We start from the raw sequence: 57540 nt of genomic DNA, 5'->3' as shown, positions 1-57540 counted from the left end.
ACCGACGTTCAAATCAAGGAACGGCAACACGCTGGCGTCAGCAGCCACGAGAGCAGCCAACACCAAATCCGTCAGGGGAGAAGCGGCGGTACAACCGTAACCTACAAGGAAGAGACGAATTTTCGTACTTATCAGACCCGCGTCATGAGCGTGGCCAACAAGGTCAATCTCGAGTTTACCGAGGCCGCACCGCCGCTGCGTAGCGGGCTGGTTCGCGTTATCTCCGGTGTGTTCTGACTGACGCCTTATTCACTATCTGCGATGTGCACCCCTCACCCCTTGTAGACCATCGTGTCGGCAAGGGGTGTAACTCGTGGGTGCGACGTGCAAAGTATCAGCGTGGGTAGTAGGCATGGCCCTATTTCTGGGAGTTGTGATGATGGCGAACCATCTCACCCGCAACGAGCAGGTCGCTGCTATCGCGCCGAGGGGAACCGTTGCCCAGGAGCCGGGACAGCAAACGCCGCCGCCCCCAAAACGATGTCTGCCACACCGTAAGCACTGCCAGCCCGCGCGATAGTCTTATTGCCAGCAGCACACTCAACCAACGTGCGGTCTCAAAGTGCGGCAAACCGATCCGTTTGCCGCACCTTCGCGCCACAGCACCAGTCGGTATCCGCCGTACCCGCCCGCCCTACAAGTGGCACACCCCGTCGATATAGGCCTTGCGCCAGCGCGTGATATTCACGCGCTCAAACAGCTCAGCCAGGGTGTATGGATCCTGGGCAATGAACTGCTCCGCCTCGGCGCGCGTGGCGACGTCCACAATGTAGACGCCGCCGCCAGCGTTGCTGCCGTCGTCGTTGAGCTTGGCACCACAGGCAAGTAACACCTTTCGGTGCTGCTCCAAGAAAGCCAGATGCCTGTCGCGCACGGCCAGCCGGAGCTCTGCAGTACCGGGCTTATCAAATGTCTCGATGAAGAACGCCATGTTGCCTCGCCTAGTTGGCTACCAGCGCGGAAGGATGCTGGGCCAGCGGAGTTACGCGGATCGCCATAAACGGAAACAGCGGCAAGGCACTCAGTAGCGCATGCAATGCGTCGTTCGACTCCACATCGAACACACTGTAGTTGGCGTACTCCCCAGCAACGCGCCAGAGATGCCGCCACTGGCCCTCTCGCTGCAGTTGCTGCGAGAACGCTTTCTCCTGGGCTTTGAGGGCCTCTGCTCGTTCGGGGGCCACGTCAGTCGGAATATTCACCTGCATGTGGACGAGATAAAGCATCAGCGGGTCTCCATCTTCAGATCAGTTCCATACCAGCACGGCGACCGTGTACACGATGCCGATCCAGAACATCATGATGACCGTGTAGCCCATGATGTCCTTGAGCTTGAGCTTGGATAGCGCCAAGGCGGGCAGCAGCCAGAAGGGTTGCACGAGGTCATTCCAGGCATTGCCGAGCATCACTGCCATGGCGGTGTGCGGGACTGATGCTCCGATAGCCTTTGCTGCATCGACCATGAAGGGGCCCTGGATAACCCAGTGCCCGCCGGCCGAGGGCGCGAAGAAGTTGATGACAAACGAACTGACGAGCCCCCAGAAAGGCAGCGATTCGGCGCTGGCGATCTTCACGAATCCGTGCGAAAAGGTTTCCACCAGGCCTGACGAAGCCATTACGGCCATGATGCCCGCGTAGAAGGGGTACTGCAGGATGATGCCGCCAATCGTGCGAATGCCCTCGTTCAGTTTTTCCACGTAGCGGATCGGCGTACCAAGCAACAGGATCCCAAGGAACAGGATGATGAAGTTGATCAGGTTCAGATCCATCGATCCGCCGGCCCGGAAGTGCAGCACGACATAGGCAATGCCGATGATGCCGATCAGCCCGCTAAGCACGCGGCTGTGGTTGAGGCGGTTTGCGAGCGTGTTGCCCTCGTCGATGTCGAGCGCGACGGCGGCGGCGGCCTGCCCCTCGGCATCGCGCGCAATTTCCTTGACGGGCTGGCCGGGTTTCGGGTGCAGCCATGCATTGAGCAACGGCAGGGTGATCAGCACCACCAGGCTGGTCACCAACATCACCGGAGAGAAGATGGTCTGCGACAGCGGAACTACGCCCATCTGCGCTTCCAGCGGGTGGCCCTTGGTGGAGATCAGCACCGGGATACTGGCCGACAACCCGAGCCCATACAGCGTGAACCCGCTATAGGCCGACGCGATGATCAGCGGATAGTGCACGCCCCGCACGCGCAGTGCGAGCTTGCGCGCGACGATGCCGCCGATCACCAAGCCGAACCCCCAGTTCAGGTAACTGCCGATACCGCCGACGAGGGTGGCGACAATCACCGCGGCGCGCGGGTTGTCGACACGCGCCACGACGCGGTCGAGCAGGCGTTCGGTGAGCGGGGCGGTGGCCAGCACGTAACCCATGGCCAGGATCACGGCCATCTGCGTGGTGAATGCCAACAGCGACCAAAATCCCTTACCCCAGCCCAATACCAGCGCAGTGACGGCCTGGCCCTGAACCAGCACCGCCAGCACCATGGTCAGCAGCGTCAGGCCGAGTGCAAAAACGAACGGATCCGGCAAATACTTGCGCATCAGTTCAGTGAAGAATGCAGTGAGTTTCTGCATAACGTTTCCTCCAGTCGTTGTTGTTATGGGGTGCGCAATGTCAGACGCCTGCAACACCCACGGTCATGCCGCCGCAGACGTACAAGACCTGGCCTGTCACGAAGCCACTGCGCGCATCAAGCAAGTAGGCCGCAGCGTGTGCCACATCGTCTGGCATCCCGATGCGCTTGACCGGTATAGCGTCGACGATGGCCTGAGTGCGCGGAGCATCCGGCGGGTTGGCTCGGTCGAACAGTTCGGTACGAATCGGTCCCGGGCCGATAGCGTTGGCGGTAATACCCAGACGCCCCAGCTCGAGTGCCCACACCCGCGTCATGCCCAGCAGCGCGGCCTTGGTAGCCGCATAAGCGGTGCGCAGTTCCTTGCCCAGTGCCGCGCGCGATGACATGTTCACGATGCGTCCGAAACCCGCTGCGCGCATGCCGGGCAGCAGCGCCTGCATGCACTGCTGCGCACAGCGCACGTTCAGCGCCCAGGCACGCTCGAGCTCTTCCAGCGTCTGGTGCTCGGCGTCGGCTGGCATCACCACGCCAACGTTATTCACCAGCCGTGTGATAGGCCCGCCTTCCAGCGCCTGCGACAGGGCGAGCGCGGTCTGCCGCACGTCGCTCAGATCAGCGATCAGACCGTCGCCTGTCCGGTCGATCACGACCACCTCGTAGCCTTCGTCGAGACAGCGGCGCGCGCAAGCGGCCCCAATGCCGGCGGCGCCGCCGGTAATCAAAACACGTTCTTTGGGCATCACTACGGGAGCAAATGGAAAGACATCAGCGGGTATCAAACGGTGGCCACGGGCGTGACCGGAGAACCCATCGCGCCGGGCAAGCGCAGCGGTGGAGCGGTGAGCATGAAGCGCGAGCGGCCGTGTGCGCGCAGCCATTCGGCCAGTTCGCGCAAGTACCACAGCTCGCCCAACGGCAGGCCCAGCTTGAACAGGCAGTGGTGGTGCAGCGGCAGCAACGGGTGCGGGCCCGGCGTATCCGGTTTGCGCGCCGGGTAGCGCTCCACCGCGTAGTTGTCGGCCGCAAGCGCAGCGATGCCCGAATCGGTCAACCATTGCAGCAGGCGTTCGTCGCGGCCGTCGAGCGCGCTGCATTGGCTGTTGAGCACTGCTTCGTCGGGCTGGCGGTTCATCTCCAGCACCAATTCAGCAAACCCCGTGCGCAAAAGCAGGATGTCTCCGTTCTCAATCTCGACACAGTCGGCCTCAATCACGCGCATCAGATCGTCGTAACCGATAGTGCGGTACTCGCGCCCATGGTGTGCCACCAGATCGATCAGCACGCCGCGCCCCTGCACTCCCTTGACTGCCAGATTCTCGATGCCCAGTGCTTGCGCGCGGCTGTTCTCGCAGCCGCACGGATGGGGCGTGAACTGGGCGTCCTCGGCATATTCCATCGGGCCGAGAATGTCAGCATGCGCACGGTAGCCGTTGTAATAGACGCTTTCTGGTATGCCGTCTGCGTTGGCATCGAAGCGCGCGCCCACGTGTGCGAGCGCATCCCACTGCGTTGAGTATTGCAGTGACAGCAGCACCTGATCGTCACTGACCACGTCCGTTGCGCCCTGCGCGAGTCGGCCGAATGGAAAGTTCACGTAAGGCAAGCCGTCGCGCACGGTCGGGCGCAGGACTGGAGGATGGCGACGCACATTGAGCTTGTTCTCGCCGGGGTAATCGAGCGGCAGCGACAGCGCGAAGCTCAGTCCCTCACGGATCTCACGCGCGCCAGCCAACACCTGCTGCGGGCCGATCAGGTTGAGCCGGCCAAGCTGATCATCTTCGCCAAAATCACCCCAGTTGGAGCCTTCCGGCCGTTGCTTCCAACGCATCCACTTTCTCCAAGTCGAGAGGCGCAATGCCCCTGTGGCAGCCGTCTGTTCAGCCGCCCGCGAGCAGCGACGGTGGAATCTGTCCGTAGGCGTCGAGCAGTGCCTTGACGGCGCTCTCTTCATGACGGAGCAGGCGCGCCTTCGGCCCACCGATGACGAGCGCGAACGGCTCTCCGTGGATCAGGAAGCCACGCGCGAGGCCGGCTACGTCCTCCACGTTCTCACCCGTGGAGCGGTGCCAGCCGCGCTCCAGCCCCTGCTCCACCTCCTTCTCCAGCATGGCCCGCTCGATGGTGGAGCCATCGGTGGCGGGTGGCAGGGGTTCGCAACTGTCGAGCAGCTTGCGGCGGGCATCGGCCCCGAGCGTGCCCAGCAGCGCCTTGCCGGCCGCGCTGGCATGCACATACATGAAGCCGCCCGGCTCGTCGCTGTAGCGGATCTTCTGGCGCGACTCCACGACGTCCAGATAGACGACGCGATTACCGGCCAGGGATGCCAGCGCGGCGGTCTCACCGGTGGCGTCGCGCAGCGCGCCGAGCAGCGGCTGGAAAGCCAGCGTCAGCGGATCTGCGCTGCAGATGTCGCGCGCCACGTGGAGCAGCCGCTGCGTGGGGTAGTACCCCGCCTTGACGCCCGGTGCGTACAGATAACCCTTGGCGACCATCGTGCGCAGCAACGCATGGCAGCTTGAGAGGGGGATCTCGGTTCGGCGCGCGATCTCGCTGTAGATCATCGGTTGGCGGACTTCCGCAAACAGGTTGATCACGTCGAACACGCGGGTAGCAGTTTTCACATCCATGAGAACATTATCGGCATGCCGATAAATGGGTGACAAGGGGTCTAGGGTAAATCCGGAGGCTCACTGAGGCGCGAAAAGCGACACCACCTCGGGCACCATCGGCGCCCGCGCCGGCGCAGAAGCAACAAACCCCTCTGTTATAGTGGGCACTTCGCCGCCCTTCCTCTCCCGCCTTGGACTCTTGGCCGCTCTGGGCACAAATCGGCGCCGTTGCGCTGCTGCTGTGCTGCTCCGCCTTCTTCTCGATTTCTGAAACCGCGATGATGGCGCTCAACCGCCATCGCCTGCGCCATCTTGCCAAGTCCAACGTCTCGGGCGCGCGCAATACGCAGCAACTGCTCGGCCAGACCGACAAACTGCTCTCGCTTATCCTGATCGGCAACAACCTGATCAACACCGCCGTGCCGGTGCTGATCACTACCCTGGCGATCCACTACTTCGGCAACAACGGCACCACGCTGTCCATTGCCACGGCCATTGTCGCGTTTCTCATCATCGTGTTTGCCGAGATCGCCCCGAAGATCGTGGGTGCGACTTACCCTGAACGCGTGGCGTTTCCGGCCAGCTTCATCATCGGGCCGTTGTTGAAGATCTCGACGCCGCTGGTGGCGGTGGTCAACGCCTTTGCCATGGGCGTGCTGCGGCTGGTGCGCATCAACACGCGCAAGGCGCCTGAGCAACGGATGTCCACCGAGGAGCTGCGCACGCTGGTGCTGGAGTCCGGCAACTTCATCCCGCATAAACACCGCAGCATCCTGCTCAATCTGTTCGACCTCGACGCCATCACCGTGGACGATGTGATGACGCCGCGCGCGCGGGTGGAATCGCTCGATCTGTCGCGTCCGATCGAAGAGGTCATCCAGCAGTTGGAGACCTGCTATCACAACAAGCTGCCTGTATTCGAGCTGGACAGCGACCAGGTGATCGGCATTTTGCACGTGCGCAAAGCGTTGTCGCTGCTGGGGCACACCGAACTCACGCACGACGATTTCCGCAACCTGCTGGCCGAACCGTATTTCGTGCCGAGCGGCACCCCCGTCTTCCGCCAACTACAGTATTTCCAGGAGAACCGCCGCCGCATCGGCCTGATCGTCAATGAATACGGCGACATGCTGGGGCTGGTGACGCTCGAAGACATCATCGAAGAGATGATCGGCGAATTCACCACCACGCTGCCCCATGCCGGCAAGCAGGCCTGGAACAAGGAAGGCACTTATCTTGCGGATGCGGGGATGTCGCTGCGCGATCTGAACCGGCGCCTGGGCCTGAGTCTGCCAACCGACGGCCCGAAAACGCTCAACGGGCTCGTACTGGAAGTGTTGGAAGAGATTCCCGAAGCGACGGTCAGCGTGAAGATTGCAGGATGCGTGCTCGATATTGTGCAGATGGACAGCCAATCGATCCGTACGGTGCGGCTGCATCAGCCGAGACAGGCCAAGCGCAGTTGAGGCCACACTCAAGGTCGAGGGCTTCAGTTGAGGCGGTTTTCTGCCGATGTGGCACAAATGCAAGCTGCGCGTTGCTGGATTCCGATGTGCGCTTTACAAATGCAGGGACGGTCGGCAAACTGCCCCGGTTCCGGGCACCACCCCCCACGAATGGGTGGGGTACCGGCTGCAAAACATAAAACAACTCGCCTCGGGGGGCGGGCGCACGCTGGAGGCGGTGGGGCCAGGCGCGCGCTGAAATGGTCAGTCAGACGGACACATGACACTCGGACTCGCTCTAGCGCAGAGCCGGCGGATCGCGCCGACGTTACTCACCCAGCTCGAACAGAGCGCGCGTGAAAAACGCACGCAGCTGATCGACGAATTGGTGGGCAGCGGGATCATGAGTGCGCACGATCTGGCCGTGTTCGTGGCCGGCAAATACCAGATGCCGCTGCTGGACCTGGCCCAGTACAAGCTCGACACCGTGCCGGCCGTGCTGTCGGCCAACAAGCATTTCGCCCAGTTACGCCTGCTGCCACTGGGCCGCCGCGACAACCGCTTGATCCTCGCCACGTCCGACCCGAGCGACCCGAAGCCGATCGACGAGCTGCGTCAGAAAATGAACGTGGCGATCGAAACGGTCATCGTCGAGCACGACAAGCTGGTACGCCAACTGAGCCTCGCCAACGAGGCGCCGGCCGAGATCAAGTCGCTCTTCCCCAAGCAGGAGGCGGCGCAAATCGAGTACGACGCAGGCGCCGCCGCCGCCGCGCGCCGTACCACCGCCGACGGCATCGACGATGCCCCCGTGGTGCGCTTCCTGCAGAAGCTCTTTACCGAAGCCCTGCTGCGCGGCGCGTCGGACTTGCATTTCGAGCCATTTGAAACGTTTTACCGCGTGCGCTTTCGCATCGACGGCATCCTGGCGCAGGTCGCGCAACCACCGCTGGATATCCGCGACAAGATCGCCACCCGCATCAAGGTGCTCTCGCGCCTGGACATCTCGGAAAAGCGCGTGCCGCAGGACGGCCGCATGAAGCTGCTCATCACCGTCCCGAAAGACCGGAAAGACAAAGACAACAAAGAGACGATCGAGCGCGCCATCGACTTCCGGGTGTCGACGCTGCCGACGCTGTTCGGCGAGAAGATCGTGATCCGGATTCTGGAGTCGTCCACCGAGCGGCTCGACATCGATCAGCTCGGCTACGAGCCCGAGCAAAAGCAGTTGCTGCTCGACGTGATCAAACGGCCATACGGCATGGTGCTGGTGACCGGCCCGACCGGTTCGGGCAAAACGGTGTCGCTGTACACCTTCCTGAACAAGCTGAACCAGGGCGATATCAATATTTCCACGGCCGAAGACCCGGCGGAAATCCAGTTGCCCGGCATCAACCAGGTCAACGTGAACGACAAGGCAGGGCTGACTTTCGCCGCGGCGCTCAAGTCATTCCTGCGGCAGGATCCGGACATCATCATGGTGGGTGAAATCCGGGATCTGGAAACGGCGGACATTTCCATCAAGGCCGCGCAGACCGGCCACCTGGTGTTCTCCACGCTGCACACCAACGATGCGCCGACCACGTTGACACGCCTGATGAACATGGGCGTGGCGCCGTTCAACATCGCGTCGTCGGTGCTGATGATTACGGCGCAGCGTCTGGCGCGCCGGTTGTGCAAGGAATGCAAGAAGCCGGGCCCGCTGCCCAAGGAAACCCTGCTTGACGCAGGCTTCACCGAGGCCGATCTCGACGGCTCGTGGCAGCCGTATCACCCGGTCGGCTGCGAGACCTGCAACGGCAGCGGCTACAAGGGCCGGGCTGGTATTTACCAGGTCATGCCAATCACTGAGGCGATCCAGGAAATCATCCTCACGCACGGCACGGCGCTGCAGATTGCCGAGCAAGCGCGCAAAGACGGCGTGTTGTCACTGCGCGAGTCGGGCTTGCGGAAAGTGAAGCAGGGGCTGACTTCCCTTGAGGAAGTTCTGGCCACAACGAACCAATAACCTTCTCGATCAATCGTTCCCATACCGGGGGGTAGGAACCAACCATGGCCACACGAGCACCTGCCGCAAACCGCGCGGCCGCCGCGCCGGCGCGTAAGACCGCCAGCCAGAAGGCACCCACGCAGTACATCTTCGAGTGGGAAGGCAAGGACCGCAAAGGCAAGATCTTCAAGGGCGAGATGCGCGCCGAGAGCATCACCGAGGTGAATGCCATTCTGCGCAAGCAAGGCCTGTCGATCACCAAGTCCAAGCGCCGCCGTGCCGCCCGCGGCAAGAAGATCACGCAAAAGGACGTGGCGTACTTCACGCGCCAGCTCTCGACCATGTTGAAGGCCGGCGTGCCGCTGCTGCAGTCGATCGACATCATCGCGAAAGGCCACGCCAACCCGAACTTCACGCAACTGCTGACAGAAATCCGAGTCGACATCGAGTCGGGCAGCAGCATGGCGGCCGCGTTCCGTCGCCAGCCGAAATACTTCGACACGCTGTACTGCAACCTGATCGACGCCGGCGAACAGGGCGGTATTCTCGATGCGCTGCTCGAGCGCCTGTCGCTTTACATGGAGAAGTCGATCGCGCTGAAGGCGCAGATCAAGTCGGCCATGATCTACCCGATCTCGGTGCTGACGGTGGCCTTTCTAGTGACGGTGGTGCTGATGATTTTCGTGGTGCCGTCGTTCAAGAGCGTGTTCTCCAGCTTTGGCGCCACGCTCCCGGCCCCGACGCTGGTCGTGATGAGCATCTCCGATTTTTTTGTACAGTGGTGGTACATCATCGTCTTCGCCCCCATCATTGGCATCACGCTCTTCATCCGGGCGTTCAAGCGTTCGGAGAACGTGCAACGCTCTACGCACCGATGGATCCTGCGGATGCCGATCTTCGGCAGCATCATCCGCAAGGCAACCATCGCCCGCTGGACGCGCACGCTGGCCACCATGTTTGCGGCCGGCACGCCGCTGGTGGAATCGATGGAATCGGTGGCGGGTGCGGCCGGCAACTGGGTCTATCACGATGCCACTCTGGATATCCAGCAATCCGTGCGCATCGGTACCAGCCTGACCAATGCCATGCAGGCCACTCACGTGTTCGACAACATGGTCCTGCAGATGACGCAGATCGGTGAAGAATCCGGTGCCTTGGACAACATGCTGCTGAAGGTGGCCGAGTTCTATGAGCAGGAGGTCGATGACGCCGTGGCCAACATCTCGACGCTGATCGAGCCCCTCATCATCGTGATTCTTGGCGTGCTGATTGGTGGCATGGTGGTGGCGATGTATCTGCCAATCTTCAAGCTGGGTCAGGTGGTCTGATGCCCGAGTTGTTCGTCATTCCCACGCTGGCGCAGCTGCCAGCGTGGTTTGTCATTGCGATAGGCGGACTGGTTGGCCTGCTCGTCGGCAGCTTCCTCAACGTGGTGATTCACCGCCTGCCGCGCATGATCGAGCGCGAGGAAGCCAACTACATCGCCGAGCTGCGCGAAGAACCGCTGCCCCACCCCGACGCATACAACCTGGTCGTGCCGCGCTCGGCGTGCCCGTCGTGCGGCCATCAGATCAAAGCGATCGAAAATATCCCCGTGTTGAGCTGGCTTGCGCTGCGCGGCCGGTGCAGTGCCTGCAAAACGTCGATCTCGTGGCGCTACCCGGCGGTGGAACTGGTGACGGGCCTGTTGACTGCGGCTTGCCTGTGGCACTTCGGCCCGACGTGGGTAGCCGTGGCCTCGGCAGTGCTGCTGTGGTTCCTGATCGCAGGCACGATGATCGACGCCGATACGCAACTGCTGCCCGACGCCATCACCCAGCCGCTACTGTGGCTCGGGCTGGGCGTAAACTTGTTCGGCATGTTCACGCACTTGCACGACGCGGTGATCGGCGCGATGGCGGGCTACCTCTTCCTGTGGTCGATCTACTGGGCCTACAAGCTGCTGCGCGGCCGCGAAGGTATGGGCTACGGCGACTTCAAGCTGATGGCCGCGCTCGGCGCATGGTTCGGCTGGCAAGCACTGCCGTTGCTGGTGCTGCTGTCGTCGGTGGTCGGGCTGGTGTTCGGGCTCGTGCGCATTGCACGCGGCGCGAAGAGTGAATCGCCGTTTTCGTTCGGGCCGTTTATTGCCGGCGCCGGCGTCATCGCGCTGCTGGCTGGTCCACAGTTGATCATGATGACGGGGCTTGGCCCCCTGCTTGCGCCGTAAAGGCGTTGCCAGCATGCGCGTAATCGGTCTGACCGGCGGCATCGGCAGCGGCAAAAGCTACGTGGCGGACCGACTCGCCGAGCGCGGTGCCGCAATTGTCGACACCGATGCCATCGCCCACGAAATCACCGCGCCGGGCGGCGCCGCCATCCCCAGGCTGGTCGAAACCTTCGGCGCCGGCATCCTGCGTGCCGATGGCGCCATGGATCGCGATGCCATGCGCGCCCTTGCTTTCTCCGATGCCACTGCCAAAACGCGGCTGGAGCAAATCACGCATCCGCTCATTCGCGAGATCGCGCTGTCGCGCGGCGCCGCCGCGCAGGCGTCGGGCGCGCATCCGTATCTCGTCTACGTCGTCCCCCTGTTGGTGGAATCCCTCGCCGGGCATCAGAGCTGGCGCAAGCTGGTTGACCGCATCCTGGTAATCGACTGCCCGGTTCAGACGCAGATCGCCCGCGTGATGGCTCGCAACGGCCTGCCACGCGCACAAGTGGAAGCCATCATCGCGCGCCAAGCTTCACGCGAAGCCCGGCTGGCCGCCGCTGACGACGTCATCGACAACAGTGGCACGCTAGCCGACCTCCTGCCGCAGATCGACCGTCTGGACCCAACCTACCGGTCGAACTGAAACGGCCTGAAAGCGATCGCCACAGCCCTTTGCATTGTGATGAACGAGGGTCTCGCATAGAATGCGGGCAGATGTGCGACACGATGCTCGTGTCCGAATGACCCACGTTACGGGTTGGACCGTGTAAACGTCATGGGAGGTTGGTCTCCTTGTCGGCGTTTCTCGGACCCATCTCGCAGCGGATGCAACGCTGCCAATTGGCCGTATGGACCCAAGCCATACAAATGAAGACGGAGGCCGGACTTTTGTCCAGGCATCCGCATTGCAATAACCCAATCACCATTGGGTTCCGCCACGTTAGCGGCTTCATCTCCGCTAACCAAGCGGGATGAATGTTTGCAATTCCTGGCCCGCGGGCCAGGAGTCGCCATGGAAGCACGAGCGCCAGCTCTGTGCGTTATTGTTCAATCGGTTCAATCCCACACGGGACCACCGATAGTGAACCTGTCATACGACTGACAGTAGCCTAGGGAGACATGCGCCACTGGTAACGGTGGGGTCTGAAGCTCTCCTGACAATGTAGCCCCCGCAAGGGTGTCATCCCGCCGCGAGGCGGAACGACAGAGACTCTGAGCAGCAACGGGGTCAAGGAGCTAGGCTGGCTGGTATCTGGGCAATGTAAGTGAACTACTGATAAACACCGTCAGCATTAAGGTGCCAAAGCTGCTGTTAGGCATTAACCAAAATGGTGTGCGGTTGGCTATCCCGGTATCTGCTCGGGGTACGTCGTCAACGAACCGCCGGTGAAGAGGTAGGCCCTAACCCAGTCGTGTAACGCGCAGGGAACGTGGTAAGCCCGTATGGCTGCCCGAGTGCTGTTGGCTCGGGCAGGCGAACCGCAAGGAACGCTGTTGGCTGTGCGGGTATGGGAGGTTGGAGAAAGCGAATGCTGGGCTGTAATGGTCCGGATAGGGGTTGGAACATCACCCCACGCGAAAGCGGGCAGACTTCCAACTGGTCTTTCGTCGCAAGACGGCTGACAGAAACTCGTGAATTGAAATTTCTTCCCTTGAGGGGCAACTCGTCCCTCAGAGGGCATGTTGTCTCTTGCTGTCGGGGAAGGTCCTCAACATAGGAGAGCAGCATGGAAGAATTGATCTGTGAAGATCAATCTGCGCTTTCCGGCGCACCGCAAAGCTGGACGACCATTCAATGGCGTCGAGTCGAGCGAAACGTCCGGGCAATGCAGATTCGAATTGCGAAGGCAACACAGGAAGGGGATTGGCGCCGGGTGAAAGCCCTGCAACGGTCCTTGACCCGCTCGTTCAGCGCGAAAGCGCTGGCAGTAAGACGAGTGACGGAGAACCAAGGCAAGCGAACGGCAGGCGTCGATCGCGAACTGTGGGACTCGCCTGAAGTCCGGTGGAAAGCCATCGGGCGGTTGAAACGCCGAGGGTATCGGCCCCTGCCGTTGCGGCGGGTCTATATCCCCAAGGCCAATGGGAAGGAGCGCCCACTAGGCATTCCGACCATGTTGGATCGAGCCATGCAGGCCCTATACCTGCTGGCGCTGGAACCGGTGTCCGAAGGGACTAGCGATCCGAACTCGTATGGGTTCCGGATCAATCGCTCCACTGCGGATGCCATGTCACAGCTATTCGTCTCCTTGTCCAAAAAGGCTTCGTCCCAATGGGTACTGGAGGCGGATATCAAAGGCTGTTTTGACCATATCAGCCACGACTGGCTGGAGCGCAATGTCCCGATGGACAAAGCAATCTTGCGGAAGTGGCTGAAGGCTGGCGTGGTATTTCAGGGCCAGTTTCAGGCGACCGAGGCTGGAACGCCGCAGGGAGGCATCATTTCCCCGACATTGGCGAACGTGGCGTTGAATGGTCTGGAAAGCCAACTGCTCGCGCATCTACAGGCGAAGCTGGGGGTGGTCAAGGCCAAGAAGCTGAAAGTGAATGTGGTGCGATATGCGGATGATTTCGTGATCACCGGTAGTACGCCGGAAGTCCTGGAAAGCGAGATCAAACCGTGGGTGGAGCAGTTCCTCGCTGTACGAGGGCTGTCCCTTTCCATGGAGAAAACGCGGATCGTCAACATCGCGGAAGGCTTCGACTTCCTCGGGTGGAATTTCCGGAAGTACTCGGGAAAACTGCTCATCAAGCCGAGCAGGAAGAATGTGCAAACGTTCTACCGCAAGGTCAAGGAGGTCATCAGTGCCAACAAAACGGTGAAGCAGGAGGATCTAATCCGATTGCTGAACCCGATGCTACGGGGTTGGGCGCGATATCACAGCCCCGTGGTAGCCAAGGCGACGTTCAACCGTCTAGAGCACGATATTTTCTGGGCTCTGCGGCAATGGGCCAAGCGCCGCCACCCAAACAAATCCGCTGAATGGGTACGGAAGAAGTATTTCCCCCCGGCGGACGGACGAGGTTGGGTTTTCGGAACCACGGTCGCGGACAGCGACAGCAAGCGGTGGATGGAGTTGTACTCGCTCGCGAGGACACCCATCGAACGCCACAAGAAGATCAAGGGAGATTACAACCCCTTCGATCCAGCGCAGGAAATGTATGGCGAGTCCTTGCGTCAGGGGCGACTGCTGCAAAGCATGTCGCACCGGAAGCAGTGGATCAGGCTGTATGTCGACCAGCGGGGCTTGTGTGCGCTGTGTCAGTGCAAGATGACCAAGGAAACGGGATGGCATGACCACCATATCGAGTACCGTGTACACGGTGGCTCGGACGCCCTAGGAAATCGCGTGCTGCTGCACCCGAACTGCCATGCCCAAGTGCATGCCAGCGGTATCAATGTTGTGAAACCGGCCCTATAATCGGGGCTTTGTAACGGCTTGAGCCGTATGCGGGGAAACTCGCACGTACGGTTCTTAGGGGGGGATGGGTCAGTGATGACCTGTCCCTACCCTCCCGCAGCCCAAAAGGGCTTCGCGCCAGTCGAATGCCATCCAAACGGGCACCCAAGTTTTGATCCTGTACGAATATCCCTTCAACGAACGCATTCGGACGCTGCTGCGCCTCGAAGACCTGTTCGAGCGGCTGGATTTTTTTCTCGTGCAGGAGCACCCTCTGCAGCACCATGTGGCGCTGACCACGCTGTTTGAGGTGGTCGACGTAGCCGGCCGCGCCGACCTCAAATCCGACCTGCTCAAAGAACTCGATCGCCAGCGCCAAACGCTCAACGCGCTGCGCGCCAATCCGCAGATCGACCAGGACGCGCTCGACGCCGTCATCAGCGAGCTGGAAACGGCTTCGGGCAACCTCACCGCTACGCACGGCAAGGCTGGTCAGCTCATCGCCGATAACGAGTGGCTGACGAGCATCCGCAGCCGCGCCATCATCCCCGGTGGTACGTGTGAGTTTGATCTGCCGGCATATTTTGCGTGGCAGCATCACCCGGCCGAGCGCCGCCGCGCCGACATCATTAAATGGGCTCAGCCCCTGGTGCCGCTGCGCGACGCCACGATGATCGTGCTGCGTCTGTTGCGCGAATCAGGCCAGAGTGGCAAGGTGATTGCTAATGCTGGTGGCTATCAGCAAATGCTGTCGGGCCGCGTGTACCAGCTGATGCAGGTGCGCCTCGATGAATCGGCGCTGGGGTTCATTCCCGAGATCAGCGCCAACAAGTACATGCTCTGGGTGCGCTTCACCCAGCAGGATGGCGACCTGCGACCCAAGCCAGTCGACGCGGATATCCCGTTCCAGCTGAAGCTCTGTAACTTTTGAGCCGCGCCATGAATGTGAAGACCGTCAAATGCCCAAGCTGCGGCAAACCGGTGCCTTGGGTGCCCGAGAGCCGCTATCGCCCCTTCTGCTCCGAGCGCTGCAAGCAGATCGACCTCGGCGCCTGGGCCGCCGAGCAGTACACCATCCCCGTGGTCGAGGAAGACGACCTGCCCGACGCACCCGGCAGCGATACGAGCGGCAAGCTCAACTAGCCGTCGCTTCTTCGCGCATCCATTCGAAGACCGGCAGTGTCGCGGGCAGCACCGGATCGACGTTGATCGGCAGCGTCTGCCAGGCGAAATCCTGGCCCTCCAGCGCGCGCAGCGTGCCTTCCCACGCCGTAACTTTGCAAAAATGCAGCCGCACATAGGCGTGCGGATAATCGTGCTCGATGGTGCGCCAAGGCACGCACGTGCGCAGCGTCACATCCAGCTCTTCCTTCAGCTCGCGCATGAGCGCCGCCTCCACCGATTCGCCAGCTTCCAGCTTGCCGCCGGGGAATTCCCAGTAGCCCGCGTACGGCTTGCCTTCGGGGCGCTGCGCTAATAGAAACCGGCCGTCCGGCTGCACCAGGACACCCACGGCCACCTCGGTGATCTTGCGGCCGTCGGGCGTGTGCGTTGGCGGCACTTGCGTCAGGTTGTCAGTCGACATGCTGCCGCCCATGCTTGCCGCCCCAATCGCGGGCGAACTGCCATGCCACCCGTCCCGAGCGAGAGCCGCGCTCCAGCGCCCACACCAGCGCGTCGCCACGTGCGGCAGCGATGTCCTCGTCGCTGCAACCGAAATGCCTCAGCCAGTGGCCGACGATGGTCAGGTATTCATCCTGCTTGGGCGGGTAGAACGACAGCCACAGCCCGAAGCGCTCCGACAACGAGATCTTCTCTTCCACCACCTCGCCCGGATGGATTTCGCCATCAGGCATGTGCTGGTAGGTCTCGTTGTCCTTCATGTACTCCGGCAGCAGATGGCGCCGGTTGGACGTGGCGTAGATCAGCACGTTGTCCGACTGCGTCGCCACCGAGCCGTCCAGCGCAGATTTCAGCGCCTTGTAGCCCGATTCGCCCTCTTCGAATGAGAGGTCATCGCAGAAAATCGCGAAGCGCTCCGGGCGTGCGGAAAGCCGTTCAACGATGTCACCCAGATCAGCCAGATCGTCTTTATCGACTTCGACCAAGCGCAGGCCGTCCTTCACGAATTCGTTCAGGCACGCCTTGATGAGCGATGACTTGCCCGTGCCACGCGCGCCCGTCAGCAGCACGTTATTGGCCGGCAACTGGCGCACGAACTGGCGCGTATTGGCGACGATGGCGTCTTTCTGCCGCTCAATATTGTGCAGATCGCTCAGATGGATCGGCGGCAGTTGCCGGATCGGCGCCAGATAGCCGATGTTGCCGAACAGGCTCTGGCGCTTGCGCCAGCGGAAGGCAACGGCCTCTTTCCAATCGGATTCGGTCAGTTCAGGGGGCAGCCACTGCTCGAGCCGCCCCAGAAAGCGATCGAGCCGTGCGGAGAGATCGGACGAATTGGACGAATTGGACGACATGGGCGGCGACGCTCCGCTTACGAGCGGTAATCCGCGTTGATCGACACGTAGTCGTGCGAGAAGTCGCACGTCCACACCATGGCGGTGGCGTCGCCGCGGCCGAGCGCAATGCGCACGGTGATCTCAGCCTGCTTCATCACGCGCTGGCCGTCTTCTTCGCGGTATTCGGGGTTACGGCCGCCGTCACGGGCGACCCAGACGTCGTCGAGCCACAGGTTGACGCCGTTCACGTCGAGGTCTGTTACGCCGGCATAACCGACGGCGGCCAGGATGCGGCCCAGGTTGGGGTCCGACGCGTAGAACGCGGTCTTGACCAGCGGCGACTGCGCAACCGCATAAGCGATCTGGCGGCACTCATCCACATTGCGACCACCTTCCACCTGGATGGCCATGAACTTGGTGGCGCCCTCGCCGTCGCGCACGATCTTCTGCGCGAGGTCTTGTGCGAGGCCCGTCAGCGCGTCGCGCAGCGCGGCGTAGTCGGGGTGCGATTCGGAATCGATGCGCGGCGTGCCCGCACGGCCCGTAGCGATGATGACGAACGAGTCGTTGGTCGACGTATCACCGTCCACCGTTACGCTGTTGAATGAATGATCCGCTGCATAGCGCACGAGGCCTTGCAGCACGGCTTCGTCCACATTGGCGTCGGTGGCGATAAAGCCAAGCATCGTCGCCATGTTCGGGCGGATCATGCCCGCGCCCTTGCTGATGCCCGACATGCGCACCGTCTTGCCCGACAGCGCGCACGTGGCGGACGCAGCCTTGGGCACGGTGTCGGTGGTCATGATCGCCTCGGCGGCGGCCAGCCAGTTGTCGGGCTTGGCATTGGCTTGGGCAGCCGGCAGTCCGGCGATGATGCGATCGACCGGCAGCGGCTCCAGAATCACGCCCGTCGAAAACGGCAGCACCTGCTGCGCCGACACGCCCAGCAGCTTGGCGACCGCATCGCACGTCTGGCGCGCATGTGCGAGACCCGGCGCGCCCGTACCGGCGTTTGCGTTGCCCGTGTTCACGACGATGGCGCGCGCGCCCTGGCCGCTCGCCAGATGCTCACGGCACACCTGCACCGGTGCGGCACAGAAGCGGTTCTGCGTGAACACGCCGGCCACGCTCGAACCCTCGGCGATACGGACCAGCAACACGTCCTTGCGATTGGCCTTGCGGACACTAGCCTCAGCCCAACCGAGGTCCACGCCGTCGATCGGCAACAGGGAGTCAGCGGCGGGCGCGACGAGATTCACAGCCATGAAGCACACCTTTCAAATGAGGATGCCCGCATTGCGGGCATCGTGAATCAACAGAAAACGAGGCTAAGCAGCGTCAGGCCAGCTTGCCGTGGCACTGCTTGTACTTCTTGCCCGAACCGCACGGGCATGGGTCATTGCGGCCGACCTTGGGCACTTCACCCGCCAATGCCGCCGCAGCGGATGCGGCTGCCGAACGATGCGCCGGCGTGGCAGGGGTCGCACCGTGGATCTCGGCATCGCCTGCAGCCACTTCGGCCAGCTCGCTGAACTCGTCGTGCTTGTACTGCAGGTTGGTGAGCGCAGACAGGTCTTCTTCGATCTGCTCCGAAGCCTGCTCCAGCTCTTCCTGCGACTGGATGCGCACCGTGAACACAATCCGCGTGACTTCGTTGCGGATGGTGTCGAGCAAGCGGCCGAACAGTTCGAACGACTCGCGTTTGTATTCCTGCTTCGGATCCTTCTGCGCATAGCCACGCAGGTGGATGCCCTGGCGCAGCATGTCCAGCGCGGCCAGGTGTTCGCGCCAGTGCGTGTCAAGGCTTTGCAGCATCACCGAACGCTCGAAGCCGGCAAACGACTCGCGGCCCACCTGCGCCACCTTGCCTTCGTACACGGCTTCGGCGGCGTCCAGCACCATCTTGAGCAGGTCTTCGTCTTCAATCGACTGCGCGTCTTCCAGCGTCTTCACCAGCGGCTGGTCGACACCCCAATCGTAGCGCAGGGTCTTTTCCAGGCCAGCGACGTCCCACTGCTCTTCCATGGTCTCGGCCGGCACGTAGGTACGGAACAGCTCGGTGAACACGGATTCGCGCAGATTCTTGACCAGATCGCCCACATCCTGCGCTTCGAGAATCTCGTTACGCAGCTTGTAGAGTTCCTTGCGCTGATCGTTGGAGACGTCGTCGTACTGCAGCAGCTGCTTGCGGATGTCAAAGTTGCGGCCTTCGACCTTGCGCTGCGCCGATTCGATCGAGCGGGTGACGATACCGGCTTCGATCGGCTCGCCTTCGGGCATCTTCAGGCGGTCCATGATGGCGCGCACACGATCGCCCGCGAAGATGCGCAACAACTGGTCGTCCAGCGACAGGTAAAAGCGCGACGAACCAGGATCGCCTTGGCGGCCCGCGCGGCCGCGCAACTGGTTGTCGATCCGGCGCGACTCGTGGCGCTCGGTACCGACGATGTGCAGACCGCCCGCGGCCTTCACCTGCTCGTGCAGCGATTGCCATTCGTCCTGCAGCGTCTTCACGCGCGAGGCCTTCTCTTCGTCAGAGAGCGAATCATCAGCCATCACAAAGCCGGATTGCTTCTCCACGTTGCCGCCCAGCACGATGTCGGTACCGCGACCGGCCATGTTGGTGGCGATGGTGATCATCTTGGGACGGCCGGCCTGCGCGATGATCTCGGCCTCGCGCTCGTGCTGCTTGGCGTTGAGCACCTGGTGCGGCAGCTTGGCCGCATTCATCAGATTCGAGAGGAGCTCGGAGTTTTCAATGGAGGTCGTGCCCACCAGCACCGGCTGGCCGCGCTCGTAGCAATCGCGAATGTCACGAATGACGGCGTCGTAACGCTCCTTCGAGGTCTTGTAGATCTGATCCTGCAAGTCCTTGCGCTGCGGCGTGCGGTTGGTCGGGATCACCACGGTTTCCAGGCCGTAGATTTCCTGGAATTCGTACGCTTCCGTATCCGCCGTACCGGTCATGCCCGACAGCTTGTTGTACATGCGGAAGTAGTTCTGGAACGTGATGGTCGCCAGCGTCTGGTTTTCCTGCTGGATCTGCACGCCCTCCTTAGCTTCCACGGCCTGGTGCAGACCATCGGACCAGCGGCGGCCGCTCATCAGACGGCCGGTGAATTCATCGACGATCACCACCTCACCGTTCTGTACCACGTAGTGCTGGTCACGGAAGAACAGGCTGTGCGCGCGCAGGGCGGCATACAGATGGTGCATCAGCGTGATGTTCTGCGGTGCGTAGAGCGATTCGCCCTCGCCGATCAAGCCCGCCTTCAGCAGAATCTCTTCAGCCTTTTCGTGGCCCGATTCGGTCAGGTAGACCTGGTGCGATTTTTCGTCGACGTAGTAATCGCCAGGCTTCTCAACGCCCGTGCCGTCGGACTTCTCTTCGCCGATCTGGCGCGTGAGCTGCGCCGGGATGCCGTTCATGCGACGGTACAGATCGGTGTGGTCTTCAGCCTGGCCGGAGATGATCAGCGGGGTACGCGCTTCATCGATCAGGATCGAGTCCACCTCATCAACAATGGCGTAGTTCAGCGGACGCTGCACGCGCTGACCGGCGTCGTACACCATGTTGTCGCGCAGGTAATCGAAGCCGAACTCGTTGTTGGTGCCGTAGGTGATGTCCGACGCGTAGGCGGTCTGCTTCTGGTCATGGTCCATCGTGGTCAGGTTGACCCCTACCGACAGGCCCAGCCAGTTGTACAGGCGGCCCATCCACTCGGCATCACGCTGCGCGAGGTAGTCGTTGACCGTCACCACGTGCACGCCCTGGCCGGAGATGGCGTTCAGGTACACCGCCAGCGTGGCTGTCAGCGTCTTGCCCTCGCCGGTACGCATTTCGGCGATCTTGCCATCGTGCAACACCATGCCCCCGACGAGCTGCACGTCGAAGTGCCGCATCTTCATCACGCGCTTGCTGGCCTCGCGGCACACGGCAAACGCTTCGGGCAGCAGCGCGTCGAGCGTCTCTCCCTTGGCAAAGCGTTGGCGGAATTCCTCGGTCTTGGCCTGCAGTTCGGCATCGGAAAGCGCCTCGAACTTCGGTTCGAGCACATTGATCTGCGCCACCTTGCGGCGGTACTGTTTGATCAGCCGTTCATTACGGCTGCCGAAAATCTTCTTGAGAAGGCCCGTGATCATCGATGGCTAGGGCCGGCGAGCCACCCGGAAGACGCTTCGCACAACATGGCGAAACACAGGCGGCGCAATGGCCCGAATAGGGTTGGCGCAAAGGCGGGAGTTTAGCATGTGCAAAACACGCGCTTGATGGCAGCAGCCCAGCCGGATGTGGCAGGAACGCCGCACTTTGACACGACACCGAGACCCATCCGGGCGGCCGCGTACTCACGCTGAATTGGGGACGGGCGCCCCCGATTGCAACCCAGGCCAGCTCAATGGCCGGCAGCCGCCATGCTCTTGCCGATATCGGCCGCCGCAACCTTGGGGAGCAGCGCCTTGTCGGCCGCCATCTTGGGCTGACCAGCATTCTCCAGGAAGGCCACCGGATTCTGCGGGACGTCGTTGACATGCACCTCGAAGTGCAGATGCGACCCCGTAGCACGGCCGGTGCGGCCGATCAGTGCAATGCGCTGACCCGCCTTGACGATGTCACCGATCTTGACGAAGACCTTGGATGCGTGTGCGTAGCGCGTCTTCAGGCCGTTACCGTGGTCGATATCGACCATGTTGCCGTAATCGCTGCGGTATTCGCTGGCCACCACCACGCCGCCGGCGGCCGCCACGATGGGGGTGCCGACCGGCCCGACGAAGTCCACGCCGTCATGCTGCGTACGCCGGCCGGTGAATGGATCGATCCGGGCGCCAAACCCCGATGAGTCGTAGCCCGTGGCGACGGGGCGCACGGTCGGCATCATCTTGGCGTGGATTTGACGGTCCATCAGCGTACTTTCCAGCACGCTGAGGTAATCGTTGCGCTGATCGGCCGAGCGCGTCAGGCGACTCAGCTCGGACTCGATCTCCGGCATCGACATCGGCCGCGAGAACGCACCCTCCGGGCCGCCCCGGCCCGGCTGTGACTTGAAGTCGAACTCACGCGGCGGCACGCCGGCCAAGCCCGACACGCGAGCGCCCAGCGCATCCAGGCGGGCGATCTGCGCCTGCATTTCGCCGATGCGCGCGGCCATCAGGCTGAGGTTTTCTCGGGTGACACGCTGGTCCGCGCCAGCAACCGCTGAAGCAGCCGCGCCCGGCAGCAGCCCTTGCTTGGCCGCCAACCACGTTCCGCCCACGGACAGGGCCGCCACGGTCAGCAGCGCCGCGCCGATGGACACGAAGACGCCGCGTCGTGACAGGTGCGTTGCGCCGGCCTTGCGCGGATGAATCAGGATGATCTGCATCGCTCGTTTTCCGGACAAAAAAGCTGCCCACCGGCACGAAAGCGCGATGAAGCACCCTACAATGCCGGCATGCGAATCTTTGTTCATCCCGCTCTCAAAACACCTGTGGCAAAACCCGTCCAGGACTGGCTGTCGGGTGCCGGTTCGGTCGGCCCGCTGATGCAGGCGGCCAGGCAATTGGCGTCGTTGGAAGCGGAGGTGTTGTCGCTGTTGCCGCCCGGCTTGGGCGGCGGTGTGGCGATCGGTGGCATCAAGAACGATGCACGCGACAGCCGGGAAGCGACTCTGGTGTTGCTCGCCGCACATAGTGCGGCTGCGGCGCGCTTACGGCAGGTGGTACCCACCTTGCTGGAGCGTCTGCAGCGCCGGGGATCGCAGATTACCGCAATTCGCGTACGGGTACAACCGCAGGGCGGTAACGACAGTTTGTGGCCACAAGAGACCGAAAAGCCGCCTAAACGCGCCAGAATGACGGCAGTTGGGCTCAACAGCTTAGCCGCGCTCGCCAACGAACTGCCCGATTCGCCACTTCGCCAGGCCTTGGCCGAAATGGTCGGGCGACATATCGCACCCAAATGAAAAGCGCCCCGCAGGGCGCTTTCTTCATGCGGACAACCGCGTCAGCCGATCACGAAAACGCCGGTTGCAACTGCGGCAAGAACGCGCGTGGCGCATCTTCCACCTTGTCGAACGTCACGATTTCATAAGCCGTTTCGTCCGCCAGCAATGCGCGCAACAGCGCGTTGTTCAGGCCGTGCCCCGACTTGTGCGCCGTGTACGCGGCAATCAGCGGATGGCCAACCACATACAGATCGCCAATCGCGTCAAGGATCTTGTGGCGGACGAACTCATCGCCGTAGCGCAGTTCGTCGTTGTTCAGGATGCGATGCTCGTCCAGCACGATGGCATTGTCGAGGCTGCCGCCGCGCGCCAGCCCGACTTCGCGCAGCATCTCAACTTCATGCGCAAAACCGAAGGTGCGTGCGCGGGCAATTTCGCGCGTGTAGCTGGTGTCGGCAAAGTCGATCTCGAACGTCTGGCCGGTCTTGTCGACGGCCGGATGACGGAACTCGATCGTGAACGACAGCTTGAAGCCGAAGTACGGGTCCAGCCGGGCGAGCTTGTCGCCTTCGCGGATCTCCACCGGTTTGGTTACGCGGATGAAGCGCTTGGCTGCACCCTGCTCTTCGATACCGGCCGATTGCAGGAGGAACACGAACGAGGCCGCGCTGCCGTCCATGATGGGGATTTCTTCCGCATCGACATCCACATAGAGGTTGTCGATCCCAAGGCCGGCGCAGGCGGACATCAGATGTTCGACGGTCGATACGCGAGCGCCGTCCTTCTGCAGCACAGAAGCCAGACGCGTGTCGCCAATGGCGCTGGCGGTGGCGGGAATCTCGACGGCCGGGTTGAGGTCGACGCGCGTGAAAACAATGCCGGTGCCTGCGGCTGCCGGGCGCAACGTCAACGTCACCTTACGGCCCGAGTGCAACCCGATGCCGACGGTCTTGACGAGGGACTTGATGGTGCGTTGTTTCAACATGGCCGCCCTCAACTCACGAAATTTCTATGATTGTTTTTATCTATGCGGCTCGCATAGGTGATAACCCTAAGCATACCATTTTCACGCCCCTGCCTTCAAAACGACTTTTGTATCGGGATGTTAGGGGTGCCCGCGCCCTGCTCAACCTTAGTGCACGCAGATTCGGCGCCACCGTCTCGTCAGCCTTGAGGTGAGGCGGGACAGCAGGCGGTACTCCGCCATTTGGGGGAGTTTTGGCGTGGCGTCAGAGTATCGCCAGGATCGATTCAGCACTGCTGACAGCGAACTGTCCGGGCGCTTCCACTTGTAGCACTGTTACCACACCACGCTTCACGACCATCGCGTAACGCTGCGAGCGCACGCCCATGCCGCGCTTCGAGAGATCTTGGTCGAGACCGAGCTTGCTGGTGAACTCCGCGCTGCCATCGCCCAGCATACGGATTTTGTCGCCGGTGCCCTGAGTGCGGGCCCAGGCGCCCATAACGAAGGCGTCATTGACGGACACGCACCAGATTTCGTCAACGCCCTTGGCGCGCAGCGCATCGTAGTTCGCCACGTAGCCGGGCACGTGGCGCGCCGAGCAGGTCGGCGTGAACGCACCGGGCAGACCGAAAATGACGATTGTCTTGCCTTCGGCCAGATGCGAAACCGAGAAAGCGTTGGGGCCGAGCGCGCAGCCGTCCTTTTGCACCTCAAAGAACTCGTAGAGCGTTGCGTCGGGAAGCGGTTGACCAGGCTGGATCATGATCGTGAGGGAGACGGTGCGCGGATATCGCGATCATAGAACCTTGCAAGCGACCGCGCAGCAGGTTCTCAAAAAACGAGACCGCCCGCATGAAGTCATCACGCGGGCGGTCTTGGGAGACAACGTCATCAGGCTGCTTGGGTTGCAAGGCATCGCACGCGGCACGACGAATGGACACACCCGCCGGGCGGGATGAACCCTTCCGGGGAGGCGGCCAGAGGCCAGCCTGCCCGGCGGCAACGACTGTGTCCTATTCCGTCGCGAACTGTCGCGCTGTCGACTGGCGAGCGGTAGGCCATCACACAACGACGGTCACGGGAGGGGAGCCGTGAACCGCGCGCGGCGTGCGGAACCGCAGGCAGTCGGACGTGCGAGTGCTTATCGACCCAACGCGAGCCCGATCAGTCCGCCTGCTTGCGCAGGAAAGCCGGAATGTCATACGTGTCGACGCCCTTCTCTTGCAGTGCTGCCACGTGAGCCGATGCCGATTCACGCGAGCTGCGCCACACGGCCGGGGTATCGAAGTTGCTGTAGTCCGGTGCGGCCGCCATCGAGTGGCTGGCGCCACCGCCAAAGGCCACCGGCTGATTGTCGGTACCGGTCTTCAGCAGCGTCATCGTCTGCTGCTGTTGTTGCTTGTTGCGGGCAGCACGGCCCAGGCCCGTGGCAACCACGGTCACGCGCAGAGCGTCGCCCATGGCATCGTCATAGACCGTACCGAAGATGACGGTGGCATCTTCCGCGGCATAGCTGCGGATGGTGTTCATCACTTCCTTGGTCTCGGACAGCTTGAGCGAACGGCTGGCCGTGATGTTGACCAGCACGCCGCGTGCGCCCGACAGGTCCACGCCTTCCAGCAGCGGGCTGGCAACAGCCTGTTCGGCGGCCAGACGCGCACGGTCGACGCCAGACACGGTAGCCGTGCCCATCATCGCCTTGCCCTGCTCGCCCATCACGGTCTTCACGTCTTCAAAATCGACGTTCACCAGGCCATCAACGTTGATGATTTCCGCGATGCCGGCCACGGCGTTGTGCAGCACGTCGTCGGCGCACTGGAAGCACTTGTCCATCTCGGCGTCGTCGCCCATGACTTCAAAGAGCTTTTCGTTCAGCACGACGATCAGCGAATCGACATTGCCTTCGAGGTCGTTGGCGCCATGCTCGCCAACCTTCGAGCGGCGTGCGCCTTCGAAGTCGAACGGCTTGGAGACCACGCCCACGGTCAGGATGCCCATTTCCTTGGCAACCTGCGCGACCACAGGCGCTGCGCCCGTACCCGTGCCGCCACCCATGCCGGCGGTAATGAAGACCATGTGCGCGCCGCGCAATGCGTCGGCGATCTGCTCACGGGCCTCTTCTGCGCAGTGCTTGCCCACTTCCGGCTTGGCGCCAGCGCCCAGGCCGGTGCTGCCGAGCTGCAGCACGCGCGATGCGGTCGAGCGCTTGAGCGCTTGCGCATCGGTGTTCATGCAGATGAATTCCACGCCTTGTACGCCGCGGTTGATCATGTGCTGCACGGCGTTGCCGCCCGCACCACCGACGCCGACCACCTTGATGATGGTGCCGTCCTGCATTTCCGTTTCAATCATGTCGAAGTCCATCATTGCCTCCAGAAGTGATCAGTCCCAGACGATGCAGCCTCCCCGCCGCAACTCCTGGTTCCTGAACAAAAAACATCAAAACAAAAAACTCAACTTGCTCCCGTTTGTGGACACATCGGGGAGCACATCGCCAACGCCCGGCACACACGTGCCTAGAAATTGCCGATGAACCATTCCTTCATGCGCGTCCAGATCTGCTTGGCCGAGCCGGACTGCACCACCACCTTGCGGCCACGCACGCGCTGCACGCGACCTTCCTGCAGCAAGCCCATCACTGTGGCGTAACGCGGGCTCTTTACCACCTCGTGCAGGTTGCCGCGGTACTCGGGCACGCCCACTCGCACGGGCTTGAGGAACATGTCTTCACCCAGCTCGACCATCCCCGGCATCATTGCGGTACCGCCAGTGAGGACCACGCCGCTGGAGAGCAGTTCCTCATAACCGGATTCGCGCACCACCTGGTGCACGAGCGAGAACAGCTCTTCCACGCGCGGCTCGATCACAGCAGCCAGCGCCTGACGGCTCAATGTGCGCGGGCCACGGTCGCCCACGCCCGGCACGTCGATCATCTCGTCCGGATCGGCCAGCACCTGCTTGGCGATGCCGTACTGGATCTTGATGTCTTCAGCGTCCGGCGTCGGCGTGCGCAGGGCCATGGCAACGTCGTTGGTGATCTGGTCGCCAGCGATCGGGATCACGGCCGTATGGCGGATCGCACCTTCGCTGAAGATGGCGATGTCGGTCGTGCCGCTGCCGATATCGACCAGCACCACGCCGAGCTCCTTTTCGTCTTCGGTCAGCACGGCCAGGCTTGACGCCAGCGGCTGCAGGATCAGGTCATGCACTTCCAGGCCGCAGCGGCGCACGCACTTGACGATGTTCTGCGCCGCGCTCACCGCGCCGGTCACGATGTGCACCTTCACTTCCAGGCGGATGCCGCTCATGCCGATCGGCTCGCGCACGTCTTCCTGGCCGTCGATGATGAATTCCTGCGTGAGGATGTGCAGGATCTGTTGATCGGTCGGGATGTTGACGGCCTTGGCCGTCTCGATCACGCGTGCGACATCGGTGGAAGTGACTTCCTTGTCCTTGATCGCCACCATGCCGCTCGAATTGAAGCTGCGGATATGGCTGCCAGCGATACCCGTGAAGACCTCGCTGATCTTGCAGTCGGCCATCAGCTCCGCTTCTTCGAGCGCTTTCTGGATCGACTGGACGGTCGCCTCGATGTTGACGACCACGCCTTTCTTAAGCCCCTTCGATTCGGTCTGGCCCATGCCGATGACCTCGTAGGCCCCGTCAGGGCGCAGCTCGGCCACTACCGCCACCACCTTGGAGGTGCCGATATCCAGCCCGACCAGAAGATCCTTGTATTCCTTGCTCATCGCGTTTTCTCTGTGCTTCGCGTTGCTTTGTTGTTGGCCGCTGCATTTGCTTTCGGCTTTGCAGTATTGCCGGTGCTGGGCAACTTGCCCCCCTTGGCCAGCACCGCAGCCTGCGCATCGGTCAGGAAGCGCACACCCGCCGCGCGAACCGCGAACCCGTTGGGGTAACGCAGATCGGCGTATTCAATCTGACCGCCCCAGCGCTTCGTCACCTCGGGCCACGCGCGCACAAAGCGGCGGGCACGCGCGGCCAGCGCGGTGCGGTCATCGTCATTCAGGTCGCGGCCCAGCTCGATGACCGTGCCGTTGGACAACCGCGCGCGCCAGGCGTAGCGGTCGGTCAACGTCACGCTCAGCGGCTCCACGTTCATCGGCTTGAACCATTCGGTCATGGTCTCCAGCTTGTCGACCACGTCCTGCTCGGTGCCTTCGGGACCGGCCAGCGCAACTAGGTCGGTGTCGTCTTCGGCTTCGGCCAGGTTGGCCACGAAGACTTCGCCATACGTGTTGACCAGCTTGCCGGACTCATTGCCGCCCCAGGTGCCCAGCGCTTCGTGTTCCTGCACTTCCACAAGCAGCCCGTTGGGCCACACACGGCGCACACTTGCACGCCGCACCCACGGAACCGACTCGAACGCCTGACGCGCATCGTCCAGATTCAGTGAGAAAAAATTGCCGCGCAGCTTGGCCAGCGCGTTGGCGCGCAGGCTTGGCGCATTCACGTGGCGCAATTCATTGCCGGCCATCGGCATCACACGCACCTGCTGCAACTGAAACATCGGACGCTGCATCAGCCAGACCGCCCCCACGCCCAAGCCACCAAGCGCGAGCAGCGCATACAGCGCACTCGCGACGGCGTTGAGGAGACGGGTGTTGTGCCACATAACGTTGTGCTGTCCGGTTTGGCTTACTCGGGTTTCCAATCGGTGCTGGCGTGCAGCTCCAGCGATGCGGATGCCGCCAGTTGCAACACGAAATCCTCATAGCTGATGCCGGCGGCGCGCGCGCCCATCGGCACCAGCGAATGGCCGGTCATGCCCGGCGACGTGTTCATCTCCAGCAGGAATGGTGCGTTGTCGGACTTGCGCAGCATGATGTCGGCGCGCCCCCAGCCGCGGCAACCCAAGCCGCGATACGCCTGCACCACCAGCGCCTGCACGCGCGCGGCCACATCGGCGGCAATCGGCGCCGGGCACTCGTAGCGCGTGTCGTCGGTGAAGTATTTGTTCTGGTAGTCGTAGTTGGCCTGCGGCGCGACGATGCGGATGAGCGGCAGCGCGGTAGCACTTTCGCCTTCGCCGATGATCGGGCAGGTCAGCTCGTCGCCTTCGATGAACTGTTCGGCCATCACATCGCGGTCCAGGCGCGCAGCCTTTTCATAAGCGGCAGGCAACTCGGCGGCGCTTGTCACTTTGGTCAGACCGATCGACGATCCTTCGCGCGCCGGCTTGACGATCAATGGCAGTCCCAGGCGGTCGGCCACGGCTTGCCAGTCGGCATCGGCGTGCAGCATCACGAAGTCGGGCGTCGGCAGACCGTGGGTCTGCCATTGGCGCTTGGTGGCCTCTTTGTCCATTGCCAGCGCAGACGCGAGTACGCCACTGCCAGTGTACGGAATGCCGAATTGCTCGAGCAGGCCCTGGATCGTGCCGTCTTCACCAAAGCGGCCGTGCAGCGAGATCACTACGCGGTCAAACCCTTGCCTGGCCAGATCGGCGACGGCTTGCAGGCCCGGGTCGAACGGATGTGCATCGACACCGCGTGCGCGCAGCGCGGCCAAGACGCCGTTGCCAGACATCAGCGAGATTTCGCGCTCGGCAGAGCGGCCGCCCATGAGCACGCCCACCTTGCCGAGAGACTTCGGATCAATCGTCGGATTCGGAACAAACGGACCGGTCGTCATGCTGCGGCGCCTCCGTTCAGATCCACCACGTTTGCAGTGCGCGCCTCAGCCTGCAACGCAACCACCTGACCCGGCACTTGCCCGATCGACCCTGCACCCATGGTGATGACCACGTCGCCGTCCTGCGCCACATCCAGAATCGCTTGCGGCATGTCTTCAATCTGCTCAACGAATACCGGCTCGATCTTGTTGGCCACGCGCAGCGCGCGCGTGAGTGCACGGCCGTCGGCCGCCACGATGGGCGGTTCGCCGGCGGCATACACCTCGGCCAGCAGCAGCGCATCTACGGTGCCAAGCACCTTAACGAAATCTTCAAAGCAATCGCGCGTGCGCGTAAAGCGGTGCGGCTGGAACGACAGCACAAGGCGGCGATCCGGAAATGCCCCGCGCGCAGCGGCCAGCGTGGCGGCCATCTCGACCGGGTGATGGCCGTAGTCGTCGATGAGCGTGAAGCGGCCATGGCCGTCAACGGTCGGTACTTCACCGTAGCGCTGGAAGCGGCGACCCACGCCATTGAACTCGGCCAGCGCCTTGACGATGGCCTCATCCGGCACTTCCAGTTCGGTGGCGATGGCGATGGCGGCCAGCGCGTTCTGCACGTTGTGCAGGCCCGGCAGGTTCAGCGTGATCGACAGCGGCGGCTCGGCATGGCCGTTGAGCTGGCGGATGACGGTGAATTCCATGCGGCCGTCCACGGCACGCGGGTTGACGGCGCGCACCTGCGCATCCTCGGCAAAGCCGTAACGCACCACCGGCTTGGACACGAACGGCAGGATCTCGCGCACGTTCGGGTCATCCACGCACAACACGGCGATACCGTAGAACGGCAGGCGCTGCGTGAATTCAATAAAGGCTTGCTTCAGGCGCGCGAAGTCGTGCCCGTAGGTGTCCATGTGATCGGCGTCGATATTGGTGATGACTTCGATCACGGGGAACAGATTAAGGAACGACGCGTCGGATTCGTCCGCCTCGGCGACGATGAAATCGCCCGTGCCCAGCCGCGCGTTGGCGCCGGCGGAGTTGAGGCGGCCGCCGATCACGAAGGTCGGATCCAGGCCGCCTTCAGCCAGCACGGAGGCGACCAGGCTGGTCGTCGTCGTTTTGCCATGCGTGCCGGCAATAGCGATGCCTTGCTTCAGGCGCATCAGCTCGGCCAGCATCACCGCACGCGGCACGACAGGGATGCGCTTGGCACGCGCAGCCAGCACTTCCGGGTTGTCGCCGCGCACGGCGGTGGAAACCACCACGGCATTGGCGCCGATCACATGTTCCGGCGCGTGACCCTGCATGACCGTGGCGCCCAGCGAGATCAGGCGCTGCGTTGCCGCGCTCTGCCCCAAATCCGAGCCCGTCACGCGGTAGCCCAGATTCAACAGCACTTCTGCGATGCCGCTCATGCCAGCGCCGCCGATGCCTACAAAATGGATGTTCTTGACGATGTGCTTCATATCGATTCGATTCCCTATGCCCGTGCCACCGCTACACACACGTCGGCGACACGCTCGGCCGCTTCTGGCCTTGCCTGCTCGCGTGCTTTAGCCGCCATATCGGCCAGTTGCGCACGCGTCAGGGACGCGAGTGTATCTGCCAACGATGCCGGACCCAGTTCCCGCTGCGACACCAACAGCGCCGCGCCACGCTCGGACAAAAAGCGCGCGTTGGTGGTCTGGTGATCGTCCACGGCATGGGGGAACGGCACGAACAGCGCCGCGACACCCGCCGCGGCCACTTCTGAAACGGTCATTGCGCCCGAGCGGCAGATCACCAGATCGGCGTGCGCGTACGCGGCCGCCATGTCATCGATGAAGGGCACGGGTTGCGCGTGGGCGTCATCAATGCCGGCGGCGGCGTAGTTGGCGCGCAGCGTGTCGATCTGCTTGGCGCCTGCCTGATGGATGACGATCGGGCGCGTATCAGCCGGCAGCAATGCCAGCGCCTTGGGCACCACATCGTTGAGCGCCGCTGCACCCAGACTGCCGCCCACGACCAGCACGCGCAGCGGCCCCGTGCGCTCGGCGTAGCGCGCTTGCGGAGAAGCCAGCGTCGCCAGATCAGCGCGGATCGGGTTACCGACCCACTCAGCGCCCGACAGCGCATTCGGAAACGCGCACAGCACGCGATCCGCCACGCGCGCGAGCACGCGGTTGGCGAGACCGGCAATCGAATTCTGTTCGTGCAGCACCAGCGGGCGGCCCAGCAAGACGCTCATCATGCCGCCGGGGAAAGTGATATAGCCGCCCATGCCCAGCACCACATTCGGACGCACGCGGCGCACCACGCCGAGGCTCTGCCAAAACGCGCGCAGCAGGTTGAGCGGCAGCAGGAACTTGGTGGCAAGGCCCTTGCCACGCAGGCCGCCAAACTGCACAGATTCCATCGGGAAGCCGTGCTTTGGCACGAGCTGGCCTTCCATGCCGCTCGCGTTGCCGAGCCACACCACCTTCCAGCCGCGCGCGGCCAGCAGCTTGGCCACCGACAGCGCAGGGAAGATGTGGCCGCCCGTACCACCGGCCATGACGAGAAGGGTGCGCGGCGGCGTACCGGCCGTCATACCTTGCCCCCACGCATCAACACGCGGTTTTCATAGTCAATACGCAGCAGCAATGCCAGTGCCACGCAGTTCATCAGGATGCCCGAGCCACCGTAGCTGACCATCGGCAGCGTCAGGCCCTTGGTCGGCAGCAAGCCGAGGTTCACACCCATGTTGATGAAGGCCTGCCAGCCAATCCAGATGCCCAGCCCCTTTGCGACCAGGCCGGCGAACGTGCGATCGAGTTGCAGCGCAGTGCGGCCGATCTCAAACGAGCGGCGCACCATCCAATAGAACAGCAGGATGACGATCAGCACGCCGACAAAGCCGAGCTCCTCGCCGATCACGGCCAGGATGAAATCGGTATGGGCTTCGGGCAGGTAGTGCAGTTTTTCGATGCTGCCGCCCAGGCCAACGCCGGTCCACTCACCGCGGCCAAAGGCAATGAGCGAGTGCGTGAGCTGATACGCCTTGCCTTGCGCGTATTCCTCTTGCCACGGATTCAGGTACGCGAAGATCCGCTCGCGCCGCCAGGGCGACGCCACGATCAGCAGCGAGAACGTCGACACCGCCGTCAGCACCAGCCCGCCAAACAGCTTGCCGTTCACGCCACCCAGGAACAGGATGCCCATGGCCACGGCCGCGATCACCAGGAACGCGCCCATGTCCGGCTCCAGCAGCAGAAGCGAGCCGACAAATGCCACCGCCACGCCCATCGGCAGAAAGCCCTTGCGCACGCTCTGCATCCAATCCTGCTTGCGTACGGTGTAGTTGGCCGCGTAGAGCACCACCGCCAGCTTCATCAGTTCGGAAGGCTGGAAGTTCATGACGCCCAGCGGCAGCCAGCGCCGCGCACCGTTCACGCCCTTGCCTACGTGTGGGACCAACACGATGATCAGCAACACCAGCGCGATGATAAAAAGCTTGGGCGCGTACTTGTCCCAGAACTTGACCGGAATCTGGAATGCGACGATGGCGCCGATCAACCCGATCATCAGCGAGAAAATGTGCCGCACCAGAAAGTGGCCGTTGCTGTAGTTCGCGTACTTGGGCGAATCCGGCAGCGCGATCGACGCCGAATACACCATCACCAGCCCGAGGCCGAGCAGCACGATCGTCACCCACATCAGCGGCTGGTCGTACTCCATCATCTTGGAGCGCGTGGGCTTGACGCCCGAAACGGCATCGCGCAGACCATCCCATGCGTTGCCGATGGTCGCGCCAATGAAGCCGCTGCGTTTGATCTGGGCGTCGCTCATAGCATCACTCCCCGGTCTGCCGCGAGTGCCGATACGGCTTCGTGGAATACCTGTGCACGGTGCTCGTAATTGCGGAACATGTCGAAGCTCGCGCACGCCGGCGACAGCAGCACGGCATCGCCCGGTTGGGCGCGATCGGCAGCTTCCTGCACAGCCGCTTCCAACGTCGGGGCATCCACCAGCGTGACGCCCGTGTTGATCAGCGCCTCGCGAATCAGGGGCGCATCGCGGCCGATCAACACCACGGCGCGCGCATACTGCGCAACCGGCCCGGCCAGCGGCGAGAAATCCTGCCCCTTGCCTTCGCCACCGGCGATCAGCACCACGTGCTTGGACAGCCCGGAGAGTGCCGCCACCGTCGCGCCGACGTTGGTGCCCTTGCTGTCGTCAAAGAATTCGAGATCGTCAAACGCGGCGATCAGCTCGACGCGGTGAGGCTCGCCGGCGTAGTCGCGCAGGCCGTGCAGCAGGGCGCTCACCGGCAAGCCGATCGCACGGCACAGTGCCAGCGCGGCCATGGCGTTGGTGGCGTTGTGCAAGCCGCGGATGCGCAGCGCGTCTGCAGGCATCAGACGCTTGAGGCGCACCGGCACAGGCGCGGCAGGCGTGGTGTCACCTTTCTTGCGGCGTGTGGGCTTGGGGCTTTCGTCTTCGTCGGCTTCGGCCAGCGCGATCCACGGCATGCCACCATGCATGCCACCGTCATGCAGCAGGCCGAGTGCGTCGGGCGTGCCCGGCTCGTCGATGCCGAAGGTGACGTCACCGCCCTTGCTGGCGAAGGCCATTACGCCGGTGTCCTGGCGATTCAGCACGCGCACGGTGTTTGCACCGAAGATGCGCCCCTTGGCGGCGGCATAGGCATCCATCGTGCCGTGCCAGTCGAGGTGATCCTGCGTGATGTTCAGGATGGTCGCGGCGTCGGCGTCCAGCGTGTGCGTGGTTTCGAGCTGGAAGCTGGAAAGCTCCAGCACCCAGACGTCCGGCAGCGTGCCCGCGTCAATGCATTCAGTCAGTTTGTCCAGCGCCGACGGACTGATATTGCCCGCCACACCGACGGTCTTGCCGGCACGCTCCGCCAGGGCACCCGTGAGTGCCGTGGTGGTCGTCTTGCCGTTGGTGCCAGTGATGGCCAGCACTCGCGGCACGTAGCCCTGTGCAGCCTTGAGACCAGCCAACGCGCGGGCAAACAATTCGATCTCGCCCCACACCGGTACGCCACGCTCGTTAGCGGCGTTCAGCAGCGCAGCGACATTGGCATCCAGCGGCGACAGGCCGGGGCTGATCGCCACCAGCGTCACACCGTCCAGCAGCGATACGGCAAACGGGCCGCTCACGAATTCGGCATCCGGCACGTGCGCACGCAGCGCCGGCAGGTTGGCCGGTGTCTCGCGCGTATCGGCCACGCGCACGCGCGCGCCGTGACGCGCACACCAGCGCGCCATCGCCAGACCGGATTCACCCAGACCGAGCACAAGCACGAACGGCGCATCGAACTCGCCGAACATGCGCGGGTCCTGCACGGTTTCGGCGGCGGGCATCGGCTCGGCGGAGTCGAACGTTGCGGCAACGGCCTCGCCCACCGACTCCGGCAGCGTTGCCATATCGTCGTCCTCGGGTGCGATGGGTTCGGTCATGTCGGTCATGTCGGTGCTCACCGCAGCTTCAGGGTCGACAGGCCGATCAGCACCAGCATCATGGTGATGACCCAGAAGCGCACCACCACCTGCGTCTCTTTCCAGCCGGACAGTTCGAAATGGTGATGCAGCGGCGCCATACGGAACAAACGCCTACCCTCGCCATAACGCTTCTTGGTGAACTTGAACCACGTCACCTGCAGCATCACCGAGACGGTCTCGGCCACGAAGATGCCGCCCATGATGAACAGCACGATTTCCTGGCGGACGATAACGGCGATGGTGCCGAGCGCGCCGCCCAGCGCCAGCGCGCCGACGTCCCCCATGAACACCTGCGCCGGATGCGCGTTGAACCACAGGAAAGCGAGGCCCGCCCCGGCCATCGCCGAGCAGAAGATCAGCAGCTCACCCGCGCCCGGAATGTGCGGGAACAGCAGGTACTTGCTGTAGACAGCGCTGCCCATCACGTAAGCAAAGATGCCCAGCGCGCTGCCCACCAGCACCACCGGCATGATGACGAGGCCATCGAGGCCATCCGTCAGATTCACCGCGTTGCTGGAGCCGACGATCACGAGGTACGTGAGGATGATGAAACCGAACACGCCCAGCGGGTAGCTGATCTCTTTGAAGAACGGCACGATCAGGTGCGACTTGGCCGGCAGGCTCAGTGAGAAGCCACTGCGCACCCAGTCCATGAACAGCTCGAGCACGCGCATGTTGCTCGTCTCGGACACCGAAAACGCCAGATATGCCGCGGCAAACAGACCGATCACGGTCTGCCAGAAAAACTTCTCGCGCGAAGACATGCCCTTCGGATCACGGTGCACAACCTTGCGGTAGTCATCCACCCAGCCGATTGCGCCGTAGCCCAGCGTGACCAGCAGCACGATCCAGATGAAGCGGTTGCCCCAATCCGCCCACAGCAGTGTGGACACCGCAATACCGATGAGCACCAGCACGCCGCCCATGGTGGGCGTGCCGGCTTTGACCAAGTGCGTTTGCGGACCATAGCTGCGCACAGCCTGGCCGACTTTCAGCTCCGTCAGACGACGGATCACAAACGGCCCGAACCCGAGGCCGATCACCAGCGCCGTGAGGGATGCCATCACGGCCCGGAACGTCAGATAGTTGAAAACGCGCAGGAAGCCGTAGTCGTTCTGCAGCCATTGCGCCAATGCCAATAACATGGGTTCTTGCTTCCCTTAATGCTTCTGTTGTGTGGAAGATCCGGCCGGCGCCTGTGTTGCAACGTGTGCAGCCGGGTCTTTCAAGACCAGCGCTTCAACAATGCGTTCCATCCGCATGAAGCGCGAGCCCTTCACCAATACCGTCGCGGCCGGCGCAATGGCTGGCACGCCGTGTTCAATCAGGTCTTCGGCAGACGCGAAATGCTGCGCGCCCGTGCCGAAAGCGTCCACTGTGTGACGTGCAAGCTCGCCGGTTGCCAATACCGCATCGATGCCGTGCTCGCGCGCATAGGCGCCGATCTCTTCATGGAATGCCGGACCCTGCGAGCCCACTTCGCCCATGTCACCCAACACCAGCCAGCGCGGCGCCGGCAGCGTGGCGAGCGCATCGATGGCCGCGCGCATCGAATCCGGATTCGCGTTGTACGTGTCGTCAATGACAAGGCCGCCATGTGCACCCGGCTTGCGTTGCAACCGGCCCTTGACCGGCGCGAAGTTGCCCAGCGCTTGCGCAATCACCTCCGGCGTGACACCGGCAGCCAGCGCGCATGCCGTCGCGGCCAATGCATTGCGGGCGTTGTGCACACCCAGCAGCGGCAGCGTGATGACGAAGCGCTGACCCGGTGCCTGCACGTCGATACGTTGGCCGTCGGCGGTGTCCGCCACGGTGCCCGTCACGGCACCAGCCTCGATACCGAAATCGAGCACGCGGCGCGAACCCGCTGCCGCTTGCCACACCGGCGCATATTCGCCACCGTTGGCCGCATCGCGCGGGAACACCGCCACGCCATCGGCCGGGAGCGCGGCCAACACGGCGGCATGCTCTTGCGCCACGGCTTGCACGCTGACCATGAATTCCTGGTGCTCGCGCTGCGCGTTGTTGATCATCGCCACGGTCGGCTGGGCGATGGTGGCCAGCACGGCCGTCTCGCCGGGGTGGTTCATGCCGAGTTCGAGCACGGCCAGCTTGTGCTGCGCGTTCAGGCGGAACAGCGTGAGCGGCAAGCCGATGTCGTTGTTGAAGTTGCCCGCGGTCGCCAGGCGGGCGTCTTCACCCACGGCCTGCGCGAAGATCGCCGAGATCATCTCTTTGACCGTGGTCTTGCCGTTGCTGCCCGTCACCGCCACCACCGGAATCGGGAACTGGCGGCGCCAGCCGGCGGCGAGTTGGCCGAGCCCAATGCGCGTATCGGCAACAGTCAGCACGGCCACGCTGGACACATCCAGTGTGGCGGCCGGCGCGCGCGACACCAGCACGGCGGCAGCGCCGCGTGCCACCACTTCAGGCAGAAAATCATGCGCGTCAAAGCGCTCGCCAATCAACGCGACGAACAGGTCGCCCGGCTGCACGGCGCGGCTGTCGGTGGTGACGCGCAGAATAGCCGCGTCGGGGCCAGCCAGACAGGTGCCGGCCATCCAGGCAGCGGCATCGCTGGCATGCATCATCACGGTCGGGGCGCTCATGCGTTCACCCCGCGGGCCGCTAGCGCCAGGCGCACATGCTCCTGATCGGAGAACGGGCGCTTGCGGCCAGCAATCTCCTGCGTCGATTCATGCCCCTTGCCGGCCACGACGATCACGTCACGCGCATCGGCGTGGCGCACCGCGTGCAGGATGGCAGCGGCACGGTCTTCGATCTGCGCAGCGGCACGCGGGTTGTCCATGCCGTCGGCAATCTCATCGAGGATGTGCTGCGGATCTTCGCTGCGCGGGTTGTCAGAAGTCAGCACCACGTGCGGCGCCAGGCGTTCGGCGATGGCACCCATCTGCGGACGCTTGCCGGGGTCGCGATCGCCGCCGCAGCCAAACACGGCCCACAGCTTGCCGCCGCGCGCTTCGGTCGTCGGTGCGAGTGCGCGCAGGGTCTGCTCCAGCGCGTCGGGCGTGTGGGCGTAGTCGACCACGACCAGCGGGCCATCCTCGCCGCCAAAGCGCTCCATGCGGCCACTCACGGGTTGTAGCTTTTCCAGGCGGGCAGTGGCGTCCTGCCACGGCACGCCGGCCGCCAGCAGCGCGCCCAGCACACTCAGAAGATTCGATACGTTGAACCGGCCAACGGTGGGCGCATGCACGGTCGCATGGCCGAAGCTGCCATCCACGTCGAACGTCGTGCCGGTGCGATGTGCGCGCACGTTGGTGGCACGCAGCCATTGCTTGGCGCCGTGTTGCGCAGCCGCTTCGCCGTCGATGCCGTATTCGATGGCTTCGACATCGGCGCGGGCATTCTGCAACAGGCGCACACCCGCTACGTCGTCGCGGTTGATGACGGCAGCACGAAGGCCCGGCCAACCGAACAGGCGCGCCTTGGCGAGTTCGTACTCGGCCATCGTGCCGTGATAGTCGAGGTGATCCTGCGTGAGGTTCGTGAAGACGGCAATGTCGAAACGTGTGCCGTCCACACGGCCTTGCTCCAGGCCGTGCGACGACACTTCCATGGCGATGGCGCGGGCCCCTGCGCGGTGCAGGTCGGCGAGGCTGTGCTGGAGCTGGATGGCGTCTGGCGTAGTGAAACCGGTAGGCGCCAGCGCATCGACAAACCCGGTGCCGAGTGTACCCACCACTGCGCAGCGCTCCCCCTGCATGGACAACGCCTGAGCAATCCACTGCGAACACGATGTCTTGCCGTTGGTGCCCGTCACGCCAATCACACGCAGCGCTTCCGGGCCCGGCACGCCATACCATTGCGCGGCCAGAGGGCCGGCCAACTCGGCCAGCCCGTCCACCGCCAGGATGCGCACCGGCGCGTCAGACGGCATCGCGTAGCCATGCGCTTCGGCCAGCACGGCGGAAGCGCCCGCCTCGATGGCCTGCGGAATATGCGGACGACCATCGCCATGCTGACGCACATTGCCGAGCACGTAGGCGGCGAACACATCGCCAGTCTTGAGCTTGCGGGTATCGCTCGTCAGATCGGCGCTGGCGGGCACCTGGGCGCGCAGCCAATCGAGCACCGGCGCAAGGCGCGCCGCGATGGTCGGGCGATCAGAGGTGGGCCTGGCTGTCATTGCAGGCCCCCTACCGGCTCTTCCGGCACGTCCGGGGTCATCACAAGCTGGCGCACCGGCGAATCCGGCGGGACGTTCAACGCGCGCAGCGTGCCGCCCACGATCTGAGAAAACACGGGGCCGGCCGCCCCGCCGCCGTAGCGGTTACCTACCGTGGGCTCGTCCACGCTCACCGCCACAATAATGCGTGGGTTCGACATCGGTGCCAGACCAATAAACGAGGCGCGATACTTCGAGCGGTCATAGCCGCGTCCGGTGTGCTTCCAGGCCGTGCCGGTCTTGCCGCCCACGCGATAGCCCATCACTTGAGCCTGGGGCGCGGTGCCACCAGGTGCGGTCACCGTCTCCAGCATCTGACGCACCTGCCGTGACACCTCGGGCGAGATCACGCGCTCGCCCTGTGGCGGCTGGCCATTGGTGCGGTACATCGTGATCGGGATCAGCTCGCCATCGTGCGCGAAGATCGTGTACGCATGTGCAATCTGGAACAGTGACACCGACAGACCGTAGCCGTATGACATGGTTGCCTGTTCGATGCGGCGCCACTTGTTGGCCGGCCGCAGCCGCCCCGCCACCGCGCCTGGAAAACCAATCTTCGGCGCCTGCCCCAAGCCAACGCTGGTGAACATGTCCCACATTTCCTGTGGCTTGAGCATCATCGCGATCTTGGTCGTGCCGATGTTGCTGGAGTGCTGGATCACCTGCGCAACTGTCAGCGTGCCGTAGTTGCCTGTATCGGAAATGGTCGCGCCTTCAAAGCTGTACCTGCCGTTGGTCTGCACCAGCGTGGTAGGCGTCACACGCTTGAGCTGCAGCGCCAGACTGATGGTGATCGGCTTCATCATCGAGCCGGGCTCGAAGGTGTCGGTCAGCACGCGGTTGCGCAGTTGCTCGCCCGACAGGCGGCTGCGGTCGTTGGGGTTGTAGGTCGGGTAGTTGGCCAGTGCCAGCACCTCACCGGTCTGAGCATCCAGCACGATGGCACTGGCAGCCTTGGCGCGGGTGCGGTCAATGGCAGCCTTGAGTTCATTGAAGGTCAGGTATTGGATCTTGGCGTCAATCGACAGCGTCTGGTCATGTCCATCACGCGGCGCCTTGAGAACGCCCACGTCTTCCACCACGCGGCCCAGGCGGTCTTTGATCACCTGACGCTGACCGGCCGCCCCCGCGAGATCGGACTCGCGCGCCAGCTCCATGCCTTCCTGGCCCTTGTCCTCGACATTGGTAAAGCCGACGATGTGCGCCATCGCCTCCCCTTCCGGGTAGAAGCGCTTGTACTCACGCGTCTGATAGATGCCCTCGATCTTCAGCGCCGCGATCTGGTCCGCCACCTCAGGCAGCACCTGGCGCTTGAGGTAGACGAAGCCCTTGTCTTCGCCCAGCTTGGTCGCCAGCTCCTTGTTATTCATGCCGAGCAGCTTGGCGAGCTTCTTCATCTCCTCGCCGGGCACGTTGTTGGGCACGTCTTCGGGCACCGCCCAGATTGCCTTGACCGGCAGGCTGGTCGCCAGCACCAATCCATTGCGATCCAGAATCTTGCCGCGCGTGGCCGGCAACTCCAGCGTGCGCTGGAAACGCTTCTTGCCTTCAGCCTCGTAGAAGCGGTTGCCCGGACCTTGAATCCACAGCGCCCGGCCGATCAACGCCAGGAATGCGGCAAACATCAGGAAGACGACCAGTTTCGAGCGCCACATCGGCAGGCGCAGGCCCAGCACCGGGCTGGCGGAGAACTGGCCCAGGCGCGCGCGCGCCGTGGTGCCGTTGGATTTGCGTGCGCCGCTCATGGCCGTACTCCGGAAGCCGTGGGCGCGCTGGCCGCAGCGGAGGAAGCCCCGGAGGACGCCCCAACTGCCGGCACATCGGCAAACCCCTGCAGATACTGCGTCCGCCCCGCCTGCGCGGGCGACATCTTCAATTGCTTGCTCGCGATATCGGCAATGCGAGCACTCTTGCCGAGCGCGCTCTGCTCATATTGCAGACGCGACCAGTCGGTATTGAGTTGTTTTTCTTCCGCCTGCGCCCGATCGAGCGAGACAAACAGCTGACGCGCCTGATGCTGTGCGTTGACCAGCGACAGTGCACACAGCACCAGCGCAGTCAGCAGGAACATGTTCAGGCGGTTCATGGCGTCTGGGGCTCCGTCAACTCAGCAACGCTCGGCGACGCGCATGATGGCCGAGCGCGCACGTGGGTTGGCCGACACCTCGGCCTCCGACGGCTTCACACGGCCCAGCAGGCGCAGTTGCGGCACCGGCAGTTCATGCGCACGCAGCGGCGCCCGACGCAGCTCCGGCGCGGCGGATTGCTCCGGGCGCGCCAGGGCCTGCATGAAGCGCTTGACGATGCGATCTTCCAGCGAATGGAAGCTGATCACGACGAGGCGTCCCCCTTGTTCCAGACGTTCAAAGGCGGCCTTCAGACCGGTTTCGAGGTCCGCAAGCTCTTGATTGACGTGAATCCGTAAAGCTTGAAAGGTGCGGGTCGCAGGGTCTTGACCCTTCTCGCGTGTTTTGACGGCTTGCGCCACGAGCGCGGCAAGCTCGGATGTGCGATCGAGAGGACCTCGATCCCCGGATTGGCCCCGGCGAGCAACAATCGCCTTTGCAATCTGTACAGCAAACCGTTCTTCCCCATAGTCCCGTATCACCCTCGCAATGTCGCGCTCATCAGCCTCGGCCAGCCATTGGGCTGCGGTGATGCCGCGCGTGGTGTCCATCCGCATGTCGAGCGGGCCATCCATCCGGAACGAGAAGCCACGTGCGCCTTCGTCGATCTGCGGCGAGCTGATGCCCAGATCGAGCAGCACGCCAGCCACCCGTTCAATGCCGCGCGCGCTCAGGCACTGAGCCATCTGCGCGAAGCTGTCATGCTCAATAGCGAAGCGGGCATCCTCTACGGTGCCCGCTTCGGTGATTGCTGCCGGGTCCTTGTCGAAGGCGACGAGTCTGCCGCCGGGCCCCAGCCGTTCCAGGATGCGCCGGCTGTGCCCGCCTCTCCCGAAGGTTCCATCGATATAGATGCCGTCGTCTCGCCAAATGAGCGCGTCGACCGCTTCGTCTAAGAGCACCGTTTGATGGCGCAGTCCCGTACTGGCTTGGGTTGTCATCTCGCGTCATCAAAAGGAGAAATTCTTGAGGGCGTCGGGCATGCCTTGCGCCATGGCGGCCTGCTCCTTCGCGGTGTACGTGGCGGCGTCCCAGACTTCAAAGTGACTACCCATGCCGAGCAGCATCACGTCGCGCTCAAGGGCGGCCGCGGTGCGCAGTTCAGGGGTGATGAGGACGCGGCCTGCGGTATCGAGTTCAACATCGGCGGCGCTGCCCAGGAAAATACGTTTCCACCAGTGTGCTTCCATCGGCAGCGCGGCAATGCGCTCGCGAAAGCGTTCCCACTCGGGGCGCGGAAACAGCATGAGGCAACCGTCCGGGTGCTTGGTCACAGTCACCCGGCCCTCGGCCTGCAGCTGGAGCGCTTCACGGTGCCGCGACGGAATGGACATCCGCCCTTTGGCATCCAGCGTCAGCGCCGACGCACCCTGGAACACGTTGGTTTCTCTCTCCGTGTGGCGATTCGATCGCCACTCACCTTGCCGTCAACTGGCCTGCAAACGGCCTCTTTGAACCACAAAACTACACTTTCTGACACTGTTTCCCACTTTAGAGGAACGACTTTAGGTGGTCAAGGCTTGCGGAGGCCTGCGAGACGGAAAATTTGCAATCAGAACAATGACTTAGCGCACACCCCCTGAGGAGCCAAGTCACTTTTCCCAATCAAATGAAGGAGATAGCGTGGTTTATGTAGAAACCACGTGAGAGAACGGCGCACGACAGCACTCGCGGCGCGAGGGCACAGACCGCTGGCGGCAAAGCTCAGGCGAATGGAGGAGCGGGCGGTACGTCGTCGGGCCGTCGGGCGACGGCACTGGGTCGTCAGATGCGGTAGGCGGCCGTAGTCATGACGCGCGACGCGGCGCGCATGGCTTGGCGAATGGGCTCCGGGAGATCAATGCCGCCGGCCTGGCGCGCGTTGTCGCCATGGCGGATTTCGTCGTCGCGCATTTGGGCAACGATGGCGCGCGAGCGGGTGTCCTGTTCGGGCAGTTTGTCGAGATGGCCGTCGAGATGGTGCTCAACCTGACGCTCGGTCTCGGCAACGAAGCCGAGGCTGATCTTATCGCCCAGGCGGCCAGCAACCGCACCGATGGCGAAGGCGCCGGCATACCAGAGCGGGTTGAGCAGGCTCGGGCGGTCGCTCAATTCCTGCAGGCGCTGGGCGCACCAGGCGAGGTGGTCCTCTTCTTCGCGCGCGGCTTCGTCGAGCTGGGCGCGGATGGCGGGGTCCCGCGCAAACAGTGCTTGCCCCTGATACAGGGCTTGGGCACAGACCTCACCGACATGGTTCACGCGCATCAGGCCGGCTGCGTGGCGACGGTCGGCCTCGGAAAGTTTGGTCGCGTTGTCTGCCGCGCCCGCGGAGGCAGCGGAGGCAATCACGGCATCAGCGGGGTTCGGTCGGCTGGCGCGCGTGACGCCAGCCACCGCGCGCAGAGCGCGATCGAATTCGGGGAGGAAACGGTCGAGCATGAGTAGGGGCGCCGCCGGCAATGGCGTGCGGCGCAATCGTCATTGTAAGGCCGAGGCCGGATGGCGCCTTGCGTCCGATCAGAACCGGGCCGACCAAACACTACTGTACGGGATAACCCTGTTGGGGCGCGAATCGCATCTAAAACCGCAAAGAATCGACCGCACCTATGCCCGATCTATTCCAAATTCTGAAACAGCATGTTGCCGGGATCAGACAGCAAACGCGCGTTTACGAACATTCGTTCGCAAATTTCGACCGAGCCCAGGAGTGCATTGCTACATTAGTCAGCGACTTCGTTTGAAAGTCGTGGGGCAGGAAGACAAGAACGGAGGGTCTGCCTGCCACTGAACTCAATAAATAAAGATCTGGAGACCGACCGATGAAAAAATCGCTGCTGGCATTGGCAGTGCTGGGCACGTTCGCAGGTGTTGCGCAGGCTCAGTCGAGTGTGACGCTGTATGGCGTGGTCGACGCGAACGTCGAATACGTCAACCATGAGCAGAGCGTAACGGCGGCAGGCGTCGCTATTCCAGGCAGCAGCGGTTCGCGCCTTGCGATGCAGGCAGGCGGCCTGTCTTCCAACCGTTGGGGCCTGCGCGGTATCGAGGACATCGGCGGCGGGCTCAAGAGCCTGTTCGTGCTGGAATCGGGCTTCGCCATGGACACCGGCACGCTGCAGCAAGGTGGCCGCCTGTTCGGCCGGCAAGCGTTTGTGGGCTTGCAGGGCAACTGGGGCAAGATCACGCTGGGTCGCCAGTACACGACGATCTTCGACATGATGGCGAACTTCTCGCCGAGCGGTTACGCCACGCAGTGGGAGCCGGTGGTCGGCCTGCTGGGCGCGAACTTCCGCGAAGACAATATGATCAAGTACGGCGCCGCCTTCGGTCCGGTAACGGTCGAGGCTCACTGGATGTTTGGCGAGCGCGCAGGCAGCAACACGGCCAACTCCGGCTACGGCGCTGGTGCCAACTACTTTGCCGGTCCGTTCGGTTTGGGCGTGGCGTATGACGAAGTGAAGGTGCTGACGGCTGCGGAAGCGCTGGGCTTGTCCGGCGGCAACGACTATGCCCGCGACAAGCGTGCCGCCATTGCGGCCAGCTACACCATGGGGCCGGTCAAGGTGATGGGCGGCTACCGCTACGGCAACACCGAAGCGCCGTCGAGCGGCGCCGCTGCGGCCCTGACGCCGCACCGCGACGACCTCTACTGGCTGGGCGTGAACTACCAGGCCACCCCGGCACTGGGCCTGACGCTGTCGTACTACTACGACAACATCAAGGAAGCGACCATCGGCGGCGCTACGGTCAACCCCCGCAAGCCGCAGCAGTGGAACTTCATTGCCGACTACAACTTCTCGAAGCGCACCGACGTGTATCTGACGGCCGCATACGCTCGCAACGCTTCGCTGAACTGGGACTCGATCGGCTACGTGACCAACCCGGCAACGGGCGCGCAGACGTCGGTGGGCTACCTGCCGGCCGCATCGCAGACGTACTTCATCACGCCGAACTCGGATAACCAAGTGGGCGTGGCAGTGGGTGTGCGCCACAAGTTCTGACGCGCACTTGGTTTTTGCCCGCCGCCCCTCTCCTTGGCGGGCGCAGGAAGGCACCTTCGGGTGCCTTTTTGCATGGTCGCGCGTTATGCTCCGGCGATCCGCCTGGCGCGTCGCGGGCGGCCTTGCCTCTATAACGACAACAACGAAACCTCCACGGGAGCCCTGCATGTCCGCTTCGACTTTGCCAACCATGGCGCCCTCCGCCCCCGATGCGGCCGCCGAAACCAGCCGCTCGCGCATCATCTTTGCGAGCTTTATCGGCACGGCCATCGAGTTCTACGATTTCTACGTCTACGCCACGGCTGCGGCGCTGGTGATCGGGCCGGTGTTCTTCCCGCACGGCTCAGCCACCGCACAGGCGTTGTCGGCGTTCGTTACGTTCGGCATTGCCTTCATTGCGCGGCCGATCGGCTCGTTCCTGTTCGGTCACTTTGGTGATCGCATCGGGCGCAAGTCAACGCTGGTGGCGTCGCTGCTGGTAATGGGCATCTCAACCACGCTGATCGGGCTGGTGCCGGGGTATGACAGCATCGGCACCCTCGCGCCGATCCTCTTGTGTGTGCTGCGCTTTGGCCAGGGTATCGGCCTGGGCGGCGAGTGGGGCGGGGCGGCGCTGTTGGCCACCGAGAATGCCCCGGCGGGCAAGCGCGGGGGGTTCGGTATGTTTCCGCAGCTGGGCCCGTCAGTGGGTTTCCTGGCTTCGAACGGGCTGTTCTTTGGATTGGCGATTGCGCTGTCGGATGAACAATTCCGCAGTTGGGGCTGGCGCGTGCCGTTCCTGGTGAGCGCGGTGCTGGTGGCGCTGGGCTTGTACGTGCGATTGAAGATCGCCGAGACGCCGGCCTTCCAGGCTGCCATCGATCGGCAGGAGCGCGTGAAGGTGCCCGTGGCGGAACTGCTGGCCCGCCACTGGTGGCCGACGCTGCTGGGCGCCCTGGCGATGGTGGTCTGCTACACGCTGTTCTACATCTCGACGGTGTTTTCGCTGTCGTATGGCGTGAGCACACTGCACTTCTCCCGCCCCAGCTTCCTGGGGCTGCTGTGCCTGGCCGTGGTGTTCATGGGGCTGGCGACACCGCTCTCGGCATGGGCGTCCGACCGCTTCGGGCGCAAGCCGGTGCTGATCGCCGGCATCATCGCGGCCATTCTGTCGGGCTTCACGATGGCACCGCTGCTGGGCAGCGGACAGACGCCGCTGGTGGCGCTGTTCCTCATCATCGAACTGTTCCTGATGGGTGTGACCTTCGCGCCGATGGGCGCGCTGCTGCCAGAGCTGTTCCCGACCAACGTGCGCTACACCGGCGCGGGTGTGTCGTACAACCTGGGCGGCATTCTCGGTGCATCGATTGCGCCGTATATCGCGCAGAAACTGGCCGAGCAAGGTGGCCTGAGTTGGGTGGGCATGTACGTGTCAGCCGCTGCGGTGGTCAGCCTGATCGGCGTGCTCTGCATGCGCGAGACGCGCGACGCGAGTTTGATGTAATCCCCACCACGTTGAGGGCCGCCGCATGCGGGTATTGGCCTGCGGGGCGCTTAATCCCAGGAATGGGAGCCTGAGCGCCCACGTTTGATGTCGCTACGCGCGCGCTTGCCGTCCAGCCGGCGGATCTTGGAAGCGCGCGTGGGCTTGGTGGCAATCCGCGACTTGGGCACCGACAGCCCAGACGCGATAAATGCGGCCAGACGTTCGCGTGCGTCCTCGCGGTTGCGGTCTTGGGTGCGGAACCGCTGCGCGTCGATCACGAACACGCCGCCATCGGTCAAACGGCGGTCGCGCTTTGCCAGCAGGCGGGCGCGCACCGCCTCCGGCAAAGACGGCGAGCGGGCGATGTCAAAACGCAGCTCCACCGCCGTCGAGACCTTGTTGATGTTCTGCCCGCCCGCCCCACTCGCACGCACGAAACGCTCGACCAGCTCCGATTCCGGGATGGACAAATGCGGCGTGATTTTGAGGGCGGGATCGGGCATGGCGGGATTGTAGAAGACGGTGCTGTTTCGGGCCGGGCGGGTTGAGACATCACGGCGCACCGCGACCAAGCCGTTCGATCACATGTAAGAATGAAGCCCTTGCATTCGTCCAAGCCTACACCCGTGTTTCCCTGGAGTTCCGCGCATGTATCACGGAGAACGTTTCAATGGCTTCAGCCACCTGGCGGGTGCCATTCTCGCCGCCGCCGGCATGGCGGTGCTGGTGACATCCTCGGCGCTGCATCACGATGGCTGGAAGGTGATCAGTTCGGTGGTCTACGGCACCACGCTGGTTCTGCTCTACACCATCTCGACGCTGTATCACAGCCTGCGCGGCCGGGCCAAAGCCATCTTTCAGCGGCTGGACTATTGCGCCATCTACCTGCTGATCGCCGGCAGCTATACGCCGTTTGCGTTGGTGACGCTGCGCGGCCCGTGGGGCTGGACGCTGTTCGGCGTGAACTGGGCGCTGGCCGCCATCGGCATTGCGCAAGAACTCTGGATCGGCCGCCGCACACGCGTGTTCTCGCTGTTGATCTACGTGGTGATGGGTTGGCTGGTGCTGATTGCCATGGGGCCGCTGGCGGCCGCGTTGGCCGCGCCGGGCCTGTGGTGGCTGGTGGCAGGCGGTGCGCTCTATACCGTGGGCATCAGCTTCTTTCTCTTTGACGAGCGTGTTCGGCACTTCCACGGCATCTGGCACTTGTTTGTGCTGGCAGGGAGTGCGTGTCAGTTCATCAGCATCCTGCTGTACGTTGGTTGACGTTGGCCGATCGACATACGGGAACATCGAAATCTGCCCACCCCTGCTACGCGAGCACATCGACGACAGCGTCGGTCTGCTATTGCGGGAACTTCAGAATGTGCCGATTGGGTTCGCGCAAATACGCTGCCGTAATACCCCCTTTTGATACCGCGAAGGGGAACGTATGGCCGACACAAGAAACGGTTATGACCGTTGGAAGGATGGCATCGACAAAACGCTGAACAACCCAGCCTGGAATCAGTACGACTGCGAAATCATCTTGGCAGTCAACGAGTTCAACCGACACCTTTCCGGGCAAGGTGGATTTCTCACGCTGGATTGGAAAATCATCAAAGCGATGATCTGGGTGGAATCCGGCTAGCTTGCGTGACTGAACTCAACGGCCGGCGCGCTCAACAACTCAACCAGACTGCTGAGCACATGCCAGCGCGATAACCCTCCAAAGAAAAAACCGCGACAAATCGCGGTTTTTTCTTTGCGGCTGCGCAGACTCACGCCCGCTTCTTCATCGCCTCATCCCGCAGCTCACGGCGCAGGATCTTGCCGACGTTCGTCTTCGGCAGTTCATTGCGGAACTCGATGAACTTCGGGCGCTTGTAGCCGGTGAGCTGCTCTTTACAGAACGCCTGCAGCTTCTGCTCGGTAAGTGTCGGGTCGCGGCGCACCACAAAGAGCTTCACCACCTCGCCGGAGTGCACGTCGGGCACGCCCACAGCGGCCACTTCCAGCACGCCAGGACACATCGCAACCACGCCTTCGATCTCGTTGGGGTACACGTTAAAACCCGACACCAGGATCATGTCCTTCTTGCGGTCGACGATCTTGGTGTAGCCGCGCTCATCCATCACACCCACGTCGCCGGTCTTGAAGAAGCCGTCGGCGTACATGACCTTAGCGGTCTCATCCGGGCGCTTCCAGTAGCCGGCCATGACCTGCGGGCCGCGGATGCAGATCTCGCCCGGCTGGCCGATTGGCTGATCGCGGCCTTCGTCGTCGCGGATGGCGATTTCCGTACCCGGAATCGGCAGGCCAACCGTGCCCGAAAACTTATCTGTATTGGTCGGGTTGCAGATGGCCGACGGCGAAGTTTCCGACAGGCCATAGCCTTCGATGATCGGGCAGCCCGTGACTTCCAGCCACTTCTTGGCCACCGCTTCCTGCACCGCCATGCCACCACCGTTGGCCACGCGCAGGTTGGAGCAATCGACACTCTTGAACTCGGGGTTGTTCAGCAGCGCGTTGTACAGCGTGTTCACGGCCGGGAACATGTGGAAGCGGTACTGCTTGAGCACCTTGATAAAGCCCGGAATATCGCGCGGGTTCGGGATCAGCACCGCCAGCCCGCCCTTGCGCATCGACAGCAGGCAGCACACCGTCAGCGCGAAGATGTGATACAGCGGCAGCGCGGTGATGGTGATGATCTCTTCATCGGCAGCCAGCATGCGGCCGTCGCGGCCGGGCTTGACGAGCGCCGGATTCATCCACGCTTCCGATTGCAGCACATTGGCGACGATATTCCGATGCAGCAGCGTCGCGCCCTTGGACACGCCGGTCGTGCCGCCCGTGTATTGCAGGAAGGCCACGTCGTCCGGGCCGACAGAGGTCGGCTTGAGCGTTTGCTTGGCGCCTTCTTCCAGCGCGGTATTGAAGCGGATGCAGCTGGGCAGCTCCCACGCCGGCACCATCTTCTTGACGCTGCGCACGACGAAGTTGACCAGCATGCCCTTGAGGCCGCCGAGCATGTCGCCCATGCTGGCCACCACGATGTGCTTGACCGGCGTGCTGGGCAACACCTGCTGCAACGTCGTGGCGAAGTTCTCCAGGATGATGATGGCTTCAGCGCCGCTGTCCTTGAGCTGGTGTTCCAGTTCGCGCGGTGTGTAGAGCGGGTTGACGTTGACAACCACATAGCCGGCGCGCAGCACCGCCGCCAGCGCCACCGGGTACTGCAGCACGTTCGGCATCATCAGCGCAACGCGGGCGCCGGGCGCCAGGCCGCGCGACTGAAGCCACGCTGCCAGTTGACGCGAGAGCGTATCGAGCTCGCCGTAGGTCAGCACCTTGCCCATGCATTCAAACGCACGACGGTTGCGGTTCTTCTGGAAAGAATCCTCAAGCAGATGGGCGAGCGATCGATACTGCGACGCATCGATCTCGGCCGGCACCCCGGCGGGGTACTGCTTCAGCCACGGCTTGTCCATGGGTGTGTCTCCTGGCAATTGTCGATTTTTTCGAATGGTCGTTCGATTTTTTCCGCATCGTACGCGGATGCTTGTGTCAAAACAATAACTTAGACAGTTCCCTCAGCCGGTCGACCATGCTTGAAGCCGCGGCAAAAAACCGCTGCTGGCATCACTTTTGCACGGCTTGGCCATCCATCTTGGCCACCGCCGCAGACGCCAGCAATCGCAGCGCTGCCTCACGTTGCGATTTGGATTCGCGCGCCATGGCTTTGACGTCGGCATAGAAGCGCGTCCAATCGCCACCATCGCGGTAATAGAGCGCCGTGAACGCAGGCACCCATTCCAGATAGCTCGCCACCGCCCCCAGATGCGCGTTCGACAGCGGCTGCGCGAACCAGCGATCGTAGCCGGTGTAGCCGCCCCAGCTTGCCTTGAGCTTGGCGTAATCCGTCTGCAGGCTCGCAAAGATGGCGCGTTTTCCGGCGCGCTTCTCATCGTCCGACACCGGGCTCGCGTACAGCGCTTCGAGCCGGTTGCGGTACGCCAGCAGCAGGGCGCGGAATTGTACGCGGCGGGCGTCGTAGGTGGCGTATTCCGCGCGGATTTCCGGGGTGGCTGCATCTGCCAGCCAGCGCTCAACGCCAATCGTCTCGACCGTGGTGGCAAAGGATTCGTTGAAGGCCGTATCGCCCTTGGCGTAGACCACCTGGTGCGCCAACTCATGAAAAATCAGGCGCGCCAGCTCGCCTTCGGGCAGGCCGACGAAGGTGTTGAGCAGCGGATCGTCGAAATAGCCCAGTGTGGAATACGCAGGAATGCCGGCCACATCCACGTCCAAGCCTTGCGCGCGCAAGGCATCGGCGTAGGCCATGGCGGCGTTGCGGTTGTAGTAGCCCCGATAGGTTACGCAGCCGACCACCAGGAAGCACCATTCCTTGAGCTTGACCGACAACTCCGGCGCGGCAAATACGTTCCACACCGCAAACGGACGCTTAAGGTTGGCGTAGACACGATAGCTGCCGTTATCGGGCAAGCCCAGATCGCGCGAGGCATAAATACGGATGCTGCGCGCATCCTCCAGGCGCTTGGCAAGCTTGTCGTTGTGGGTCTGGCGCGCATTGTCAATCGCTTGATCGATCGACTCGCGCTGCGACATCAGTGAGAGGTGCCCGGTGACCGACTGGTAGTAATAGCCGACCGTATCGCAGCCGGCCAGCAACACCGAACCGGCCAGCAACAGCCCTGCGCCCCACGCGCGAACGCCACGCATCGCGGCCTCGTCAGGCTGCCTGCGCCAACGGCGCGACCTCGACCAGGCAATCGTAGAAGGTGGGCGCGCGGCCCATGTCGGTCAGGCGCTGGCTGGTCAGCTCGTTGGCGTTGGTGCCGTCGGGCGCAAGCTTCTTCCACCAGATCGACAGGCCGACGACCACGCCGCGCCGCGCGCGATCCGTCACGCGGGCGCGCGCCTGCATGGTGCCGCGGTCATTGAAGACGCGGACCAGCTCGCCGTCGGTCACGCCGCGCGGCAAAGCATCGTCGGGATGGATATCGAGGTGCGGTTCGCCTTCGGTGTTGCGCAAACTGTCGACATTGACGAAGGTGGAGTTGAGAAAGTTGCGCGCTGGCGGCGAAATCATCGACAGCGGATAGCGCTTGGCCAGCTCCGGCGTGCTGAGGGCCGACTCGTGCGGCGGCACGTAGCCTGGCAGCGGATCGAGCCCGTCTTTCGCCATCTGTTCGGAATAGAACTCGCAGCGGCCGGACGGCGTGCGATAGCCGCCGCGGGCCAGCGGCGCAGCCGGGTGCGCCAGCTTTTGCCAGCCCTGGCGCTTGAGCGTGGCCCAGTCGATGTGCGCAGCGGCCGGGTCATCGCGGCGCACGGCCTGAGCGGCGATGTCGTCGTCGGAATCGGCGAAGCACGCATCGGCAAAGCCCATACGGTGTGCAAGGCGGCGGAAGATCTCGGTGTTCGGCAACGACTGGCCCATCGGCGCGATGGCCGCGTTATTGGCCAGCACGTACGTGTGGCCGTAGGCCTTGTGCACGTCGACATGTTCGAGCTGCGTGGTGGCTGGCAGCACGATATCGGCATAGTCGGCGGTGTCGGTCTGGAAGTGTTCCAGCACCACGGTGAAGAGGTCTTCGCGCGCAAAGCCGGCGGCAACCTTGCGCGAGTCGGGCGCCACGGCCACGGGGTTGCTGTTGTAGACGATCACCGCCTCGATTTTGGGGCCAAACGCCGCGTCGCCCGGATGTAAAAGCGCATCGCCGATGGTGCTCATGTTGATGGCGCGCGGCAGTGCTGGCTCGCCGTTGGGCCCGCGCGGCAGCAGGTCCGGCCGCTGCAACTTGGCGCTGTCGATCGGGAAAAAGCCGGAAGTCGACAGTTGCAGGCCGCCGGCCGCATCACGCCACGCGCCCACCAGCGACGGCAAGCACGCCACGGCGCGCACGCCCTGCCCGCCGCCGTGCGCGCGCTGCATGCCGTAGTTCAGGCGAATGGCCACCGGCTGCTTGTCGCGCACGACTGTCGTGCCATACAGCTTGGCAAGCCACTCGATGTCCGCCGCCGCCACACCACACAGCGTGGACGCATACTCCGGCGTGTATTGCTGCGCCCGTTCACGCAACGCATCGAAACCGAGTGTGTGATTGGCGATGTAATCGTGGTCGAGCAGGCCATCACGGATCAGCACGTGGATCATCGCCAGCGCGAGCGCCGCATCGGTACCGGGGCGCACGGCCAGATGGTGATGGCACTTCTCAGCGGTAAGAGAACGGTACGGATCGATGGCGATCAGCGTAGCGCCGCGCCGCTTGGCTTCCTGCGCGCGCGTCCAGAAATGCAGGTTCGAGGCGATCGGGTTGCCGCCCCAGATCAGGATCAGCTTGGCGTCCTGCACATGCTCGATGTCCATGCCCAGGCTCGCACCATACGTATAGCGCAGCGCCGTTGCGCCGGCCGACGCGCAGATGGTGCGATCCAGCAACGACGCACCCAGCTTGTGGAAGAAACGCGCAGCCATGCTTTCGCCCTGCACCAAGCCCATGGTGCCGGCATAGCTATACGGGAGGATGCCTTCGGGGTTGCGCTGCGCAATGTTGCCCAAGCGCGTGGCGATGAGGTCGATGGCTTCGTCCCACGAGATCGGCGCGAACTTGCCCTCGCCCTTGGCGCCCACGCGCTTCATCGGCGTCAGCAGGCGGTTCGGGTGATACGTGCGCTCCGCGTAGCGGTTGACCTTGGTGCACAGCACGCCGGCCGTCGTCGGGTGGTCCGGGTCGCCCTGTACGCGTGTGGCACGGCCGTCTTCCACGGTGACAAGCAAGGCGCAGGTGTCGGGGCAATCGTGCGGGCAGGCGGCACGGATGACTTGGGTGGACATCAGGGACTCCGGAATGGGGTCGCAGCCGGTGCATCAACACCGCCGCGATGATCCGGAAATTGTATCGCGCCGCCCCGGTTTATCAGGGCGCGCGCGACAGCGTGTGCCGATGTGCGCCCGCCATCACGGTCACATGCGGGTATTTACCCTGTATCGGCCCGCTTCCATGTCTCAAAAACGCGCAGAATGGCGGCAATCGCCTCGATTGTGTTTGCCTGGTAAGCCTGTTTAGCTATGATGCCGGGCAATTCAGATGAACTCTTCGGGGGGAGAGCAATGCAATCACGCAATATCTCGAGGCTACTGACGATGTTCGCAGCGGCCGTCATCGGGGCGACCGCAGGCAGCGCGCGGGCGGAAACTGGTGTTACGGCCGACACCATCGTGATCGGCCAATCCGCGCCGATGAGCGGCCCCGCCGCACAGCTCGGCCAGCAGATGAACCGTGGCGCCAAGCTGTACTTCAATGCCATTAACGCAGCGGGCGGCATCAACGGCCGCAAGATCGAGCTGAAGGTGCTCGACGATTTCTACGAGCCCGACGCTGCGGGGCGCAACACCAAGACACTGATCGACGACACGAAGGTCTTCGCCCTGTTCGGCTACGTCGGCACGCCGACCAGTCTGGCCGCGCTGAAGATCGCCAACCCGGCAGGCGTACCGTTCTTTGCACCCTACTCGGGCGCGATGGCGCTGCGCGAGCCTTTCGCGCGCAACGTCTTCCACGTGCGCGCGAGCTACAACGACGAAACCGCCGCCATCGTCCAGCAGATTCATACGACTGGCCTCAAGCGCATTGCTGTGCTCTACAACGACGACGCCTATGGCAAGGCCGGCCTGGATGGCGTGCAACGCGCGCTGAAGCTGCATGCAAACCAGGGCGTGTCGCTAGCGGCGCAAGCCAGCGTGGTGCGCAACACCACCGACGTGAAGGACGCGATCGGCACCGTGCTCGCGCAGAAGCCGGACGCCATCGTCATCATCAGCGCGTACCAAACCGTGGCGGCGCTGGTGAAGGGCGCGCAGGAACAGGGCTACGCTGGCCAGTTCTACAACGTGTCATTCGTCGGCACCAAGGCGCTGGCCAATACGCTGGGCAAGGCCGGCGGCGGCGTGATCATCTCGCAGGTGATGCCGTATCCGTATAGCGGCGCATCGCCGCTGGTGCGCGACTACCAAAAGCTGCTCAAGTCCGATGGCATCACCGATTTCGACTACGGCAGCATCGAGGGCTACATCGCCGCACGCGTGTTCGTCGAGGGGCTCAAGCGCGCCGGCCGCGACCTCACGCGCGAGAAGCTGATCACCGCGCTGGAATCGATAGGCAACTACGATCTTGGCGGCTTCAACGTGAACTTCTCGCCGTCCAACCATGTGGGCTCAAAGTTCGTTGAGATGACGATCATCAGCTCGAGCGGCCAGGTAATTCGCTGAACGCGCATCGCCGTCGCAAGAAACCGGGCGCGTGCCCGGTTTTTTTTCGCTCAAGCCGGCTGCGACTGCGGCTGCCGTTGTGCGAGTCGCCGCATGAAAGCTTCGCACTGCGCAATCTGCGCGAGTTCGATGTACTCATTGGGCTTGTGCGCCTGCTCGATATTGCCGGGCCCACACACCACTGTCGGAATGCCCGCGCGCGAGAACAGCCCCGCCTCCGTGCCGTAGTCGACCTTACCGACGGCGCCTCGACTATCGGCCAGCGTCACCAATTCGTGCGACGGCGCAATCGACAGACCCGGCGTGTTGGCCTTGATGGCGAAGCTGATGTCGGCGTCGGCAGAAATCTCGCGCATCTGCGGCAGCAGCACATGCTGCGCATAACGCTCGACCTCACCGAACAACCAATCCGGGTCGGTGCCCGGCAAATAGCGGAAATCGAAGGTGAACTCACAATCGCGCGGCACTACGTTGGTGGCAATGCCGCCCTTAATGGTGCCCGTGTTCAGCGTCGTGTGCGGTACGACAAAAGCGGCGTCGCGCGCCTCTTGCGCCGCCAGACGCGCGGCCAGCGATCGAATATGCGCGATCAGCAGCGCCGCGAATTCGATCGCATTCACACCCTGCGGCGTCAGCGCGGAATGCGCTTCCTTGCCCCGCACGCAGCAACGATATTCGCGCTTGCCCTTGTGCGCGATGATGGCACGCATCGACGTGGGCTCACCGACGATGCAACCCGCAGGCTGAATGCCGCTTGCCTCCAGATCACGCAGCAGACTGCGCACGCCCACGCAGCCGATCTCTTCGTCGTACGACAGCGAGAGATGGAAACTGGCATCACCCTGCGCCGCCATAAACGCGGGCACATTGGCAAGCGCCACGGCAATGAAGCCCTTCATGTCGGCGGTGCCGCGCCCATACAGTCGGCCATCGCGAATATGTGCATCAAACGGGTTCGTGTCCCACGGCTGACCATCCACCGGCACCACATCGGTATGCCCCGACAGCACCAGCCCCGGCTTACGCCCCGGCGACAGCGTCGCAAACAGATTTGCCTTGCCACCCGTTGCGTCGTACGTCAGGCGGCAGTCCGCGCCCTGCGCACGCAAGCGATCCCGCACCCACTCGATCAGGCCGAGATTGGAATTCCGGCTGACGGTATCAAACGCCACCAGCGTGCGGATCAGTTGCAGAACTTCGTCGGAAGGTTTCGATGCAGCAGCGATGGCGTCGGCAGACATGGTTGGGCTCGGGTCGTTCACGTAGCGCTCAAAAAACCACAGCGGGAGACCTGATTTCGGCACACGGTCAATTGGCGAACGTCCAGTGTAGGCGTTTCGGCCACTCGTCTTGGTCTGCGTACACGGGCACACAAGCCGCAGCGTGAAGAATCCATACGAAACTGCATGGCCGAATCAAGCAATTGGTTGATGGCGGGTCGGAAATCGCCCTTCGGCGTATGATCGAATGTGATTCCGAACTTTCAGCCAGAACACGAGTATTCCATGAAGCTGATTCCAGAAATCCAAGCCGCACAGCCCGAAATCCAGGCGCTGCGACGCGACATCCACGCGCATCCCGAACTTTGCTTCGAAGAACAGCGCACCTCCGATCTGGTCGCCGCCAAGCTCGCCGAGTGGGGCATCGAAGTGCATCGCGGCTTGGGCAAGACCGGTCTTGTCGGCGTCATCCGCAACGGAGAAGGCAAGAGCATCGGCCTGCGCGCGGACATGGATGCCCTGCCGCTGGCCGAGGCAAACCAGTTCGACCATCGCTCCAAACACGAGGGCAAGATGCACGCGTGTGGCCACGACGGCCATACGGCAATGCTGCTCGGCGCGGCACACTACTTGGCCAAGCACCGTAACTTCAGCGGCACGGTGAACTTGATCTTCCAACCGGCCGAAGAAGGCGGCGGCGGCGCGCGCGAGATGATCAAGGATGGCCTGTTCGAGCGCTTCCCAAGCGACGCCGTCTTCGGTCTGCACAACTGGCCGGGCGTGCCGGTCGGCGCATTCGGTACGCGCGCTGGCGCTTTGATGGCGTCAAGCAACGAGTTCCGCATCACGATCAAGGGCAAGGGCGCGCACGCTGCATTGCCGCACAACGGCAACGATCCGGTGTTCGTCGGCGCGCTGGTAGTATCGGCGCTGCAAGGCATCATCACGCGCAACAAGCGCCCGATCGACACTGCCGTCCTGTCCGTCACGCAGTTCCACGCCGGCGACGCAACCAACATCATCCCGAACGAAGCGTGGATCGGCGGCACGGTGCGCACGTTCTCCACCGAAGTCCTCGACCTGATCGAGCGTCGCATGGAGGAGGTCTCCAAAGGGATTGCCACCGCATACGATTGCACGGTCGACTTCGCCTTCCATCGCAACTACCCGCCGACGGTCAACACGGAAAATGAAACGCAGTTCGCTGCGGCCATCATGCGCGAACTCGTCGGCGCGGATAACGTTGACGCCAATATCGACCCGACGATGGGCGCCGAGGATTTCTCGTTCATGCTGATAGAGAAGCCTGGATGCTTTGCCTTCATTGGCAACGGCGACGGCGACCACCGCGAACAAGGTCATGGCCTCGGGCCGTGCATGCTGCACAATCCAAGCTACGACTTCAATGACGAGTTACTGCCATTGGGCGCGACATACTGGGTTCGCTTGGTGGAAAAATTCCTGGCACGTAGCTAGTCAGCTCACTCGTGTATAAAAGCAAAAAGCCTCCATTCGGAGGCTTTTGTTTGTAAGCGAGTACGGAGGCGCCGGCGATCCGTGACTGGTTGGTACAGTGCTGTGGGGTGAGGAGCAGTAAAGCAAACACC

At 63.1% G+C, this 57540-nt stretch carries 50 protein-coding genes (1 of these 50 only partly in view); 16 read left to right on the top strand and 34 right to left on the bottom strand.

The window, feature by feature from the left end; translation table 11 throughout:
• Nucleotides 1-237 carry the end of a complement resistance protein TraT gene (locus tag PSUB009319_RS19600; RefSeq protein WP_124383869.1) on the top strand. It extends 519 nt beyond the left edge of the window, so 237 of the gene's 756 nt are visible here — the last part of the coding sequence; its start codon lies off the left edge, out of view; it ends in the stop codon at nucleotides 235-237.
• 397 nt (nucleotides 238-634) lie between these two features.
• Here PSUB009319_RS19600 and PSUB009319_RS19595 read toward each other — a convergent pair whose 3' ends face one another.
• Genes PSUB009319_RS19595 through PSUB009319_RS19570 form a run of 6 tightly spaced genes read right to left on the bottom strand, consistent with a single transcriptional unit; the run spans nucleotide 635 to nucleotide 5202 of the window.
• Nucleotides 635-931: a YciI family protein gene (locus tag PSUB009319_RS19595; protein ID WP_124383868.1), complete on the bottom strand. Its 297-nt coding sequence runs from the start codon at nucleotides 929-931 to the stop codon at nucleotides 635-637.
• 10 nt (nucleotides 932-941) lie between these two features.
• Nucleotides 942-1226, bottom strand: a complete 285-nt coding sequence (gene catC, locus PSUB009319_RS19590; protein ID WP_124383867.1) for a muconolactone Delta-isomerase — start codon at nucleotides 1224-1226, stop codon at nucleotides 942-944.
• A 21-nt stretch (nucleotides 1227-1247) separates the two neighbouring features.
• Nucleotides 1248-2573, bottom strand: coding sequence for a short-chain fatty acid transporter (locus PSUB009319_RS19585; RefSeq protein WP_124383866.1), 1326 nt, complete (start codon nucleotides 2571-2573; stop codon nucleotides 1248-1250).
• 40 nt (nucleotides 2574-2613) lie between these two features.
• Complete coding sequence (locus PSUB009319_RS19580; RefSeq protein WP_124383865.1) at nucleotides 2614-3315, bottom strand: SDR family oxidoreductase; 702 nt, start codon at nucleotides 3313-3315, stop codon at nucleotides 2614-2616.
• A gap of 35 nt (nucleotides 3316-3350) precedes the next feature.
• On the bottom strand, nucleotides 3351-4403 hold the full coding sequence (locus PSUB009319_RS19575) for a cyclase family protein (protein WP_124383864.1): 1053 nt from the start codon (nucleotides 4401-4403) through the stop codon (nucleotides 3351-3353).
• A gap of 49 nt (nucleotides 4404-4452) precedes the next feature.
• Nucleotides 4453-5202, bottom strand: a complete 750-nt coding sequence (locus PSUB009319_RS19570) for an IclR family transcriptional regulator (RefSeq protein WP_124383863.1) — start codon at nucleotides 5200-5202, stop codon at nucleotides 4453-4455.
• A gap of 173 nt (nucleotides 5203-5375) precedes the next feature.
• Here PSUB009319_RS19570 and PSUB009319_RS19565 point away from each other — a divergent pair, with 173 nt between their 5' ends.
• From PSUB009319_RS19565 to PSUB009319_RS19525, 8 genes are all read left to right on the top strand, one after another.
• On the top strand, nucleotides 5376-6650 hold the full coding sequence (locus PSUB009319_RS19565; RefSeq protein ID WP_124383862.1) for an HlyC/CorC family transporter: 1275 nt from the start codon (nucleotides 5376-5378) through the stop codon (nucleotides 6648-6650).
• 259 nt (nucleotides 6651-6909) lie between these two features.
• The gene (gene pilB / locus PSUB009319_RS19560; protein ID WP_124383861.1) at nucleotides 6910-8637 is read left to right on the top strand and encodes a type IV-A pilus assembly ATPase PilB; all 1728 of its coding nucleotides are present in this window, start codon (nucleotides 6910-6912) and stop codon (nucleotides 8635-8637) included.
• Nucleotides 8638-8681: 44 nt separating this feature from the next.
• The gene (locus PSUB009319_RS19555) at nucleotides 8682-9947 is read left to right on the top strand and encodes a type II secretion system F family protein (RefSeq protein WP_124383860.1); all 1266 of its coding nucleotides are present in this window, start codon (nucleotides 8682-8684) and stop codon (nucleotides 9945-9947) included.
• Entirely contained in the window at nucleotides 9947-10828 is an 882-nt protein-coding gene (locus PSUB009319_RS19550) for an A24 family peptidase (protein ID WP_124383859.1), read from the top strand. Before PSUB009319_RS19555 ends, PSUB009319_RS19550 begins: the two co-directional genes overlap by 1 nt.
• 13 nt (nucleotides 10829-10841) lie before the next feature.
• A complete protein-coding gene (gene coaE, locus PSUB009319_RS19545) occupies nucleotides 10842-11456 on the top strand; it encodes a dephospho-CoA kinase (protein WP_124383858.1) in 615 nt (204 codons plus the stop codon).
• Nucleotides 11457-12540: 1084 nt separating this feature from the next.
• Nucleotides 12541-14235, top strand: coding sequence for a group II intron reverse transcriptase/maturase (gene ltrA / locus PSUB009319_RS19535; protein ID WP_124383856.1), 1695 nt, complete (start codon nucleotides 12541-12543; stop codon nucleotides 14233-14235).
• 151 nt (nucleotides 14236-14386) lie between these two features.
• Nucleotides 14387-15145, top strand: a complete 759-nt coding sequence (gene zapD / locus PSUB009319_RS19530) for a cell division protein ZapD (protein ID WP_124383855.1) — start codon at nucleotides 14387-14389, stop codon at nucleotides 15143-15145.
• A gap of 8 nt (nucleotides 15146-15153) precedes the next feature.
• Nucleotides 15154-15357, top strand: a complete 204-nt coding sequence (locus tag PSUB009319_RS19525) for a DNA gyrase inhibitor YacG (protein ID WP_124383854.1) — start codon at nucleotides 15154-15156, stop codon at nucleotides 15355-15357.
• On the opposite strand, the gene PSUB009319_RS19520 is transcribed toward PSUB009319_RS19525, so the two are convergent.
• The 5 genes from PSUB009319_RS19520 to PSUB009319_RS19500 all read right to left on the bottom strand — a co-directional run bounded on the left by PSUB009319_RS19520 (nucleotide 15350) and on the right by PSUB009319_RS19500 (nucleotide 22033).
• Entirely contained in the window at nucleotides 15350-15799 is a 450-nt protein-coding gene (locus PSUB009319_RS19520) for an NUDIX domain-containing protein (RefSeq protein ID WP_124383853.1), read from the bottom strand. The two genes, PSUB009319_RS19525 and PSUB009319_RS19520, sit on opposite strands and share 8 nt — an antisense overlap.
• Nucleotides 15789-16691: an ATP-binding protein gene (locus PSUB009319_RS19515; protein WP_124383852.1), complete on the bottom strand. Its 903-nt coding sequence runs from the start codon at nucleotides 16689-16691 to the stop codon at nucleotides 15789-15791. The genes PSUB009319_RS19520 and PSUB009319_RS19515 overlap by 11 nt, the downstream gene beginning before the upstream one ends.
• 17 nt (nucleotides 16692-16708) lie before the next feature.
• Nucleotides 16709-17938, bottom strand: a complete 1230-nt coding sequence (gene argJ, locus PSUB009319_RS19510; RefSeq protein ID WP_124383851.1) for a bifunctional glutamate N-acetyltransferase/amino-acid acetyltransferase ArgJ — start codon at nucleotides 17936-17938, stop codon at nucleotides 16709-16711.
• A 73-nt stretch (nucleotides 17939-18011) separates the two neighbouring features.
• A complete protein-coding gene (gene secA, locus PSUB009319_RS19505; protein WP_124383850.1) occupies nucleotides 18012-20816 on the bottom strand; it encodes a preprotein translocase subunit SecA in 2805 nt (934 codons plus the stop codon).
• 251 nt (nucleotides 20817-21067) lie between these two features.
• Nucleotides 21068-22033 carry a M23 family metallopeptidase gene (locus tag PSUB009319_RS19500; protein WP_124383849.1) on the bottom strand — a complete coding sequence of 322 codons (966 nt, stop codon included), beginning with the start codon at nucleotides 22031-22033 and terminating at the stop codon, nucleotides 21068-21070.
• 69 nt (nucleotides 22034-22102) lie between these two features.
• Here PSUB009319_RS19500 and PSUB009319_RS19495 point away from each other — a divergent pair, with 69 nt between their 5' ends.
• Nucleotides 22103-22612, top strand: coding sequence for a DciA family protein (locus PSUB009319_RS19495; RefSeq protein WP_124383892.1), 510 nt, complete (start codon nucleotides 22103-22105; stop codon nucleotides 22610-22612).
• A 49-nt stretch (nucleotides 22613-22661) separates the two neighbouring features.
• Here PSUB009319_RS19495 and lpxC read toward each other — a convergent pair whose 3' ends face one another.
• The 18 genes from lpxC to coq7 form a co-directional block, all read right to left on the bottom strand.
• Complete coding sequence (gene lpxC, locus PSUB009319_RS19490; RefSeq protein WP_124383848.1) at nucleotides 22662-23579, bottom strand: UDP-3-O-acyl-N-acetylglucosamine deacetylase; 918 nt, start codon at nucleotides 23577-23579, stop codon at nucleotides 22662-22664.
• A gap of 244 nt (nucleotides 23580-23823) precedes the next feature.
• A complete protein-coding gene (locus PSUB009319_RS19485; protein ID WP_124383847.1) occupies nucleotides 23824-24324 on the bottom strand; it encodes a peroxiredoxin in 501 nt (166 codons plus the stop codon).
• A gap of 401 nt (nucleotides 24325-24725) precedes the next feature.
• Nucleotides 24726-25925, bottom strand: a complete 1200-nt coding sequence (gene ftsZ, locus PSUB009319_RS19480) for a cell division protein FtsZ (protein WP_124383891.1) — start codon at nucleotides 25923-25925, stop codon at nucleotides 24726-24728.
• Between the two features lie 152 nt (nucleotides 25926-26077).
• On the bottom strand, nucleotides 26078-27310 hold the full coding sequence (gene ftsA / locus PSUB009319_RS19475) for a cell division protein FtsA (protein ID WP_124383846.1): 1233 nt from the start codon (nucleotides 27308-27310) through the stop codon (nucleotides 26078-26080).
• A complete protein-coding gene (locus PSUB009319_RS19470) occupies nucleotides 27307-28194 on the bottom strand; it encodes a cell division protein FtsQ/DivIB (protein ID WP_124383845.1) in 888 nt (295 codons plus the stop codon). Before PSUB009319_RS19470 ends, ftsA begins: the two co-directional genes overlap by 4 nt.
• A gap of 23 nt (nucleotides 28195-28217) precedes the next feature.
• On the bottom strand, nucleotides 28218-29213 hold the full coding sequence (locus tag PSUB009319_RS19465) for a D-alanine--D-alanine ligase (protein ID WP_124383844.1): 996 nt from the start codon (nucleotides 29211-29213) through the stop codon (nucleotides 28218-28220).
• Nucleotides 29210-30661, bottom strand: coding sequence for a UDP-N-acetylmuramate--L-alanine ligase (gene murC, locus PSUB009319_RS19460; RefSeq protein ID WP_124383843.1), 1452 nt, complete (start codon nucleotides 30659-30661; stop codon nucleotides 29210-29212). The genes PSUB009319_RS19465 and murC overlap by 4 nt, the downstream gene beginning before the upstream one ends.
• 14 nt (nucleotides 30662-30675) lie before the next feature.
• Nucleotides 30676-31764 (bottom strand): undecaprenyldiphospho-muramoylpentapeptide beta-N-acetylglucosaminyltransferase, encoded by a 1089-nt coding sequence (gene murG, locus PSUB009319_RS19455; RefSeq protein ID WP_124383842.1) that lies wholly within the window; start codon nucleotides 31762-31764, stop codon nucleotides 30676-30678.
• The gene (gene ftsW, locus PSUB009319_RS19450) at nucleotides 31761-33002 is read right to left on the bottom strand and encodes a putative lipid II flippase FtsW (RefSeq protein WP_124383841.1); all 1242 of its coding nucleotides are present in this window, start codon (nucleotides 33000-33002) and stop codon (nucleotides 31761-31763) included. Before ftsW ends, murG begins: the two co-directional genes overlap by 4 nt.
• On the bottom strand, nucleotides 32999-34507 hold the full coding sequence (murD, locus tag PSUB009319_RS19445; protein WP_185453509.1) for a UDP-N-acetylmuramoyl-L-alanine--D-glutamate ligase: 1509 nt from the start codon (nucleotides 34505-34507) through the stop codon (nucleotides 32999-33001). Before murD ends, ftsW begins: the two co-directional genes overlap by 4 nt.
• Before the next feature lie 146 nt (nucleotides 34508-34653).
• Entirely contained in the window at nucleotides 34654-35823 is a 1170-nt protein-coding gene (gene mraY / locus PSUB009319_RS19440) for a phospho-N-acetylmuramoyl-pentapeptide-transferase (RefSeq protein WP_124383840.1), read from the bottom strand.
• Nucleotides 35824-35838: 15 nt separating this feature from the next.
• Nucleotides 35839-37287, bottom strand: a complete 1449-nt coding sequence (gene murF, locus PSUB009319_RS19435) for a UDP-N-acetylmuramoyl-tripeptide--D-alanyl-D-alanine ligase (protein WP_124383839.1) — start codon at nucleotides 37285-37287, stop codon at nucleotides 35839-35841.
• Nucleotides 37284-38828: a UDP-N-acetylmuramoyl-L-alanyl-D-glutamate--2,6-diaminopimelate ligase gene (locus tag PSUB009319_RS19430; protein WP_124383838.1), complete on the bottom strand. Its 1545-nt coding sequence runs from the start codon at nucleotides 38826-38828 to the stop codon at nucleotides 37284-37286. The genes murF and PSUB009319_RS19430 overlap by 4 nt, the downstream gene beginning before the upstream one ends.
• Nucleotides 38825-40612 carry a penicillin-binding protein 2 gene (locus tag PSUB009319_RS19425; protein WP_124383837.1) on the bottom strand — a complete coding sequence of 596 codons (1788 nt, stop codon included), beginning with the start codon at nucleotides 40610-40612 and terminating at the stop codon, nucleotides 38825-38827. Before PSUB009319_RS19425 ends, PSUB009319_RS19430 begins: the two co-directional genes overlap by 4 nt.
• Entirely contained in the window at nucleotides 40609-40953 is a 345-nt protein-coding gene (gene ftsL, locus PSUB009319_RS19420) for a cell division protein FtsL (protein WP_124383836.1), read from the bottom strand. The genes PSUB009319_RS19425 and ftsL overlap by 4 nt, the downstream gene beginning before the upstream one ends.
• Nucleotides 40954-40974: 21 nt before the next feature.
• A complete protein-coding gene (gene rsmH, locus PSUB009319_RS19415) occupies nucleotides 40975-41934 on the bottom strand; it encodes a 16S rRNA (cytosine(1402)-N(4))-methyltransferase RsmH (protein ID WP_124383835.1) in 960 nt (319 codons plus the stop codon).
• Nucleotides 41935-41943: 9 nt separating this feature from the next.
• Complete coding sequence (mraZ, locus tag PSUB009319_RS19410) at nucleotides 41944-42372, bottom strand: division/cell wall cluster transcriptional repressor MraZ (RefSeq protein ID WP_021196112.1); 429 nt, start codon at nucleotides 42370-42372, stop codon at nucleotides 41944-41946.
• A 385-nt stretch (nucleotides 42373-42757) separates the two neighbouring features.
• On the bottom strand, nucleotides 42758-43411 hold the full coding sequence (gene coq7, locus PSUB009319_RS19405; protein ID WP_124383834.1) for a 2-polyprenyl-3-methyl-6-methoxy-1,4-benzoquinone monooxygenase: 654 nt from the start codon (nucleotides 43409-43411) through the stop codon (nucleotides 42758-42760).
• Between the two features lie 380 nt (nucleotides 43412-43791).
• Here coq7 and PSUB009319_RS19400 point away from each other — a divergent pair, with 380 nt between their 5' ends.
• Nucleotides 43792-44973 carry a porin gene (locus tag PSUB009319_RS19400; RefSeq protein ID WP_124383833.1) on the top strand — a complete coding sequence of 394 codons (1182 nt, stop codon included), beginning with the start codon at nucleotides 43792-43794 and terminating at the stop codon, nucleotides 44971-44973.
• A 166-nt stretch (nucleotides 44974-45139) separates the two neighbouring features.
• The gene (locus tag PSUB009319_RS19395; protein ID WP_124383832.1) at nucleotides 45140-46456 is read left to right on the top strand and encodes an MFS transporter; all 1317 of its coding nucleotides are present in this window, start codon (nucleotides 45140-45142) and stop codon (nucleotides 46454-46456) included.
• A gap of 50 nt (nucleotides 46457-46506) precedes the next feature.
• Here PSUB009319_RS19395 and arfB read toward each other — a convergent pair whose 3' ends face one another.
• A complete protein-coding gene (gene arfB, locus PSUB009319_RS19390) occupies nucleotides 46507-46941 on the bottom strand; it encodes an alternative ribosome rescue aminoacyl-tRNA hydrolase ArfB (RefSeq protein ID WP_124383889.1) in 435 nt (144 codons plus the stop codon).
• A gap of 145 nt (nucleotides 46942-47086) precedes the next feature.
• On the opposite strand from arfB, the gene PSUB009319_RS19385 reads away from it, so the two are divergent.
• A complete protein-coding gene (locus tag PSUB009319_RS19385; protein WP_124383831.1) occupies nucleotides 47087-47704 on the top strand; it encodes a hemolysin III family protein in 618 nt (205 codons plus the stop codon).
• A 166-nt stretch (nucleotides 47705-47870) separates the two neighbouring features.
• The gene (locus PSUB009319_RS19380; RefSeq protein ID WP_124383830.1) at nucleotides 47871-48068 is read left to right on the top strand and encodes a hypothetical protein; all 198 of its coding nucleotides are present in this window, start codon (nucleotides 47871-47873) and stop codon (nucleotides 48066-48068) included.
• 130 nt (nucleotides 48069-48198) lie between these two features.
• Here PSUB009319_RS19380 and PSUB009319_RS19375 read toward each other — a convergent pair whose 3' ends face one another.
• From PSUB009319_RS19375 to PSUB009319_RS19365, 3 genes are all read right to left on the bottom strand, one after another.
• Complete coding sequence (locus tag PSUB009319_RS19375) at nucleotides 48199-49908, bottom strand: long-chain fatty acid--CoA ligase (RefSeq protein ID WP_124383829.1); 1710 nt, start codon at nucleotides 49906-49908, stop codon at nucleotides 48199-48201.
• A gap of 151 nt (nucleotides 49909-50059) precedes the next feature.
• A complete protein-coding gene (locus tag PSUB009319_RS19370; protein ID WP_124383828.1) occupies nucleotides 50060-51160 on the bottom strand; it encodes an aminopeptidase in 1101 nt (366 codons plus the stop codon).
• A 10-nt stretch (nucleotides 51161-51170) separates the two neighbouring features.
• Entirely contained in the window at nucleotides 51171-53279 is a 2109-nt protein-coding gene (locus PSUB009319_RS19365) for a molybdopterin-dependent oxidoreductase (protein WP_124383827.1), read from the bottom strand.
• A 276-nt stretch (nucleotides 53280-53555) separates the two neighbouring features.
• Here PSUB009319_RS19365 and PSUB009319_RS19360 point away from each other — a divergent pair, with 276 nt between their 5' ends.
• Nucleotides 53556-54713 carry an ABC transporter substrate-binding protein gene (locus PSUB009319_RS19360; RefSeq protein WP_124383826.1) on the top strand — a complete coding sequence of 386 codons (1158 nt, stop codon included), beginning with the start codon at nucleotides 53556-53558 and terminating at the stop codon, nucleotides 54711-54713.
• 50 nt (nucleotides 54714-54763) lie between these two features.
• Here the strand turns inward: PSUB009319_RS19360 and argE are convergent, their stop codons facing one another.
• Nucleotides 54764-55954: an acetylornithine deacetylase gene (argE, locus tag PSUB009319_RS19355; protein WP_124383825.1), complete on the bottom strand. Its 1191-nt coding sequence runs from the start codon at nucleotides 55952-55954 to the stop codon at nucleotides 54764-54766.
• 264 nt (nucleotides 55955-56218) lie between these two features.
• Here argE and PSUB009319_RS19350 point away from each other — a divergent pair, with 264 nt between their 5' ends.
• On the top strand, nucleotides 56219-57409 hold the full coding sequence (locus PSUB009319_RS19350; RefSeq protein WP_124383824.1) for a M20 aminoacylase family protein: 1191 nt from the start codon (nucleotides 56219-56221) through the stop codon (nucleotides 57407-57409).
• Nucleotides 57410-57540: the final 131 nt, after the last annotated feature.

It is taken from the genome of Ralstonia sp. SET104 (assembly GCF_003851545.1).
Lineage (GTDB): Bacteria > Pseudomonadota > Gammaproteobacteria > Burkholderiales > Burkholderiaceae > Ralstonia.
This window is presented reverse-complemented; position numbering and strand designations above follow the sequence as displayed.

Bases quoted from the DNA above. Each gene is read 5' to 3' on its own strand.
- PSUB009319_RS19595 (WP_124383868.1), bottom strand. From the start codon at position 931: ATGGCGTTCTTCATCGAGACATTTGATAAGCCCGGTACTGCAGAGCTC.
- catC (WP_124383867.1), bottom strand. From the start codon at position 1,226: ATGCTTTATCTCGTCCACATGCAGGTGAATATTCCGACTGACGTGGCC.
- PSUB009319_RS19585 (WP_124383866.1), bottom strand. From the start codon at position 2,573: ATGCAGAAACTCACTGCATTCTTCACTGAACTGATGCGCAAGTATTTG.
- PSUB009319_RS19580 (WP_124383865.1), bottom strand. From the start codon at position 3,315: ATGCCCAAAGAACGTGTTTTGATTACCGGCGGCGCCGCCGGCATTGGG.
- PSUB009319_RS19575 (WP_124383864.1), bottom strand. From the start codon at position 4,403: ATGCGTTGGAAGCAACGGCCGGAAGGCTCCAACTGGGGTGATTTTGGC.
- PSUB009319_RS19570 (WP_124383863.1), bottom strand. From the start codon at position 5,202: ATGGATGTGAAAACTGCTACCCGCGTGTTCGACGTGATCAACCTGTTT.
- pilB (WP_124383861.1), top strand. From the start codon at position 6,910: ATGACACTCGGACTCGCTCTAGCGCAGAGCCGGCGGATCGCGCCGACG.
- PSUB009319_RS19555 (WP_124383860.1), top strand. From the start codon at position 8,682: ATGGCCACACGAGCACCTGCCGCAAACCGCGCGGCCGCCGCGCCGGCG.
- PSUB009319_RS19550 (WP_124383859.1), top strand. From the start codon at position 9,947: ATGCCCGAGTTGTTCGTCATTCCCACGCTGGCGCAGCTGCCAGCGTGG.
- coaE (WP_124383858.1), top strand. From the start codon at position 10,842: ATGCGCGTAATCGGTCTGACCGGCGGCATCGGCAGCGGCAAAAGCTAC.
- ltrA (WP_124383856.1), top strand. From the start codon at position 12,541: ATGGAAGAATTGATCTGTGAAGATCAATCTGCGCTTTCCGGCGCACCG.
- PSUB009319_RS19525 (WP_124383854.1), top strand. From the start codon at position 15,154: ATGAATGTGAAGACCGTCAAATGCCCAAGCTGCGGCAAACCGGTGCCT.
- PSUB009319_RS19520 (WP_124383853.1), bottom strand. From the start codon at position 15,799: ATGTCGACTGACAACCTGACGCAAGTGCCGCCAACGCACACGCCCGAC.
- PSUB009319_RS19515 (WP_124383852.1), bottom strand. From the start codon at position 16,691: ATGTCGTCCAATTCGTCCAATTCGTCCGATCTCTCCGCACGGCTCGAT.
- argJ (WP_124383851.1), bottom strand. From the start codon at position 17,938: ATGGCTGTGAATCTCGTCGCGCCCGCCGCTGACTCCCTGTTGCCGATC.
- secA (WP_124383850.1), bottom strand. From the start codon at position 20,816: ATGATCACGGGCCTTCTCAAGAAGATTTTCGGCAGCCGTAATGAACGG.
- PSUB009319_RS19500 (WP_124383849.1), bottom strand. From the start codon at position 22,033: ATGCAGATCATCCTGATTCATCCGCGCAAGGCCGGCGCAACGCACCTG.
- PSUB009319_RS19495 (WP_124383892.1), top strand. From the start codon at position 22,103: ATGCGAATCTTTGTTCATCCCGCTCTCAAAACACCTGTGGCAAAACCC.
- lpxC (WP_124383848.1), bottom strand. From the start codon at position 23,579: ATGTTGAAACAACGCACCATCAAGTCCCTCGTCAAGACCGTCGGCATC.
- PSUB009319_RS19485 (WP_124383847.1), bottom strand. From the start codon at position 24,324: ATGATCCAGCCTGGTCAACCGCTTCCCGACGCAACGCTCTACGAGTTC.
- ftsZ (WP_124383891.1), bottom strand. From the start codon at position 25,925: ATGGACTTCGACATGATTGAAACGGAAATGCAGGACGGCACCATCATC.
- ftsA (WP_124383846.1), bottom strand. From the start codon at position 27,310: ATGAGCAAGGAATACAAGGATCTTCTGGTCGGGCTGGATATCGGCACC.
- PSUB009319_RS19470 (WP_124383845.1), bottom strand. From the start codon at position 28,194: ATGTGGCACAACACCCGTCTCCTCAACGCCGTCGCGAGTGCGCTGTAT.
- PSUB009319_RS19465 (WP_124383844.1), bottom strand. From the start codon at position 29,213: ATGACGACCGGTCCGTTTGTTCCGAATCCGACGATTGATCCGAAGTCT.
- murC (WP_124383843.1), bottom strand. From the start codon at position 30,661: ATGAAGCACATCGTCAAGAACATCCATTTTGTAGGCATCGGCGGCGCT.
- murG (WP_124383842.1), bottom strand. From the start codon at position 31,764: ATGACGGCCGGTACGCCGCCGCGCACCCTTCTCGTCATGGCCGGTGGT.
- ftsW (WP_124383841.1), bottom strand. From the start codon at position 33,002: ATGAGCGACGCCCAGATCAAACGCAGCGGCTTCATTGGCGCGACCATC.
- murD (WP_185453509.1), bottom strand. From the start codon at position 34,507: ATGTTCGGCGAGTTCGATGCGCCGTTCGTGCTTGTGCTCGGTCTGGGT.
- mraY (WP_124383840.1), bottom strand. From the start codon at position 35,823: ATGTTATTGGCATTGGCGCAATGGCTGCAGAACGACTACGGCTTCCTG.
- murF (WP_124383839.1), bottom strand. From the start codon at position 37,287: ATGAGCGCCCCGACCGTGATGATGCATGCCAGCGATGCCGCTGCCTGG.
- PSUB009319_RS19430 (WP_124383838.1), bottom strand. From the start codon at position 38,828: ATGACAGCCAGGCCCACCTCTGATCGCCCGACCATCGCGGCGCGCCTT.
- PSUB009319_RS19425 (WP_124383837.1), bottom strand. From the start codon at position 40,612: ATGAGCGGCGCACGCAAATCCAACGGCACCACGGCGCGCGCGCGCCTG.
- ftsL (WP_124383836.1), bottom strand. From the start codon at position 40,953: ATGAACCGCCTGAACATGTTCCTGCTGACTGCGCTGGTGCTGTGTGCA.
- rsmH (WP_124383835.1), bottom strand. From the start codon at position 41,934: ATGACAACCCAAGCCAGTACGGGACTGCGCCATCAAACGGTGCTCTTA.
- coq7 (WP_124383834.1), bottom strand. From the start codon at position 43,411: ATGCTCGACCGTTTCCTCCCCGAATTCGATCGCGCTCTGCGCGCGGTG.
- PSUB009319_RS19400 (WP_124383833.1), top strand. From the start codon at position 43,792: ATGAAAAAATCGCTGCTGGCATTGGCAGTGCTGGGCACGTTCGCAGGT.
- PSUB009319_RS19395 (WP_124383832.1), top strand. From the start codon at position 45,140: ATGTCCGCTTCGACTTTGCCAACCATGGCGCCCTCCGCCCCCGATGCG.
- arfB (WP_124383889.1), bottom strand. From the start codon at position 46,941: ATGCCCGATCCCGCCCTCAAAATCACGCCGCATTTGTCCATCCCGGAA.
- PSUB009319_RS19385 (WP_124383831.1), top strand. From the start codon at position 47,087: ATGTATCACGGAGAACGTTTCAATGGCTTCAGCCACCTGGCGGGTGCC.
- PSUB009319_RS19380 (WP_124383830.1), top strand. From the start codon at position 47,871: ATGGCCGACACAAGAAACGGTTATGACCGTTGGAAGGATGGCATCGAC.
- PSUB009319_RS19375 (WP_124383829.1), bottom strand. From the start codon at position 49,908: ATGGACAAGCCGTGGCTGAAGCAGTACCCCGCCGGGGTGCCGGCCGAG.
- PSUB009319_RS19370 (WP_124383828.1), bottom strand. From the start codon at position 51,160: ATGCGTGGCGTTCGCGCGTGGGGCGCAGGGCTGTTGCTGGCCGGTTCG.
- PSUB009319_RS19365 (WP_124383827.1), bottom strand. From the start codon at position 53,279: ATGTCCACCCAAGTCATCCGTGCCGCCTGCCCGCACGATTGCCCCGAC.
- PSUB009319_RS19360 (WP_124383826.1), top strand. From the start codon at position 53,556: ATGCAATCACGCAATATCTCGAGGCTACTGACGATGTTCGCAGCGGCC.
- argE (WP_124383825.1), bottom strand. From the start codon at position 55,954: ATGTCTGCCGACGCCATCGCTGCTGCATCGAAACCTTCCGACGAAGTT.
- PSUB009319_RS19350 (WP_124383824.1), top strand. From the start codon at position 56,219: ATGAAGCTGATTCCAGAAATCCAAGCCGCACAGCCCGAAATCCAGGCG.